The organism is Streptomyces sp. CNX435 (genome assembly GCF_059570575.1).
Map to the genome: position 1 here is coordinate 57,418 of NZ_JCANTA010000025.1, position 51,372 is coordinate 108,789.

General features: G+C 74.8%; 42 protein-coding genes and 1 pseudogene (1 of these 43 only partly in view). 28 read left to right on the forward strand and 15 right to left on the reverse strand.

Annotation, left to right across the window (positions count from 1 at the left end; all coding sequences use genetic code 11):
• From rox to T328_RS30300, 3 genes are all read right to left on the reverse strand, one after another.
• Positions 1-1,167, reverse strand: partial view of a rifampin monooxygenase gene (rox, locus tag T328_RS30290; protein ID WP_496499408.1) — the 5' portion only. Its footprint begins 306 nt before the window's first position; 1,167 of the gene's 1,473 nt are visible here — the first part of the coding sequence; the start codon lies at positions 1,165-1,167; its stop codon lies beyond the left edge, outside the window.
• Between the two features lie 145 nt (positions 1,168-1,312).
• Entirely contained in the window at positions 1,313-2,329 is a 1,017-nt protein-coding gene (locus T328_RS30295) for an Acg family FMN-binding oxidoreductase (protein ID WP_496499409.1), read from the reverse strand.
• A gap of 80 nt (positions 2,330-2,409) precedes the next feature.
• Complete coding sequence (locus tag T328_RS30300; protein ID WP_496499410.1) at positions 2,410-2,997, reverse strand: TetR/AcrR family transcriptional regulator; 588 nt, start codon at positions 2,995-2,997, stop codon at positions 2,410-2,412.
• 128 nt (positions 2,998-3,125) lie between these two features.
• Between T328_RS30300 and T328_RS30305 the strand changes: the two genes are divergently transcribed.
• A complete protein-coding gene (locus tag T328_RS30305) occupies positions 3,126-4,598 on the forward strand; it encodes a cytochrome P450 (RefSeq protein ID WP_496499411.1) in 1,473 nt (490 codons plus the stop codon).
• Here the strand turns inward: T328_RS30305 and T328_RS30310 are convergent.
• Positions 4,587-5,747, reverse strand: a complete 1,161-nt coding sequence (locus T328_RS30310) for a DUF6777 domain-containing protein (protein ID WP_496499412.1) — start codon at positions 5,745-5,747, stop codon at positions 4,587-4,589. The two genes, T328_RS30305 and T328_RS30310, sit on opposite strands and share 12 nt — an antisense overlap.
• 202 nt (positions 5,748-5,949) lie before the next feature.
• Here T328_RS30310 and T328_RS30315 point away from each other — a divergent pair, with 202 nt between their 5' ends.
• Positions 5,950-6,348 carry a DnaJ family domain-containing protein gene (locus tag T328_RS30315; protein ID WP_496499413.1) on the forward strand — a complete coding sequence of 133 codons (399 nt, stop codon included), beginning with the start codon at positions 5,950-5,952 and terminating at the stop codon, positions 6,346-6,348.
• Positions 6,349-6,746: 398 nt separating this feature from the next.
• Positions 6,747-8,534: a sulfatase-like hydrolase/transferase gene (locus T328_RS30320; protein WP_496499414.1), complete on the forward strand. Its 1,788-nt coding sequence runs from the start codon at positions 6,747-6,749 to the stop codon at positions 8,532-8,534.
• Positions 8,535-8,612: 78 nt separating this feature from the next.
• On the opposite strand, the gene T328_RS30325 is transcribed toward T328_RS30320, so the two are convergent.
• The gene (locus T328_RS30325) at positions 8,613-10,355 is read right to left on the reverse strand and encodes a pyruvate dehydrogenase (protein WP_496499415.1); all 1,743 of its coding nucleotides are present in this window, start codon (positions 10,353-10,355) and stop codon (positions 8,613-8,615) included.
• 156 nt (positions 10,356-10,511) lie between these two features.
• On the opposite strand from T328_RS30325, the gene T328_RS30330 reads away from it, so the two are divergent.
• Entirely contained in the window at positions 10,512-11,711 is a 1,200-nt protein-coding gene (locus tag T328_RS30330) for a thiolase family protein (protein WP_496499416.1), read from the forward strand.
• 23 nt (positions 11,712-11,734) lie between these two features.
• On the opposite strand, the gene T328_RS30335 is transcribed toward T328_RS30330, so the two are convergent.
• A complete protein-coding gene (locus T328_RS30335; RefSeq protein ID WP_496499417.1) occupies positions 11,735-12,154 on the reverse strand; it encodes a hypothetical protein in 420 nt (139 codons plus the stop codon).
• Between the two features lie 102 nt (positions 12,155-12,256).
• On the opposite strand from T328_RS30335, the gene T328_RS30340 reads away from it, so the two are divergent.
• The 9 genes and pseudogenes from T328_RS30340 to T328_RS30380 all read left to right on the forward strand — a co-directional run bounded on the left by T328_RS30340 (position 12,257) and on the right by T328_RS30380 (position 21,681).
• The gene (locus T328_RS30340) at positions 12,257-13,180 is read left to right on the forward strand and encodes an LLM class F420-dependent oxidoreductase (protein WP_496499418.1); all 924 of its coding nucleotides are present in this window, start codon (positions 12,257-12,259) and stop codon (positions 13,178-13,180) included.
• 70 nt (positions 13,181-13,250) lie between these two features.
• Positions 13,251-13,451 (forward strand): annotated as a pseudogene (locus T328_RS30345) (DNA polymerase beta superfamily protein); the annotation flags it as partial.
• A gap of 402 nt (positions 13,452-13,853) precedes the next feature.
• The gene (locus tag T328_RS30350; protein ID WP_496499419.1) at positions 13,854-14,006 is read left to right on the forward strand and encodes a hypothetical protein; all 153 of its coding nucleotides are present in this window, start codon (positions 13,854-13,856) and stop codon (positions 14,004-14,006) included.
• Positions 14,003-14,797 (forward strand): nucleotidyltransferase domain-containing protein, encoded by a 795-nt coding sequence (locus T328_RS30355; protein WP_496499420.1) that lies wholly within the window; start codon positions 14,003-14,005, stop codon positions 14,795-14,797. The genes T328_RS30350 and T328_RS30355 overlap by 4 nt, the downstream gene beginning before the upstream one ends.
• A gap of 241 nt (positions 14,798-15,038) precedes the next feature.
• Entirely contained in the window at positions 15,039-16,589 is a 1,551-nt protein-coding gene (locus T328_RS30360) for an ABC transporter substrate-binding protein (RefSeq protein WP_496499450.1), read from the forward strand.
• A gap of 58 nt (positions 16,590-16,647) precedes the next feature.
• Positions 16,648-17,589 carry an ABC transporter permease gene (locus tag T328_RS30365; protein WP_496499451.1) on the forward strand — a complete coding sequence of 314 codons (942 nt, stop codon included), beginning with the start codon at positions 16,648-16,650 and terminating at the stop codon, positions 17,587-17,589.
• Entirely contained in the window at positions 17,589-19,619 is a 2,031-nt protein-coding gene (locus tag T328_RS30370; RefSeq protein WP_496499421.1) for a dipeptide/oligopeptide/nickel ABC transporter permease/ATP-binding protein, read from the forward strand. Before T328_RS30365 ends, T328_RS30370 begins: the two co-directional genes overlap by 1 nt.
• Entirely contained in the window at positions 19,616-20,755 is a 1,140-nt protein-coding gene (locus tag T328_RS30375) for an oligopeptide/dipeptide ABC transporter ATP-binding protein (protein ID WP_496499422.1), read from the forward strand. Before T328_RS30370 ends, T328_RS30375 begins: the two co-directional genes overlap by 4 nt.
• Entirely contained in the window at positions 20,752-21,681 is a 930-nt protein-coding gene (locus tag T328_RS30380) for a dihydrodipicolinate synthase family protein (RefSeq protein WP_496499423.1), read from the forward strand. Before T328_RS30375 ends, T328_RS30380 begins: the two co-directional genes overlap by 4 nt.
• 81 nt (positions 21,682-21,762) lie before the next feature.
• Here the strand turns inward: T328_RS30380 and T328_RS30385 are convergent, their stop codons facing one another.
• From T328_RS30385 to T328_RS30395, 3 genes are all read right to left on the reverse strand, one after another.
• The gene (locus T328_RS30385; protein ID WP_496499424.1) at positions 21,763-24,114 is read right to left on the reverse strand and encodes an MMPL family transporter; all 2,352 of its coding nucleotides are present in this window, start codon (positions 24,112-24,114) and stop codon (positions 21,763-21,765) included.
• A gap of 145 nt (positions 24,115-24,259) precedes the next feature.
• On the reverse strand, positions 24,260-28,663 hold the full coding sequence (locus tag T328_RS30390; protein ID WP_496499425.1) for an ATP-binding protein: 4,404 nt from the start codon (positions 28,661-28,663) through the stop codon (positions 24,260-24,262).
• Positions 28,664-28,808: 145 nt separating this feature from the next.
• Entirely contained in the window at positions 28,809-30,026 is a 1,218-nt protein-coding gene (locus T328_RS30395) for a sialidase family protein (protein WP_496499426.1), read from the reverse strand.
• A gap of 241 nt (positions 30,027-30,267) precedes the next feature.
• Here T328_RS30395 and T328_RS30400 point away from each other — a divergent pair, with 241 nt between their 5' ends.
• Positions 30,268-31,506, forward strand: coding sequence for an MFS transporter (locus T328_RS30400; RefSeq protein ID WP_496499427.1), 1,239 nt, complete (start codon positions 30,268-30,270; stop codon positions 31,504-31,506).
• 81 nt (positions 31,507-31,587) lie between these two features.
• On the opposite strand, the gene T328_RS30405 is transcribed toward T328_RS30400, so the two are convergent.
• A complete protein-coding gene (locus tag T328_RS30405) occupies positions 31,588-33,243 on the reverse strand; it encodes an FAD-binding dehydrogenase (RefSeq protein WP_496499428.1) in 1,656 nt (551 codons plus the stop codon).
• A 151-nt stretch (positions 33,244-33,394) separates the two neighbouring features.
• On the opposite strand from T328_RS30405, the gene T328_RS30410 reads away from it, so the two are divergent.
• From T328_RS30410 to T328_RS30430, 5 genes are all read left to right on the forward strand, one after another.
• Positions 33,395-33,793 (forward strand): YidH family protein, encoded by a 399-nt coding sequence (locus tag T328_RS30410; RefSeq protein WP_496499429.1) that lies wholly within the window; start codon positions 33,395-33,397, stop codon positions 33,791-33,793.
• A complete protein-coding gene (locus T328_RS30415; RefSeq protein WP_496499430.1) occupies positions 33,790-34,098 on the forward strand; it encodes a DUF202 domain-containing protein in 309 nt (102 codons plus the stop codon). Before T328_RS30410 ends, T328_RS30415 begins: the two co-directional genes overlap by 4 nt.
• A gap of 178 nt (positions 34,099-34,276) precedes the next feature.
• Positions 34,277-35,659, forward strand: a complete 1,383-nt coding sequence (locus tag T328_RS30420) for an MBL fold metallo-hydrolase (protein WP_496499431.1) — start codon at positions 34,277-34,279, stop codon at positions 35,657-35,659.
• 267 nt (positions 35,660-35,926) lie between these two features.
• On the forward strand, positions 35,927-36,949 hold the full coding sequence (locus T328_RS30425; protein ID WP_496499432.1) for a phosphotransferase family protein: 1,023 nt from the start codon (positions 35,927-35,929) through the stop codon (positions 36,947-36,949).
• A 6-nt stretch (positions 36,950-36,955) separates the two neighbouring features.
• On the forward strand, positions 36,956-38,191 hold the full coding sequence (locus T328_RS30430) for an acyl-CoA dehydrogenase family protein (RefSeq protein WP_496499433.1): 1,236 nt from the start codon (positions 36,956-36,958) through the stop codon (positions 38,189-38,191).
• A gap of 56 nt (positions 38,192-38,247) precedes the next feature.
• On the opposite strand, the gene T328_RS30435 is transcribed toward T328_RS30430, so the two are convergent.
• On the reverse strand, positions 38,248-38,841 hold the full coding sequence (locus tag T328_RS30435) for a TetR/AcrR family transcriptional regulator (protein ID WP_496499434.1): 594 nt from the start codon (positions 38,839-38,841) through the stop codon (positions 38,248-38,250).
• A 52-nt stretch (positions 38,842-38,893) separates the two neighbouring features.
• Positions 38,894-39,658, reverse strand: a complete 765-nt coding sequence (locus T328_RS30440) for an SDR family oxidoreductase (RefSeq protein ID WP_496499435.1) — start codon at positions 39,656-39,658, stop codon at positions 38,894-38,896.
• 236 nt (positions 39,659-39,894) lie between these two features.
• Between T328_RS30440 and T328_RS30445 the strand changes: the two genes are divergently transcribed.
• Complete coding sequence (locus tag T328_RS30445) at positions 39,895-40,356, forward strand: MaoC family dehydratase (RefSeq protein WP_496499436.1); 462 nt, start codon at positions 39,895-39,897, stop codon at positions 40,354-40,356.
• Here T328_RS30445 and T328_RS30450 read toward each other — a convergent pair.
• Positions 40,347-40,988 (reverse strand): TetR/AcrR family transcriptional regulator, encoded by a 642-nt coding sequence (locus T328_RS30450; protein ID WP_496499437.1) that lies wholly within the window; start codon positions 40,986-40,988, stop codon positions 40,347-40,349. The two genes, T328_RS30445 and T328_RS30450, sit on opposite strands and share 10 nt — an antisense overlap.
• A gap of 202 nt (positions 40,989-41,190) precedes the next feature.
• Between T328_RS30450 and T328_RS30455 the strand changes: the two genes are divergently transcribed.
• The 7 genes from T328_RS30455 to T328_RS30485 all read left to right on the forward strand — a co-directional run bounded on the left by T328_RS30455 (position 41,191) and on the right by T328_RS30485 (position 48,277).
• Positions 41,191-41,838 (forward strand): TetR/AcrR family transcriptional regulator, encoded by a 648-nt coding sequence (locus tag T328_RS30455; protein WP_496499438.1) that lies wholly within the window; start codon positions 41,191-41,193, stop codon positions 41,836-41,838.
• An 80-nt stretch (positions 41,839-41,918) separates the two neighbouring features.
• Positions 41,919-42,431: a DUF402 domain-containing protein gene (locus tag T328_RS30460; protein ID WP_496499439.1), complete on the forward strand. Its 513-nt coding sequence runs from the start codon at positions 41,919-41,921 to the stop codon at positions 42,429-42,431.
• Positions 42,432-42,634: 203 nt separating this feature from the next.
• Entirely contained in the window at positions 42,635-43,858 is a 1,224-nt protein-coding gene (locus tag T328_RS30465) for a MalY/PatB family protein (RefSeq protein WP_496499440.1), read from the forward strand.
• Positions 43,855-45,417 carry an amidase gene (locus tag T328_RS30470; protein ID WP_496499441.1) on the forward strand — a complete coding sequence of 521 codons (1,563 nt, stop codon included), beginning with the start codon at positions 43,855-43,857 and terminating at the stop codon, positions 45,415-45,417. The genes T328_RS30465 and T328_RS30470 overlap by 4 nt, the downstream gene beginning before the upstream one ends.
• 19 nt (positions 45,418-45,436) lie before the next feature.
• A complete protein-coding gene (locus T328_RS30475) occupies positions 45,437-45,973 on the forward strand; it encodes a GNAT family N-acetyltransferase (protein ID WP_496499442.1) in 537 nt (178 codons plus the stop codon).
• Between the two features lie 187 nt (positions 45,974-46,160).
• On the forward strand, positions 46,161-47,528 hold the full coding sequence (hmgA, locus tag T328_RS30480; protein ID WP_496499443.1) for a homogentisate 1,2-dioxygenase: 1,368 nt from the start codon (positions 46,161-46,163) through the stop codon (positions 47,526-47,528).
• The gene (locus tag T328_RS30485; protein ID WP_496499444.1) at positions 47,525-48,277 is read left to right on the forward strand and encodes a GntR family transcriptional regulator; all 753 of its coding nucleotides are present in this window, start codon (positions 47,525-47,527) and stop codon (positions 48,275-48,277) included. The genes hmgA and T328_RS30485 overlap by 4 nt, the downstream gene beginning before the upstream one ends.
• A 21-nt stretch (positions 48,278-48,298) precedes the next feature.
• Here the strand turns inward: T328_RS30485 and T328_RS30490 are convergent, their stop codons facing one another.
• On the reverse strand, positions 48,299-49,186 hold the full coding sequence (locus T328_RS30490; protein WP_496499445.1) for an aldo/keto reductase: 888 nt from the start codon (positions 49,184-49,186) through the stop codon (positions 48,299-48,301).
• 114 nt (positions 49,187-49,300) lie between these two features.
• Here T328_RS30490 and T328_RS30495 point away from each other — a divergent pair, with 114 nt between their 5' ends.
• Positions 49,301-50,584: a type ISP restriction/modification enzyme gene (locus T328_RS30495; RefSeq protein ID WP_496499446.1), complete on the forward strand. Its 1,284-nt coding sequence runs from the start codon at positions 49,301-49,303 to the stop codon at positions 50,582-50,584.
• A gap of 18 nt (positions 50,585-50,602) precedes the next feature.
• Here the strand turns inward: T328_RS30495 and T328_RS30500 are convergent, their stop codons facing one another.
• Complete coding sequence (locus T328_RS30500) at positions 50,603-50,914, reverse strand: S8 family serine peptidase (protein ID WP_496499447.1); 312 nt, start codon at positions 50,912-50,914, stop codon at positions 50,603-50,605.
• Between the last annotated feature and the right edge of the window lie 458 nt (positions 50,915-51,372).

Here is a 51,372-nt window from a genome sequence, read left to right on the forward strand (position 1 = left end):
GTGGCCGGCGCCGAAGTCGTAGCGGATGTCGATCGCCATGGTCCTCTCGATCAGGTACCGGTGGACCTCCGCGAAGTCCATGAGATCCGCCATCAGCCGGCGCACGGCCTGCGGCCCCGGTTCGGTGGACATCAGCTCCATCTGCGCGCGGGTGAAGTCCAGGACGCCGGCGGCCACCTGGTGGCGCTCGGCGTGGTAGCTGTCCAGCAGCCCTTCGGGGGCCCAGCCGGCGAGCTCCGCGGCCAGCTTCCAGCCGAGGTTGAACGCGTCCTGGACACCGAGGCCCAGACCCTGCCCGCCCGCGGGCGGGTGGATGTGCGCCGCGTCGCCCGCCAGCAGCACCCGGCCCACCCGGTAGCGCTCGGCCAGCCGGGCGGCGTCGCCGAAGCGGGAGAGCCAGCGGGGCGAGTGGGCGCCGAAGTCGGTGCCGGCGACGGCCCGCAGCTGCGCCTTGACCTCCTCGAACGCCGGCGGCGCCGAGCGGTCCTCGGCCACCCCGGCGGCCGGCACGCCGACGCGGTACGCGCCGTCCTGAAGCGGCATGACGCCGAACCGGAGCTGGGTCTTGCGGACTTCGGCCATCACGGCGTTCAGCGTCTCCGGCGGCGCGGTCAGCTCCATCTCGCCGAGCAGCGTGTCGACGCGGCTCGGCTCGCCGGGGAAGCCGACGCCGAGCAGCTTGCGTACCGTGCTGCGGCCGCCGTCGCAGGCGACGAGGTAGCGGGCGCGCAGCGGCGTGCCGGCGCCGTCGGCTCCGGCCGTCTCGACGGTCACCCCGCCCTCGTCCTGGCTCACCCCGACCACCTCGCAGCCGCGGCGGATCTCGGCGCCGACGTCGGTGGCGTGCTCCTCCAGCAGCCGGTCGGTGGTGGTCTGCGGCAGACCGAGGACGTACGCGTGCGTGCTGTCCAGCCGCTCCGGCGACGGCTTGGCGATGCCGGCGAAGAAGCCGCCGACCGGGTACCGCTTGCCGAGCGCGAGGAACCTCTCCAGCAGGCCGCGCTGGTCCAGGATCTCGATGCTGCGCGCGTGCAGTCCGAGCGCACGCACGACCTTCGTCGGCTCGGTCTCCTTCTCCAGCACGACCACGCGTGCGCCGTGCAGCCGCAGCTCGGCCGCCAGCACCAGACCGGTCGGCCCGCCGCCGGCGATGATCACGTCGATCATGAATCCCCCCTGTTTCCGCAGTTCCTGGCCATGGCGGGAGATTCTGCAACGGGCCCCGGGGCTTGCCGCAAGCCCGGGGGTGCGCTATACGTTGAGAGTGGCAGGGAGCGGAGGGCTCCTTGCCGTTCGTCGTTTCGGGCGCCTTTTACAGGCGCGGGCTGCCGACGATCTCCAGGACCTCCGCCACCGGCCGGCGCGGCGTCGTCGGGCCGCGCGGGCCGTAGCCGATGCGCAGCACCATCTGGACCTGGCCGACGTCGGCGAGCGGGTCCCGTGCGAGGGCGCGCAGGTCGGCCCACTCCAGCGCCTGGCTGGTCAGCGACGCCACCAGCCCGGCGCGGGTGGCCGCGAGCAGCACGCGCTCCAGCGCCTGGCCGGCGCGCAGCCAGTCGGCCGGGGTGTCGTGCGCGGTGCCCAGCAGGGCGATGTTCGGTGCGGTCTCGAAGGGCGCGCTGCCCCGTTCCGGCATCTCGGTGCGGCCGGCGAAGTCGCGCACCGGAGTGGTGCTGCCGCGGCGCCGGGGGCCGAAGGCGTAGCCGGGGACGCCCTCGTCGGCGGTGCCGGGCCGGGGGTGCGTCCAGCGGGCCAGTTCCTCCGCGCGGTCCGGCTCCTCGGCGTCGCGTACCTCGGCGTCCTGCACCAGGTCCAGCAGGGCCGCCGCGTGCCAGGCGTCGGGGAACACCAGCGCCGCGCCCTCGGCCCGCGCCGCCTCGACGAGTTCGGCCAGTTCGCCGGGCGGGACGGGCTTGTCCGCGAACGGCCAGCGGCTGGAGTGCCGGCGGACGATCTGCGGCTCCAGGGCGGCGAGGGCCGCGTCCGGCCCCTCGTCCGGCCCTTCGTCCGGCCCCGCGTCGGTGAGCCGGACGGCGGCGAGCAGCAGCGGCTCGTCCGGATCCGGGAGCAGCGTGGTCTCGGACCGCCAGCCGGCGGCGGCCGCGGCGGCGCGCAGATTGCACAGGGCGGCGCCGCAGCCGACGTGCAGGGCGCGCCGGTCGGGGTCGGAGACCGGCATGGCGCGCTCCGGGTCGGCGCGAACCTCGACGGTCCGGTGGCCGAGGTGGCAGCGGAACCGCCACGGTTGCGCGTTGTGCATGGAGGGCGCGGCGGTCGCGGCGTGTACGAGTTCCGCGGCCCCGGTGGCGTCGAGTACGCGCACGGCCATGCTCACCAGCGTACGGCGGCTGCCCGCCCCGCTCGACTCGAGCGCCCGCCGGGCCGCCGCCGGGCGGCCGGCCCGCGCCCTCAGTCCCCCCGCGCCCCCGCCAGCGCACCGAGCAGCGCTCGGGTGCACACCTCCCGTACCTCCGCCCGCGACGGCTCCCCACGCTCCAGCCAGTCCAGGACCGCGGCCGTGACGAACGCCAGCCAGCCGTGCACCGCGAGCCGCAGCGCCGCGGGCGCCGGTCCGTCGATCAGGCCGGCGGCGGACTGGGCGTCGAGCACCGTGACGATCCGCCGCTCCTGCTCGGCGAGCAGCTGCTGGTGGATCTCGTGGATCTCCCGGTCCCCGGCGGCCGAAGCGCGGTGGAAGGCGCGCAGGCCGAGCGCGTGCTCCTCCGCGTACCGCAGGTACGCGTCCAGCCCCTGCTGCACCTGCCGGCCGACGGGGGTGGCGGGGTCCGGCTCGGTCATCTGCAGCAGGCGCTCGCCCTCGTGCCGGATGACGGCCGCGTAGAACTGCCGCTTGGTCGGGAAGTAGTGGTAGAGCAGCCCGCGCGAGACGTCCGCGCGCTCGGCGACCTCCTCGATCCACACGTCGTCGAAGGGCCGCTCGGCGAACAGCTCGGCGCCGATCCGGAGCAGCTGCCGGCGCCGCTCCTCGGTTCCCATACGGGTGCGCGCCCGCCCCGTCCGCGTACCACGAGCGCCGGAACGAGCCATCGCGCCACCTTACTTGACACCGGTTCAGCAGTGCCGCACCCTGCGTACTGAACCCGGTTCAATAAGGGAGGCGCACGATGGCGAAGCCGTTCTTACGCACCCGACCCCGGGCCTGGCCGGAGCTGAACCGCATCCCCCACCCGCGCCGCCGGGTGCCGGTGGTGGGCGACGTGTTCGGCTTCGACCCCGGCACGCCCGTGCAGGACTCGCTGCGGATGGCCCGGGAGCTGGGGCCGATCTTCCGGCGCAAGATCTTCGGCCTGGAGATCGTGGTGGTGTCCGGCGCCGAGCTGGTCGCCGAGCTGGCGGACGAGTCGCGCTTCACCAAACGCGTGGTGCTCGCCGTGCACAACCTGCGCGAGGTCGGCGGCGACGGCCTGTTCACCGCGCACAGCCACGAGCCCAACTGGCAGCTCGGCCACGACATCCTCGCGCCCGCCTTCACCCGCGAGGCGATGGAGCGCTACCACCCGGTGATGCTCGCGATGGCGCACCGGCTGACCGCGGGCTGGGACGCGCACGCCGCCGCCGGGACCGCGGCCGACGTGTCCGCCGACATGACGAAGCTGACCCTGGAGACCATCGCCCACACCGGCTTCGGCTACGACTTCGGCTCCTTCGAACGCACCGAGCAGCACCCCTTCGTCGCCGCCATGGTCCGCGCGCTGCGCCACGCCCAGGGCGGCAACGTGCCCCGGCCGCTCAGCCCGGTGAAGAACCGCAGGCCCGGCCGCCGGGGCGCCGCCGACGCCGCGTACCTCGCCGCCGTCGTGGACGAGGTCGTACGGGAGCGCACCGAGCGCCCGGACCCCGGCGCGCAGGACCTGCTCGGGCTGATGCTCCACACCCGGCATCCGCGTACCGGGGAGCGGCTGTCGCCGGAGAACATCCGCCACCAGATCATCACGTTCCTGGTCGCGGGGCACGAGACGACGTCGGGCGCGCTCTCCTTCGCGCTGTACTACCTCTCCCGCCACCCCGAGGCGATGGCCCGCGCCCGCGCCGAGGTGGACGAGGTGTGGGGCGCGGCCGGGGAGCCGTCGTACCGGCAGGTGAGCAAGCTGCGCTACGTACGCCGGGCGCTGGACGAGTCGCTGCGGATGTGGCCGACGGCGCCCGCGTTCACCCGCGCCGCACGTACGGACACGGCGCTGGGCGGCGTGCACCCGATGCGCGCGGGCGCGTGGGCCATCGTGCTGATCCCGGCGCTGCACCGCGACCCCGAGGTGTGGGGCCCGGACGCGGACCGCTTCGACCCGGACCGCTTCCTGCCGGAACGGGTACGAGCCCGGCCGGCGCACGTCTTCAAGCCGTTCGGCACCGGCGAGCGGGCCTGCATAGGGCGGCAGTTCGCACTGCACGAGGCGACGCTCGTGCTGGGGCTGCTGCTGCGCCGGTACGAGCTGCGCGGCGATCCCGGGTACCGGCTGGAGATCGCCGAGCGGCTCACGCTGATGCCGCACGGGTTCCGGCTGACGCCGGTACGCCGGCGGCCCGCCGGCTCCGCCGCACCGCCGGGGGCGGCGGAGCCGGCGGGTTCACCTGGCTGACGCGTCTCCCCCGCCCGACCGGTCCGGGCCGTCCGGCCCTCCCGGCCGGTCGGCGTTGACGCGCTCGTGGTCCGGCTCCATGACCCCGCCCGGCTGCGGCGGGGCGCTGGTCGGCCGCCCGGTCTGGGTCCCGGTCGGCGTGCCCGTCGGCGTGCCGGTCGGCGTGCCGGTCGGCGACCCGGTCGGCGACCCGGGGCTCTTCGTGGGCGCGGGGCTCGGGCTCCGCGTACCGTCACCCGGGCTGCGGGTCGGCTCCGGCGACGGCGGGGCGAACGGGTTCGGCGGCGGCTGCGGCAGCTTCCGGTCCTGGCCGGCCTGCCCGCCGACCGGCCGCTCGAACCACAGGCCCGTCGCGACGTCCACGATCACCAGGTGCGACAGCGCCCGCTTCGCCGGCGTGACGACCACGGTCCGCGACGGCCGGTAGCCGCGCCAGCCCGTGCCCCCGTAGCGGCCGTCGGCGCTCAGCTCCTCCGGCGCCGTCAGCGGGTTGCCGCTGGCGCACCGCACCCGCGGTACGCCCCTGTCGTCGACCAGCACCGCCGTGCCGGACTGCAGCACCGCCTGGTACGCACGCGCCTCGCCGTCCGCGAAGCCGTGGCCGGTGAGGCGGGTGTCGGCGCGCAGCAGCACGGAGGTGAGGCCGCGCAGGTAGTCCGGCAGGTCCGCCTCGTCGACCCGCACGGTCTCCGCGAACGCCGCCTGCTTGTCGGCGTCCTCGTCGAGGAGGGAGATCTGCTTGTCGATGTCGCAGCTGGCGACGTTCCGTACCCCGGCGTACAGCCCGGGTGTCGCGCCCGACACCGTCTGGTACCTGCTCGGCTGGGCCGGCGGGGTGCCCCGGGGCAGCCCGGCGGTGGGCGCGGGCGACGGGTCGGCGCCGTCGGGGGTCGCGGTGGTCGTCGTGAACGGGTCGGACCCTGGTTCGTCGACGGGCTGCATCACCAGCTCGGCCGGCGGGTCGACGGCGGCGGCGCGGCCGCCCTGCCCGGGCGCGGCGCAGGCCGCCGCGGAGACCGACAGGGCGAGAGCCGCCGCGGCGGCACCGGCGAGGTGCGCGGCGCGCGGCGGTCGCGGTATGGGGCGCGCGGGGCGCGGGGCACGGCGCGACGGCAGCGGTGCACGGCGCGCGGAACGCAGACGAGGCACGAGGGTCTCCCTATCGGGGCCGGATGGACATCTTCCGACGCCATTGTCTGAATTGTTACCAAGGTGTGCGCAAGCTGAGAGCCGCCATCGGCGCGACGCCGCCCGCCCGCGGCGGCCGGAACCGCCCCGGTTACCGTTGAAGTGGGAAAACGGCTGGGAAACGGCCCCGTCGACGACCGCCGCGAGTGGAGGGAGCACGCACGTGACCGAACGCAAACCGCCGGGCGTGAGCTTCGAGTCCTGGGTGGACCGGCAGATCCGCGAGGCGTCGGAGCGCGGCGAGTTCGACGACCTGCCCGGCCGGGGCAAGCCGCTCGCGCATCTCGACCGGCCGTACGACGAGCTGTGGTGGGTCAAGGCGAAGATGGCGCGTGAGCAGCTGTCCGCGCTGCCCCCCTCCCTCGCCGTCCGCAAGGACGCCGAGGCCGCGCTCGACGCCGTGACCAGGGCACGGAGCGAGAAGGAGGTGCGCGAGATCGTCGCGGAGGTCAACGAGAAGATCCTCGCGGCGCACCGCGCGCCCGCCGTCGGCCCGCCGCTGAAGCTGGCCCCGCTGGACGCCGACGCGCTGGTACGCGAGTGGCGCGAGGGGCGCGAGTAGCCGGTACGGAGCGACCGGACGCACGGACTCCGGAGGACCCCTAACGCGCGCGGGAGCGTCGATCGTTGGTGGTAGGGTCCCCCTCGAAACGTCAAGCCGTACGCAAGCGCACGGGGTAGACGCAGTCCGGGGGGGACTGAACCGTAGGTCACCCCTGCGCGGCGACCCGCCGTCCCGACCAGACGGCACAGCCGACATCCGCCCGGGCCGAACCCGGAACGGGCGCCGTCGCACGCCGCCTTGGCCCGGCTCGGCCCGGCTCCCGCCGCGGCGGATCCGGTGCTGGACCGGCACGCCCCCCGCACGGGTGACGGAGCCCGGGACACTGCGTGCCGCACCCTCCTCCGCCTCCGGACGGCGCTGATCACCGGCACCGGCCGTGCGAGAGGGGGAGCAGGTTGACCACCCGACGTCAGTTCCTCGCGGCGTCGGCCGCGGGCCTCGGCGCCGCGGCCCTGACCCCCGCCCCGCTCGCCGCGGCGCCGGGCAGCCCCCGCGGCGACCGGCCCAACATCGTCCTGATCGTCGCCGACGACCTCGGCTACGGCGAACTCGGCTCGTACGGCCAGCAGCTCATCCGTACCCCCCACCTGGACCGGCTCGCCGCCGAGGGCATGCGGTTCACCGCGGCGTACGCCTCCGCGCCCGTCTGCGCGCCGTCCCGCGCCTCGCTGCTGACGGGCCTGCACAGCGGGCGCGCCCGGGTCCGCGAGAACCCGATGCGCGGCATCCAGCCCTCGATCGGCGACGCGGACACCACGATCGCCGAACTGCTGCGGGCGCGCGGCTACCGCACGGCGTGCATCGGCAAGTGGGGCTTCGGCCCCGACGAGCCGGACCAGCACAGCCACCCCAACTACCGCGGGTTCGAGGAGTTCTACGGCTATCTGACCCACCGGCACGCGCACCAGTACTTCCCGCAGTACCTCTGGCACAACGGGCGCCGCGTGCCGCTCGCGGGCAACGGCGAGGGCGGGCGCGGCACGTACGCTCCCGAGCAGTTCTCCACGCGCGCCCTGGAGTTCATCCGGGCGCGCTCCGCGGAGCCCTTCTTCCTCTACCTCTCCCCCAACGTGCCGCACGCCCCCAGCGCCGTGCCGGACACCGGCGAGTACAGCGACACGGACTGGAAGCCGGCGGACAAGGGGCACGCCGCGCAGGTGGCGAACTTCGACGCGATGGTCGGCGCGGTGATCGAGGAGCTGTACGCGCAGCGCCTCGCCGAGGACACCGTCGTGCTGGTCACCAGCGACAACGGCCGGCACGAGGAGGGCGGCGTGACGCCGGCGCTCTTCCAGCGCGAGCGCTCGCTGCGCGGCTACAAGCGGAACCTGTACGAGGGCGGCATCCGGGTGCCGCTCATCGCCTGGTCCCCGTACCGCATCCGGCCGCGCACCGTGAACCGGCCCACGCCGCACATAGACCTGTTGCCCACCCTCGCGGAGCTGGCCGGCGCCCCCGCGCCGCGCGACGTCGACGGGCTGTCCCTCGCGCCGCTGCTCACCGGCACCGGCCCGGCACCCACCCACCGGTTCCTGTACTGGTACCGCAACGAGCGGGCCTCGACGCCGCTGGCCCGCGCCGCCGACCACGACCGGATCCGGCGGATCTCGGAGGCGGTACGGGCCGGCGACTGGAAGGCGGTGCGCTTCGCGCCCGGCAAGGACCGCACGGCGCCGGACGACCGCTGGCAGGTGGAGCTGTACAACCTGGCGGACGACCCCGGCGAGACCGTCGACCGCGCCGCGGACCGGCCGGACATCGCCGCCCGGCTGGTCGGCGTCATGCGGCGGGAGTGGCACGACACGTACGCGCGCGCGCCGTTCGGCGTGACGATCGAGGCCCCGCCCTACGCCGAGCCGGGCCGGGTGCTGACCGTCACCGCCACCCTGCACAACGGGTCGGACGTGCCGTGGACCGGGGCGCGGGTACAGCTGCAGGTCCCCGAGGGCTGGCGGGTACGCGCCGCGAACCGCCGGCCGCGCGGCCGGCTGGCGCCGGGCACCGAGGTGGTCACCCGCTGGCGGGTGACGCCCCCGAAGGGCGCACCCGCCGGCCGCTGGGAGCTGCGCGCGCGGGCCGTCGCGCGGGCCGGGGGCGGGTCGCTGACGTACCGTACGCGGCACGCCGTGCTCACGCCGCCGGCGAAGGGCGGCTACTTCGACGATCTGCCCTGGCTGGTCTGAGGGCTGGTCTGAGGGGTTGGCCTGAGGGGCGTACGGACCGGGACGGTGCCTGCCCGCACGCCGCGGCGGCCCGCGCGGTCAGGGGCGGGGAATGTTGCGGAGGTTGGAGCGGGCGAGGTCGAGCATGGTGCCGACGCCGCCCTCCAGGACCGTGCGCCCGGCCGCCAGCGCGAAGCCGCGCACCTGCTCCAGCGTGATGCGCGACGGGATCGACAGCGCGTTGGAGTCGGTGACCAGCTCGACCAGCGCGGGGCCCGTGGCCGTCAGCGCCTCGCGCAGCGCGTCCTCGATCTCGCCGGGCTTCTCCACCCGCCAGGCGGGGATGCCGATCCCGCGGGCGACGGCGGAGAAGTCGACCCCGCGGTGGTCGGTGCCGTACGCGGGCAGGCCGTCGACCAGCATCTCCAGCTTGACCATCCCCAGCGAGGAGTTGTTGAAGACGACGGTCTTGACCGGCAGGTCGTGCTGCCGGACGGTGATCAGCTCGCCCAGCAGCATGCCGAGGCCGCCGTCGCCGGACAGCGAGATGACCTGGCGCCCGCGGTCGGCGCAGGCGGCGCCGATGGCGTGCGGGAGGGCGTTGGCCATCGAGCCGTGGGTGAACGAGCCGATGACGCGGCGGCGTCCGTTGGGGGTGAGGTAGCGGGCGGCCCAGACGTTGTTCATGCCGGTGTCCACGGTGAACACCGCGTCGTCCGCGGCCAGTCGGTCCAGCACCCGGGCGGCGTACTCGGGGTGGATCGGCACGTGCTTGTCGACCTTCGAGGTGTACGCCTCGACGACCTTGGTCAGCGCCCGCTCGTGCTTGCGCAGCATGCCGTCGAGGAAGCGCCGCTCGTGCTTCTCACGCAGCAGCGGCTGCAGCGCGTCCAGAGTGGAGGCGACGTCGCCGTGCACGGCGACCTCCAAGGGCGTGCGGCGGCCGAGGCGGGTGGCGTCGACGTCGATCTGCACGGTCTTGCTCTGCGGCAGGAAGGCGTCGTACGGGAAGTCGGTGCCGAGCATGACGACGAGGTCGGCCTCGTGCAGCGCGTCGTAGCAGGCGCCGTAGCCGAGGAGGCCGATCATGCCCACGTCGTACGGGTTGTCGTACTGGATCCACTCCTTGCCGCGCAGCGTGTGCCCGACGGGCGCCTTGACGGTCTCGGCGAGCCGCATCACCTGCGCGTGCGCGTGGCGCACGCCCGCGCCGGCGAAGAGCGCGACGCGGTCGGCGGCGTTGACGGCGTCGGCCAGCTCGCGCACGGTCTGCGGGTCGGGGACGATCGCGGCGGGGCGCACGCAGGGGACGGTGTGGCCGGTGGGGTTCGCGGCCTGCTTGTCGGCGATGTCGCCGGGCAGGACGAGCACCGCGACCTCGCCCGCCCCGACGGCGTGCTGGGCGGCGATCCGGGCGATGCGCGGCATCTGCTCGGGCTGGGAGATCAGCTGGCAGTAGCCGGACGCCTGGTCGAAGAGCTTCTCGGGGTGGGTCTCCTGGAAGAAGCCGCTGCCGATCTGGGTGGCGGGGATGTGCGAGGCGATGGCGAGGACGGGGGCGCCGCTGCGCTGCGCGTCGAACAGGCCCTGGATGAGGTGCGTGTTGCCGGGGCCGCAGGAGCCGGCGCAGGCGGCGAGCTGCCCGGTGACCTGCGCCTCGGCGGCGGCGGCGAAGGCGCCGGCCTCCTCGTTCTGCACGTGCACCCACTCGATGGCGCCGTCGCTGCGGCGGATGGCGTCGACGAGCGGGTTGAGGCTGTCGCCGACGACGCCGTAGATGCGCTTCACGCCGTACTGGAGCAGGACCTCCACGAGCTGGTCGGCAACCTTGGCACTGCTCATCGCGCTCTCCTCGCATCGGCTACGCGGCGTCCGGGGCAACGTGTTCGATCGTAAGCGATCACCGCGGAGCGGGGCGTATCGTGCGGCTGGCCGCGGCCTCGGGGGCGGGCTATAGTCCGAAACTAGCGCCGCTAGTTTCGATGGGGAGGCCCGCCCGTGCGCACCGTCCACTTCGCAGCCGCCCGCCGCACGCCGATCGGGAAGCTGCGCGGTTCGCTCTCCGCCGTACGCCCCGACGACCTCGCCGCCGGGGTGATCCGCGGACTGCTCGACGGTGTCCCGGCGCTCGACCCGGCCCGTATCGACGACGTCTACTGGGGCGCCGCCAACCAGGCCGGCGAGGACAACCGCAACGTCGCCCGCATGGCCGTCCTCCTCGCCGGCCTGCCCGAGTCCGTCCCCGGCGCCACCCTCAACCGCCTCTGCGCCTCCGGCCTGGAGGCCGTCACGACCGCCGCCCGCGCCATCGCCGCCGGCGAGGCGGACGTGGTGCTGGCCGGCGGCTCGGAGTCGATGAGCCGCGCGCCGTTCGTGCTGCCGCGGCCGGACGAGGCGCTGCCGCGGCAGCTGGCGACGGCCGACACCCGGCTCGGCTGGCGGCTTGTCAACCCGCGGATGCGCGAGCTGCACGGGCTGCTCGCGATGGGCGAGACCGCGGAGGAGGTGGCCGAGCGGTACGGCGTGGGGCGGGCGCGGCAGGACGAGTTCGCGCTGCGCAGCCATCGACGGGCCGCGGCGGCCCGGGCGGCGGGGCACTTCGACGCGGAGCTGCTGCCGGTCGTACGGCCGGACGACGGCGCGGCGGTGACGGCGGTGACGGCGGACGAGTGCATCCGCGAGGACACCTCGGCGGAGCGGCTGGCGCGGCTGAAGCCGGCGTTCCGGGCGGGCGGCAGCGTGACCGCGGGCAACTCCTCGCCCATGAACGACGGGGCGGCGGCGCTGCTGCTGGTCAGCGAGGAGGCGCTGACGGAGTTCGGCCTGACCTCCCTCGGCCGGTACGCGGCCGGCGCCTCCGCGGGCGTCCACCCCGACGTCATGGGCGTCGGCCCGGTGCCGGCCACGCGCAAGGCGCTGGACCGGCTGGGCTGGTCGGTGGCCGACGTCGAGACGGCGGAGCTGAACGAGGCCTTCGCGGCGCAGGCGCTCGCCTGCGTGGACGAACTGGGGCTGGACCCCGAGACGGTCAATCCGGACGGCGGCGCCATCGCGCTGGGCCACCCGCTGGGCTGCTCGGGGGCGCGGATCCTGACGACGCTGCTGCACCGGATGGCGCGTACGGGCGCGCGGCGGGGGCTGGCGACGATGTGCGTCGGGGTGGGGCAGGGCTCGGCGGTGCTGGTGGACCGGCCCTGAGGGGCCCGGCCTGAGGGCCGGACCTACTCCGCCGCTTCCTTCGCCGCCCACGACTCCCACTCCGACGGCGGGTTGCCGAGCACGCCCGCGCGGCGCCGGCCGGCCGCCTCCTCGTCGGTGTGTAGCGCGTGCGCCAGCCGGTCGGTGCCCTCCCCCGACTCGGCGAGGGCGCGGATGACCGCGTCCCGGGTGCCCTCGATGCGGGGCGCGATGCGTTCCAGGTCGCGTAACGCGGCGTACCAGTCGCCGGGGATCGGCGGCGGGCCGCCCGCGTCGCGGGAGTTCACGCCCGTACGGAGCATGCCCAGCGCCCACAGGCAGCTGTCGACGATCTCCGCGAGCAGCCGGGCCTCGCGGGTCAGCGCCCTGGTCTCCTCCGGAGTCAGCCGGACCGTGAACTCCAGTCCGTCGTCCCCTTCCGGCGCGCGGTAGACGACCGTCATCCTGACCCCCTCGCGGCAAGCCGGGCAGTGCGGTGGTTGCACTCTATGCACCACCGACGTGCCCCGGGAAGCCGCCGGGCACGGCTGAAGCACAATGGCCCCATGGATCTTCGCATCTTCACAGAACCGCAGCAGGGCGCCTCGTACGACACCCTCCTGACGGTGGCCCGCGCCACCGAGGACCTCGGCTTCGACGCCTTCTTCCGCTCCGACCACTATCTGAAGATGGGCGACGTGAGCGGCCTGCCCGGCCCCACGGACGCCTGGGTGACGCTGGCGGGCCTGGCCCGCGAGACCAGCCGTATCCGGCTCGGCACGCTGATGACCGCCGCCACCTTCCGGCTGCCGGGCCCGCTGGCCATCCAGGTGGCGCAGGTGGACCAGATGTCGGGCGGCCGGATCGAGCTGGGCATCGGCGCGGGGTGGTTCGAGGAGGAGCACACCGCGTACGGGATCCCGTTCCCGAAGGCGAAGTTCGGCCGGCTGGAAGAGCAGTTGGCGATCGTGACCGGGCTGTGGGGGACGCCGACGGGCGACACCTTCAGTTACTCCGGCACGTACTACGAGCTGACGGACTCCCCCGCGCTGCCCAAGCCGGTGCAGGCGCCGCTGCCGGTGCTCATCGGCGGCATGGGTGCGCAGCGGACCCCGGCGCTGGCCGCCCGCTACGCGGCGGAGTTCAACGTGCCGTTCTGCTCGGCGGCGGACTCCGAGCGGCAGTTCACCCGGGTCCGCGAGGCGGCCGAGGCCGCCGGCCGGTCGCCGGCCGACCTGGTGTACTCCAACGCGCTCGTGGCCTGCGTCGGCAAGGACGACGCCGAGGTGGCGCGGCGGGCGGAGGCCATCGGCCGGCAGGTGCCGGAGCTGAAGGAGAACGGCCTGGCCGGCACCCCGGCGGAGGTGGTCGAGCAGCTCGGACGCTACGGGGCCGTGGGTTCGCAGCGCTTCTACCTGCAGATCCTCGACCTGTCGGACCTGGACCACCTGGAGCTGATCGCCGCCGAGGTGCTGCGGCAGGTGTCGTAGCCGGAAGTCGGCGCCGGCCGGCCCGTAAAACCCCTGGCGGGCGGGGGTCGGGCCCGGCGAGGATGGCCGGGTGGAGCGCGGTGAGTTGCTGGTCGAGGAGCACACCATCCTGGCGGTGGTGGCGGGTTCGCGCGCCTTCGGCCTGGCCACGGCGGCGTCCGACACCGACCGGCGCGGGGTGTACGTCGCGCCGACCGAGTGGTTCTGGCGGCTGGAGAAGCCGCCGCAGCACTGGGAGGGTCCGCTGCCCGAGCAGTTCAGCCTGAGTTTGCGAGGCCCCGGGCGCTTGCGCTCGGGGCACTCGCATCGTTCGCCCATGGACCTCGCATTGGTCCGGTAGTCTCCCCACATCCGTTCGTGAGCTTGTAAGGCACGAACCGGCTTTGCCGGGGATACGGTTCAGATAGCGCTGACCGGGCGGATGTCGCTGGGCCTAGCCCAGTGTGGGGCCCCGTCAACGGTCCCGCGCCGCAGAGTTGCGGCGGATGTGACTCCGGCGTCGCAGCCAGCGCTGAGCGGAGAGCATGAATCGGTGTGATCGGCTGAGTCATCAAGCCTGGTCGTTCTCGGCCGAGAAGTTGACCTGGGAGGTGGAGCGCTGCCGCGCACAGGTGCACTGTGCGTCGACGTCGGCCCGTACCGCGACCGGCTGCTCGCGGTCGGGCGCGGCGAGGTGACCTGGGACGAGGTCACGGCGTGGACGGCGGAGCTGTCCCGCCGCCTGGACGAGGCGCTGCCTGCCAGCCCGCTGCCGGAGTCCCCGGACCAGGCCCGCGTGGAGTCCTGGCTCACCTCCGTCCGCCACCGCAGTCTGGCCACCGCATGAGTGCGGCCCCGGACCCCGCCGTCCTCGCCGCGGCCGGTCTCCCCGACCTGACCCCGGTCCTCGCCGCGCCGGCGCAGCCGCTGGTGTTCGCCACGGTCTCGGGCGCCCATCTGTACGGCTTCCCCTCCCGCGACTCGGACGTGGACCTGCGCGGCGCCCACCTGCTCCCGCTGCGCGCGGTCCTCGCCCTGGACGCGCCCGCGGAGACGAGCAGCCGCATGTGGAAGCACGACGGCACCGAGATGGACCTCGTCACGCACGACCTGGCGAAGTTCGCCCGGCTGCTGCTCCGCCGCAACGGCTACGTGCTCGAACAGCTCCTCTCGCCGCTGGTCGCGCGGACCTCGCAGGTCCACGCCGACCTGGTCGCGCTCGCCCCGCGGCTGCTCACCCGGCACCACGCCCACCACTACCGCGGCTTCGCGCGCGGGCAGTGGCGGCTCTTCAGCTCCTCGGGAGAACTGAAGCCGCTCCTCTACACCTTTCGGGTGCTCCTCACCGGAATCCACCTCATGCGCACCGGCGAGGTCGTCGCGCACCTGCCCGCGCTGACTGGGCTGGCGCCGGCGCCGGCGTACCTCGGGGACCTGGTCGCCGCCAAGGCCGCTGCGGAGCACGGGCTGTTGGGCGCCGTGCCCGGCGCTCCGGACGCCGGGCGGCTGGAGGCGGACGTGACGGCGCTCCACGGCGTACTGGACGACGCGCAGGATCGCACCTCGCTGCCGGATGCGCCCGAAGGGCGCGCGGAGCTGGGCGAGATCGTCGTCGATGCCCGGCTCCAGCTGGGTTGACACCGGATAACGCTTCCCGCCGACCTCTTGACCTGTCTCAGGGCTGACTTCTATGTTCACCGGGCAAGAGGTAGAACGTAGGACCTCCCACGACCTCGCCTATCCCCGGGACAGGGACGGGCGCGGCGCCATCCCCTGTTTTTCCCCTCCTGGAGGCACCGTGAGCGACGTATCACCAGAGCCGGGCGTCGACCGCCGGCGAGTGCTGCAGTACGGCGGGGCGCTGAGCGCCTTCGGCGTCATGGCGCCGGCGCTGGCCGCCTGCTCCGGAGGTCCGGACTCGACCTCGGACACCGACGGGGGCGACAGCACCGACTCCGTCACCGCCGTCATCGGGTACGGCAACGACCAGAGCTGGGACCCCACGCTGACCGCGTCCGCGTTCGCCGTGGCCAGCAACCACCACATCTTCGAGGGTCTACTCGACACCGACCCCATCACCCGCGAGCCCTACCCGGCGCTGGCCACCGAGGCGCCCGCCGACCCGGGGGCCACCACCTGGTCGTTCACCCTGCGCGACGGCGCGACGTGGCACGACGGCAAGCCGGTCACCGCCGACGACGTGGTGTTCACCTTCGACCGGGTGCTCGACTCCGAGACCCAGACCCTCGTCCACGGCTTCTTCGCCGCGTGGCTGAAGGAGGTCAAGAAGACCGGGGAGAACACCGTCGACCTGGTGCTCAACTTCCCGTTCCCGGACGGGCTGTCCCGGCTCACCCTGGCGAAGATCCTGCCCAAGCACGTCCTGAGCAAGTCCGGCGCCTGGAAGGACCTCGACGGCGGCATGCCCGAGGTCGTCGTCGGTTCCGGCCCGTACAAGATGACCGCCAACCAGCCGCTGTCGAACACCTCCTTCGAGGCGTACGCGGACTACAACGGCCCGCGCAAGGCCAACTTCAAGGAGATGAACTGGCTGTCCATCGTGGACGCCGCCCCCCGGGTCGCGAAGATCTCCGGCGGGAGCGCCGGTGCGCAGATCTCCGACAACATCCCGTACGCCAACGTCAAACAGCTGGAGCAGGACGGCCTCACCGTCGAGGGCGGGGCCGGCATGAACCACATGTTCCTGCTCTTCAACACCGAGCGGGCGCCCTTCGACGACGTACGCGTGCGCCAGGCGCTGCACTACGCCATCGACACCGGCAAGATGATCGAGGCGGGCCTGAAGGGCTACGGCAAGGCCGCCACTTCCTTCCTCGACGAGGGCAACCCCACCTACCGCAAGGCCAAGACCGTCTACGGCTACGACCCGGACAAGGCCAAGGCGCTGCTGAAGGAGGCCGGGGTCAGCGGGCTGAAGGTGACCCTCATGGCGTCGACCGTCAGCTGGATCGCGGACTGCATCCCGACCATCAAGGAGTCCTGGGACGCCATCGGGGTGGAGACCACCCTGGAGCCGCAGGAGACCTCCGCCCTCTTCACCAAGCTGGACCAGAAGGTGAACTACCAGGTCGTCGCCTCCGCCTCGAACCCCAACCAGCTCGGCATCGAGGCCGATCTGATCCTCCGTTACAACTACACGCAGGACAACCTCTGGATGGGCTACGCCCGCTGGGCCCAGGCCCCGGAGGCCAAGGACCTGTTCCGGCTCATGGACGCGGCCACGCGCGAGCCCGACCAGGCGAAGAAGAAGCAGATGACGCAGGAGTACCTGGACGTCATCGCGGAGAACGCGGTCGTCTACCCCGTGGTCCACACCGAGCTGGTCACCGCCTGGGACCCCGACAAGATCACCGGGATACAGCCGCAGCCCTACCCCGGCGTCAACCTGCTCAAGGCCAAGCCCGCGTAGGGCGGCAGTCACGGTCAGTCAAGGCTAGGAGCTCACGTACGTGGCCCAGATCGCCAGGATGCTGCTACGCCGCATCGCCCTGCTCGTCCCGCTGATGCTCGGCATCGTGCTGTTCGTCTTCCTCGTCATGCGCTTCTCGGACATCGATCCGGCGGTGGCGCACTTCCAGGGCGCCAACCCCTCAGAACAGCAGCTCGACGACTACCGCGAGGAGCACGGACTCAACGACCCGCTGCCCGTCCGCTACGCCGCGTTCGTCGGCGACCTGCTGCGGGGCGACATGGGTCTGAGCGTGCTCAACGGCAGACCGGTCATCGACCAGGTGACCACCGCGCTGCCCCTGACCATGCAGCTCACCTTCCTGGGTCTCGCCATCGCCATCGTGCTGTCGGTGGTCTTCGGGGTCACGGCCGCGATCTACCGCGACCGGGCCCCGGACCAGCTGATCCGCATCGTGTCGCTGGTCGGCGTCGCCGCCCCCGCCTTCTGGGTGGCGCTGCTGCTGATCCAGTATCTGGCGGTGGACTGGGGGTGGTTCCCCTCCGGGGGGTACGTGAATCCGGGCGACTCCTTCACGGGCTGGCTCAAGACCATGACGCTGCCGGCCATCGCACTGTCGCTGCACGTCGCCGCGCAACTCACCCGTATCGTCCGCACGGCGGTGGTGGAGGAGCTGGACAAGGACTACGTGCGCACGGCGATCGGCAGCGGGCTGCCGCCGGTCGTCGTGGTCGGCCGCAACGTGCTGCGCAACTCGCTCATCAACCCGCTGACCGTCCTCGGCCTGCGGGTGGGCTACCTGCTCGGCGGCGCCGTCGTCATCGAGACGATCTTCTCGCTGCCCGGCATGGGCACGCTGATGATCAACGCGGTGAAGAACGGGGACCCCGCCGTCGTGCAGGGCGTGGTGCTCACCATCGCGGTGGCGTTCGTCGTCGTCAACCTGGTTATCGACATCCTCTATCTGCTGGTCAACCCCCGTCTGAGGAGCGCCGCCTGATGCTCACCACCCTCGGGGGCCGCAAGCAGCTCACGGAGCGGCTGTCCCGGCCCGGCCTGCGGCTCCGCGGGCTGAAGCGGCTGCCCTGGATGTCCCGGATCTCACTGGGGCTGCTCGCCCTGGTGGTGCTGGTCGCGGTGTTCGCGCCGCTGCTCGCCCCGCACGACCCACTCGACCAGCAGGCCCAGGCCGACGGCACCGGGCACCCGTCCGGCGACCACTGGATGGGGCAGGACAGCCTCGGCCGCGACATCCTCAGCCGGCTGATGTACGGGGCCCGCTGGTCGCTGGTCATCGGGCTGGGCGCCACCCTGCTGGGGCTGGTCGCCGGGGCGATCCTCGGCGCCGTCGCCGCCACCTCCCGCAAGGCGGTGGACGAGTTCGTGATGCGCTGCCTGGACGTCGTCATGGCGTTCCCGGGGATCGCGCTGGCCGCGGTGCTCGTCGCCGTGTTCGGCGGCAGCATCCCGGTGCTGGTGTGCGCCATCGCGTTCCTCTACACGCCGCCGATCGCGCGGGTCGTACGGGCCAACGTGCTCGACCAGTACGGCGAGGACTACGTGACCGCGGAACGGGTCATCGGGGCCCGTACGCCGCACATCATCGTCAAGCACGTCGCCATCAACTGCGCCGCGCCGATCCTGGTGTTCTGCACGGTGCAGGTCGCCGAGGCGATCGTCTTCGAGGCGTCGCTGTCCTTCATCGGCGCGGGCGTCCGGCCGCCGGACCCGTCGTGGGGCAGCGTCATCGCGGACGGCAAGAACATGGTGCTGCTCGGCGGCTGGTGGGCCACGGTCTTCCCGGGCCTGCTGATGCTGCTGACCGTGCTGGCGCTGAACATCCTCTCCGAGGGCATCTCGGACGCCTGGGCGGCACCCGCTTCCCGGCGGGCCGAGAGCACGGTGGTCAAGGAGGCCGGCGCCGAGGACCGGATCGAGGCCGCCGTGCCCGGCACCGGCAAGGTGCTCCAGCTGCCCGGGCTCGCCGAGGCCGCCCGGCGGCTGCGCGAGCGGGCCCGGCCGCTGCCCGGCGGCGAGCCGGTGCTGTCGGTGACCGACCTGGCCATCGGCTTCGACAAGCGGCACGCGGGCGTGGACATCGTCGACGGCATCAGCTTCGACATCCGGCCCGGTGAAGTCCTCGGCCTCGTCGGCGAGTCGGGCTGCGGCAAGTCGCTGACGGCGCTGACGGTGATGGGCCTGGAGCCGGCGGGCGCGCGCGTCCGCGGCAGCGTCGTCTTCGACGGCCGGGAGCTGATCGGCACGCCGATGCGGGTACGCCGCAAGCTGCTCGGCCACGAGATGGCGATGATCTACCAGGACGCGCTCAGCTCGCTCAACCCGGCGATGACCATCCGCGCCCAGCTGAAGCAGCTGATCCGGCGCGGCGGCACGCGCACGGCGACGGAGCTGCTGGAGCTGGTGGGCCTGGACCCGGACCGTACGCTGCGCAGCTATCCGCACGAGCTGTCCGGCGGGCAGCGGCAGCGGGTGCTCATCGCCATGGCGCTGTCGCGCAACCCGAAGCTCATCGTCGCCGACGAGCCGACCACCGCGCTCGACGTCACGGTGCAGGCGCAGGTCATCGAGCTGCTGCTGCGGCTGCGCGAGGAACTGGGCTTCGCGCTCGTCCTGGTCAGCCACGACCTGGCGCTGATCTCCGACGTCACCGACCGGGTGGTGGTGATGTACGGCGGGCAGATCGTCGAGACCGGCGTCACCGCCGACCTGGTGGAGGCGCCGGCCCACCACTACACGCGCGGGCTGCTGGGTTCGGTGCTGTCGCTGGAGTCGGCCCAGGAGCGGCTGACGCAGATCCGCGGCGTCGTGCCCTCGCCGGCCGACTTCCCGGCCGGCTGCCGGTTCGCCGACCGCTGTCCGATGGCGAGCGGCGCCTGCCTGGACACCGCGCCGGAGTTGGTGGGCGAGGAACGTAAGCACGAGGTGGCGTGCCACCACCCGGCGGTCGAGCCCGCCGTCCAAACGACGCCCTCCCCCGCGGGCGGGGCGGAGAAGGAGGCGCTGCGATGAGCGCGAAGGAGGGCGGCACTCGACCGCTCGGCGAACTGGCCAAGGGCGAGCCCCTGGTCGAGGGCGGCGGCCTGGCCGAGGGCGGCGGTGCGGCGGCGGGGCTGATCACCGTACGGGACGCGCACGTGGTGCACCGGGCGCGCACCGGCGGGCTGTTCTCCCGCGACCGGGTGTACGCGCTGACCGGCGCCGACCTGGCGATCGCGGCGGGCGAGACGGTCGGCGTGGTCGGCGAGTCGGGCTGCGGCAAGTCGACGCTGGCGAAGGTGCTGGTCGGGGTGCAGCGGCCGACGGCCGGCACGGTGGAGTTCCGGGGCCGCGACATCTGGGAGATGGACGGCGGCGAGCGGCGCACGGCCATCGGCACCGGCACGGGCATGATCTTCCAGGACCCGTCGACGGCGCTCAACCGGCGGCTGCCGGTCCGGCAGATCCTCCGCGACCCGCTCGACGTGCACCGCCGCGGCACGTCCGCGCAGCGCACCGAGCGGGTACGGGAGCTGATGGCGCTCGTCGGCCTGCCGCCGGTGCTCGCCGACGCGCTGCCCGGTCAGCTGTCCGGCGGCCAGCGGCAGCGGGTGGCCATCGCCCGCGCGCTGGCGCTGGAGCCGGATCTGGTGGTGGCCGACGAGCCGACCTCCGCGCTCGACGTCTCCGTACGCGCGCAGATCCTCAACCTGCTGCTGGAGCTGAAGGAGCGGCTGAACCTGGCGCTGGTGTTCGTCTCGCACGACATCCAGACGGTGCGGCGGATGAGCGACCGGGTCATCACCATGTACCTGGGCCGGATCGTCGAGGAGGCGCCGGCGGTGGCGCTGGGCTCCGGGGGCGACTCGCCGGCGGAGCGCGGCACGGACACCGCCCGGCACCCGTACACGCGGGCGCTGTTCTCGGCGACCCCGGGGCTCCTCGACCCCATCGACCCGATCCCCCTCGTCGGCCCCGTGCCGTCGGCGACCCGGCCGCCGAGCGGCTGCCCGTTCCGTACCCGGTGCTGGAAGGCGACGGAGGAGTGCGCCGCCTCCATGCCGCCGGTCACGCAGGCGGCGCACGCCCACCGGTTCCGCTGCCACCATCCGGTGGCCGCCGCGGAGAGCACCCGCGACCTCGTGATCCAAGCGAAGGAGAGCGCATGACCCGTCCCACCCACCTGACCGGCGTCGTACCGCCCGTCTGCACCCCCCTGACGCCGGATGCCGAGGTGGACACCGCCTCGCTGATCAGGCTGGTGGACTTCCTCGTGGCGGGGGGCGTCGACGGACTCTTCGTCCTCGGCTCCTCCTCCGAGGCCGCCTATCTCCGGGACGAGCAGCGCAGGACCGTGGTGGACACGGTGGTACGGCACGTCGGGGGCCAGCTGCCCGTGCTCGCCGGCGCGATCGACATGACGACGCCGCGGGTGCTCGACCACGCCCGCAGCGCGCTCGACGCCGGCGCGGACGCGCTGGTGGTCACCGCGCCGTTCTACACCCGCACCCACCCGGCGGAGATCGACCGGCACTTCCGCGAGGTCGCCAGTCGCACGGGCGCGCCGGTCTACGCCTACGACCTGCCGGTGTCGGTGCACACCAAGCTGGGCCACGACCTGGTGCTGACGCTGGCGGCCGACGGGGTGCTGGCCGGGCTCAAGGACTCCAGCGGCGACGAGACGGGGCTGCGCCGCGTCATCGTCGGCGTACGGGACAAGGTGGCGGGGTTCTCCGCCCTGACGGGGTCCGAGACGATGGTGGACAGCGCGCTGGCGATGGGCGCCCACGGCGTCGTACCCGGCCTCGGCAACGTCGACCCGCACGGCTACGCGCGGCTGTACCGCAGCGCGCGCGAGGGCGACTGGGAGGCGGCGCGGACCGAACAGGAGCGGCTGCTCACGCTGTTCGGGATGGTGCGGTCGGGCGACCCGGCGCGGATGGGCATGAGTTCGTCCGCCCTCGGCGCCTTCAAGGCGGCCCTGCACCTGCGCGGGGTCATCGACTGCCCGGCGACGATGCTGCCGCAGATCCCGCTGGACGCCGAGGAGGTGCGGCGGGTGGAGAAGCACCTCGCCGCGGCGGGGCTGCGCTGACGGGGGCTTCCGCAAGCGCCGTACGGCGACGGGAGGGGCGGGGGCCACACGGGGGTGGGCCCACCGCCCCTCCCGCCCGTCTCATCCCCCGCCGCCGACGGGGATCCGCCCCTTGCCGCCGTCGGGCACCGGGGCGTCCGGGTCGTTCGCGGCAGCCGGGGCGTCCGGGTTCGCGGGTGCGGCGGTGGGGGCGGGCGGTTCGAGGTGCAGCTCCGGCAGCAGCCGGTCCGCCCAGCGGGGCAGCCACCAGTTGGCCCGCCCGAGGAGCGTCATCGTCGCCGGCACCAGCACCATGCGGACGATCGTCGCGTCCGCCAGCACCGCCACCGCCATGCCGACGCCGATCATCTTCACCGTCACGTCGGGGTCGATCGCGAAGCCGGTGAACACCGCGATCATGATGGCCGCCGCGCTGGTGATGACGCGCCCGGTCGCCGCGAGGCCGCGTACGACGCTGCCGTGCGGGTCGCCGGTGGCCAGCCAGTCCTCCCGGATCCGGGAGAGCAGGAAGACCTCGTAGTCCATGGACAGGCCGAACAGGATGGTGAACATCAGGATCGGCACCCAGCTGGACACCGGCACGTCGTGGGGCAGGCCCAGCAGCTGGGCGCCCGTGTCGGTCTGGAACACCACGGTCATCACGCCGTACGCCGCGGCGACAGACAGCAGGTTCATCACCGCCGCCTTCAGCGCCACGACCGGGGCCCGGAAGAGCACGGTGAGCAGCAGCAGCGAGAGTCCGACGACGAACGGGATGACCACCCACAGCCGGGTGGAGAGCCGGTCGGAGATGTCGGCGAAGACGGCGACCACGCCGGTGGCCTCGGCGCCTTCGGGCAGCACGTCGGCGCGCAGCCGGTCCAGCAGGTCCTGCGTGCGCTCGTCCTGCGGTCCGGTGGTGGGGGTGACGACGATGACGGCGGCGCCGCGGGCCTCGTTGAAGCGGGGCGGCGACACCGCGGCGACGCCGTCGGCGGCGGCCAGGTCGTCGCCGAGCGCGGGCAGGGTGTCCGCGGGCGTCCGCGCGAGGTCGACGGCGATCTGCAGCGGGCCGTTGGCGCCCTCGCCGTACTCGGCGGCGATCAGGTCGTACGCGCGCCGCGTGGTGTTGGAGTCCGGCTGGCTGCCGGCGTCCTGCGGCCAGGTGCGCATGCCGAGGACCGGGGAGGCGAGCGCGAGCAGCACGACGAGGGCGGCGAGACCGGCGGCCAGCGGGCGCTTGGTGACGGCGCGGGCCCAGCGCTCGGTGAGGGTGGCGCGCGGCGGCGCGGGCGCGGCGGGCGGCTGCGGCGCGGCGGGCTCCGCAGGCTGGACGCCCTTCGCGGGCTGCTCGGGCTGCGCGGCTTGTGCGGACTGTGCGGCCGGCGCGGACTGTGCGACTTGTGCGGACTGCGCGGCTTGTGCGGCTTGTGTGGACTCTTCGGCGCGTACGAGACCGAGGCGCTCGGCCCGGGGCAGCACGCGGTGCCCGGCCAGCCCGCACAGCGCCGGCACCAGCGTCAGCGCGGCGGCCATGACGGCGATGACGGTGCAGAAGGTGGCGTAGCCGAAGGACGCGAACACCGCCACCGTGCTGAGCCGGAGCCCGAAGAGGGACAGCAGGACGGTGGCGCCGGCGATGAGCACGGAAACCCCGGCGGTGGCCGACGCCTCCGCCGCCGCGGCCCGCGGCGCGAGGCCGCGGCGCAGCCCCTCCGCCTGCCGGCCGACGAGCAGCAGCGCGTAGTCGATGCCGACGCCGAGGGCCACCATCGAGGCGACGGTGGGCGCGATGTTGCTGACGTCGGTGGCGGCGGAGAGCAGCGCGACGCCGGCAAGCCCGACGCCGAGGCCGGCGATGGCGACGACCAGCGGCAGCCCGGCGGCGGTGAACGAGCGCAGCGCGAACAGCAGGATGACCAGGGCGGCACCGACGCCGATCATCTCGGCGGTGATCGCGGGCTTGGTGACGTTCTCCGGCACCTGCCCGCCCAGCTCGACGTCCAGGCCCGCGTCCGCGGCGGGGGCGGCGGCGTCGCGCAGCGCGTCGGTGCCCTCGGAGCCCTTGAAGTCGGTGACGGGGATGCGGTAGTTGACGGTGAGCAGCGCCGTGTCCCCGTCGCGCGAGAACACCGGTTCGTCGACCACGGACACGCCCTCCAGGCCCGCGAGCCGCGTGCGCACGTCGGCGAGCACACCGGTCGGCAGGTCGTCGCCGGAGTCACCGTGGACGACGACGCGCGCGCTGGTGCCGGACATCTCCGGGAACGCGTCGGTGAGGAAGTCGGTGCCCGCCTGGGAGGGGGTGCCCGCCACGCGGTAGTTGTCGTGCGGGGTGCCGCCGAACGCCCCGGCCAGGGCGAAGAACGCGGCTATGGCGACGAGCCAGGCGGAGACCGTCCGCCAGGGGTGCGCCGCGCAGGCGCCGCCGAGGCGGCCGAGCAGTCGGGTCATGACCGTTCCTTGGGCAGATCGGCAGGTCCATCGGTTCCGGGCACACGGTGCCGAGGGCTTCTTGCAGGCGTCTTGGAGAACTCTTGGAACGGTCCGGAACGGTCCGGAACGGTCCGGAGCAGGCGGAACGGGGCTCCGGCGCCGCTCAGCGCGGCCGGGCGAGCGCCGCGCGGGCGTTCTCCGCATCCGCCAGCCACTGCGGCGCCTGCCAGCGGCGCGCGACGACGGCGGCGTGCGCGTAGTGGGCGTCGGCCTCCTCCGTACGGTCCAGCAGCAGGGCGAGGTCGCCGAGCGTCTGCGCGACGGGCCGCATCGCCAGGCACATGCTCGCGGCCCCCGCGACCACGTCGCGCAGCGGCAGCAGCTCCGCCAGCAGGTCCGGGGCCTCGTCCCGCTCCGCCAGCGCGACCACGGCCAGCGCGCGGGCCGTCAGGAAGAGCGAGTAGAAGAAGTCCTGCCTGATGGGCGGCCGTTCGGCGCGTACGGCGCGGGCCTCGTCCGGGCGGCCGGCGTCGATCAGGGCCAGCGCGAGCGAGTCGCCGGCGAGCGCCCCGTACACCGGCAGCGCCTCCAGAAGCTCCGGCAGCGCCTCCGCGGGCTGGCCCTTCCGCCAGCACAGCGCGAAACGCGACACGGTCCGCATGGCCTCCGCGTGCGGGGACCCGTTGGCACGCAGCCGGGCGACCGCGCCGGCGTAGCCCTGCTCGGCCGCCGCGAGGTTGCCCTCGGCCATGCGCAGCGCCGCCAGCTGTACGTTCCCGACCGCGGCGGGCTCGCTGAGCCGGTGGGTCTCGGCGATCTCCAGCCCGCGGGCGACGTGCCGGCGTATCGACGCGACATCGCCGCGGACGGCGGCGGTCCCGGCGGCCAGGTATTCGGCGAACCAGGCGTACGTGGGCATGTCGTGGTCGGCCGCGAGCTGCGCCAGCTCGGCGGCGACCTTCTCGTGCGGCGCGGGGTCGAACTCCCAGTCCATGACCCGGCTCCGGGTGGCGAGCACCTGGGCGAGCAGCGCGGGGTCGTCGAGTCCGCGGGCCAGGTCGACGGCCTCGGCCGCCGCCGCACGCGCCGCGTGGGCCGGGCCGGCGGCGGCGCTGTCGAGGGCGGCGGCGAGGGCCTCCAGCAGGCGGCAGCGGGTGGCGTCGTCGCGCGTGCCGTCCGCCAGCAGCCGGCGCAGCGCGGCGGCGGACCGGGTGTCCTCGTGCGCGTAGGTCCGGCGCTCCCAGGCGGTGGGCTCGGTCCAGGCGGTCAGCGCCTCGACGAGCAGGTCGTCGCGGCCGTGCCGCTCGGCGACGTCCATGGCGCGGGCGCGGATGCCCTGCGCCTCGACGACCGCGCCGCCGCGGGCCCGCGCCTGCAACTGCAGCCCGAGCAGGGCGACGAGGCGGGCGGGGGCGTCCTCGCCGGCGAACGCGGCGGGGTGCCGCTCGACGCGGGCGGCGGCCTGGGCCAGCAGCTCGGCGGCGGTGTCGTGCGCGTAGCGGCGGCCGGCGAGGCCGGCGGCGCGGACGGCGTAGTCGACGGCGGTGCGGGCGGTGGCGGTGCCGGGGGCCTTCAGGTGGTGGTGGGCGATGGCGGAGACGTCGTCGGGGCGCAGCTCGCGCAGGGCGCGGCCGAGCGCGGCGTGCAGCCGGGCGCGGCGGAGGCCGCTGGTGTCGGCGTAGAGGGTGTCGCGGACGAGGGCGTGGGCGAAGCGGATGCGGCCGGGGCCGGGTTCGGTGAGCAGCCCGGCGGCGAGGCCGGCGTCGAGTGCGTCGAGGACGGCGTCTTCGGCGGCGGGGTGGTGGGGCGGGGGTGGGGCGGCGTTGTCGGCGGGCTCGGCGGGGGGTGCGGTGGCGTGCGGTGTGCCGGTGGGTGCGGTGGCGGGCGGTGCGGCAGAGGGTGCGGCGGCGGGCGGTGCGGCAGAGGGTGCGGCGGCGGGCGGTGCGGCGGCGGGCCGTGTGCCGGTGGGTGCGGCGGCGGGCGGGGTGGCCGTTCCTCCTGCCGGTTCGGCGGCCGGGTCGGAGGGCTCGGCGGCCGGTTGGGCGGCGGGCCCGCGGGCCGGTGCGGTGGCGGGCCCGGCGGCGAGTACGGCGACGGCTTCGGTGGCCGGTTCGGGGCCGGCGCCCGCGCCGGAGGCGGCGGCGCGGACCAGCACCTCGACGTCTGCCTCCCGGCCGGCCGCGGCGGCGAGCCGCAGCACGGACAGCGCGGCGGGCGGCAGCCGGTCGAAGCGGCGGCGCAGCACGTCGCGTACGCCGTCGGGCACGGCGCGCAGCACGTCGGCGACCACGGTGCCGCCGGTGAGCATGCGGGCGGTCTCCAGCAGGAAGAACGGGTTGCCGCCGGTGCGTTCGGCGAGGGCGGCGGCGGTCGGGGCGTCGACGGGGGCCAGGGCGCGTACCAGCCGTGCGGCGTCGGGCGGCGCGAGCCCGTCGAGGGGCAGCCGCACGGGGGCGCGGCGGGCGAGGACCGCCTGCACGGCGGCGAGGTCGCCCTCGTCCGGGCGGTGGGCGACGACGACCAGGAGCCGGCCGGCGGGCGGGTCCTCGGCGAGGCCGGCGAGGAGCGCGAGGGTCTCGCGGTCGGCGCGGTGCAGGTCGTCGAGGAAGAGGGCGAGGGGCCGTTCGCGGGTGGCGGCGGCGAACCAGGTACGGCAGGCGCGGTGCAGCCGGAACCGGTCGCTGGCGCGCCGCGCCTCGGCGTGCGGGCCGGGGTCGAGCAGCGGGGCGAGGTCGTCGGCCAGCCGGGGGTCGGGCGGCGCGTACCGCGCCAGTCGGCGGGCGATCTCCTCCCACGCCCAGGCCGGCGGCGCCCCCTCGGCCTCGGGGCAGCGGCCGACGGCGGTGACCCACCCCCCGGCCGCGAGCCGCCCCGCGCACTGCTCCAGCAGCCGCGATTTCCCGGCCCCGGCCTCCCCCGCCACCAGTACGAACCGCACCGCCCCGGCGACCGCTTCGCCGGCGGCCACCCCGAGCGCCGCCAACTCGGCCTCGCGGCCGACGAAGAGCGCGGGCGCCTCGGGCGGCGGGCCGACGGGGTGCGGCGCGGCGGCGCCGGGGGAAGAGGACAGGAGGGCGGAGGCGGGGGCGAATGGCTGGGGACCGCCGCCCGGCGCCGGTTCGCCACCGTCGGTGTGCGGGCCGGCCGCAGGCCGCGCGGCGGGGGCGCTACGGAGCGGCGGGTGTTCGCCGACCGGGACAGCCGGAGACGACGGGGCGGCACCGTGGTGCTCCCGAGTCCCTGGTCCGGTCACGTCGGACGTTGCAGGCCCGGCGGGCACCCCGTCGCGGGCCGGCGCCCCGGGTACCGCTGCCGGCACCGCCGGTTCGGCGTGCGCGTCGCCAGGCACCGGACCGGGGCAGACATAGTCGCCCCGGCCGCCCAACGCCGCGGGCCCGGCACCCGGCGACGCAGGGGGTTCGGGGGCGGTGGTCGGGTCCGGGCCGGCGAGCCCCGCCCGCTCGGCCGACGCCGACGACGGACCCGACTCAAGCCCGGAACCCGGCAATCCGCGGTCCTCGGAAACACCGGCCGGAACCGGTCCGACAGGCTCGGCCGCCTCGGCCGGCCCCGCAGAGGCAGGGTCCGCGTCGGGGAGCGCCGACACCGGGCCCGGCTCTGCGGCCTCAGAAGCCGGTGGCGGACCACCACGCACCGAGGCCGATCCTGCCGCCCGAGAGACCGGCGACAGACCACCTCTCACCGGATCCGACCCTCCCGCCCCGGAAACCGACAGACCACCACCCACCGGCACCGACCCCACCGCCCCAGAGCCCGGCTGCAGTCCACCCCCCACCCGGTCGCGCAACGCCTCCCAGCGGCGGTTCAGGATGGCCTCCTCCAGCGCCGTCAGCTCCGGCCCCGGCTCGATGCCCAGTTCCTCCGCCAGCCCCCGCCGCACCCGCCGCAGCGCCGCCAGCGCGTCGGCCTGACGGCCGTCCGCCCACAGGGCCAGCACCAGCAGCCGCCAGCCCTCCTCCCGCAGCGGCTCCTCGCCCGTGAGGGCCTCCGCCTCCGCCACCGCCTCCGCCGAGTGGCCGAGGCGCAGGGTCGCCGCCGCGTGGGTCTCCCGGGCGGTCAGCCGCAGTCCGCCGAGCCGGGCGGCCTCGACCGCCGCCCACGGCGCGTCGGCGAACTCCGCGTACGCCTCGCCGCGCCACAGCCGCAGCGCCGCCTCCGTCTCCGTACGCGCTCGCCCCGGGTCCGCCGCGAGGAGGCTCCGCGCCCGGGTGAGCGCCCGCTCAAACCGCCAGGCGTCCACCGCCTCGTCGGGCGGCCGGAAGGCGTAGCCGGGCGGGGTGCTCACCAGCAGCCGGCCGGGGGCGCGGCGCGAGCGGCCGGGCTCCAGCTGGCGCCGCAGGTGGGAGACGTACGCGTGGAGCGAGGCCCGCGCGCTCGGCGGCGGTTCGCCGCTCCACAGGTCGTCGATCATCCGGTCCGCGGAGAGCGTCGCGCCCCGCGCGGTCAGCAGCAGCGCGAGCACGGCACGCTGGCGCGGGCCGCCGAGTTCGGCGGGCGCGCCGTCGACATCGGCGGCGATCGGGCCGAGGACGCCTATCGCCACCACAGGGACGATTTTAGGTCGCGCCCGCCGCCGCCGGTGCGCCGGGGAAGCCCCGGCGCCCGGCGGCGGTCGAGCGGCACACGGCCGACCGGCCGTCAGGCACCGTCGGCCGCCGTCAGCCGGCGCCTCCGGCCCGTGGGCCGCGCCGTCAGTCGAGGTCCCCCAGGTCGAGCCGGCGGAACTCGATGGTCTCGTACGAACCCGCGGCCCCCGTCTCGTACAGGACGCCGATCGTCCGGCCGCTCACCTGCACCAGGTCGGAGTATGCCGCCGGCTGCTGCGACAGCGTCGTCACCTTCGTGAAGTTGCGGCCCGCGTCGTCGCTGCGCCAGACCGCCATCTTCTCCCGCTTCTCCGGGTTCGACGGCCCGGAGAACAGCAGCGGCGCGTCCCGCCCCGCCGGCTGCAGCACGCTGGCCTGGACGACGGGCACCTCGTTCAGGTCCGGCTGCACCTCGTACGGCCGGTCGAGGCTCGCGCCGCCGTCGCCGGAGTAGGAGTCGAGGCGGTTGCCGGCCGAGGTGCCGTTCTGGTCGCGGGTGCTGAAGTAAAGGCGGCCGTCGGGGAGTTCGGCGGCGATGTTCTCGTTGCTGTTGATCTCCCCCTCGTACGCGTCGTCGATGAAGCCCAGTTCCCAGGTGCGGCCGCCGTCGTCGCTGTAGATGGCGTGGGCGCCGTAGTACTTGGCCTCCTGCCCGGTGTCGGCGGAGCCGGCCGGCGGGCTCGTGGAGTGGTTGGACGGGATGACGAGCCGGCCGCGGTGCGGGCCGTGGCTGAGCGCGACGGCGTGCCCCGGCCCGGTCGCGTACCAGCGCCACTGCGGCAGCTTGACGTCGGCGGTGATCTCCCGCGGCTCGTCGAAGGTGCGGCCGTCGTCGGTGGAGCGCTGCACGAAGACCCGCCGGCTCTGCTCGGCCGTGACCTCGCCGCGCATGATCTCGTCCTCGGTGACCTCGCCGCTGTTGTACGAGGTGACCAGCACCAGGTCGCCGGTCTCCGGGTCGACGACCGGCGCGGGGTTGCCGCGGGTGTCGCCGCCGCCGGCGGCCACGACGGACATCGGGCCCCAGGTGCAGCCGCCGTCGTCGGAGCGGCGGACGACGACGTCGATGTTGCCGGTGTCCCCGGCGCCGCCGACGCGGCCCTCGGCGAAGGCGAGGAGGGAGCCGGCGCGGGTCTTGACGGTGGCGGGGATGCGGTACGTGTCGTAGCCGCCCTCGCCGGATCTGTACGGCACGGAGGACGTGCAGCGGGCCTTGCCGGCGGCCGTGGCGCCGGCGTCGGCCGCCGCCGTGCCGGGGCCCGCGGCGAGGGTGCCGAGGAGGGCGGTCGCGGAGAGGAACAGGAGGCTGGTTGCGGCGCGCATGCGGTGACTCCCGAGGTCATGGGACGTAGGAGGTGGGATGTCCAATCGCAAAAACGTAGAGGCAGCGGCGGCGGGAGGCAAGACCCCGGGCCGCGGGAAAGATCGGTCCCGCGCACGGGGCAGTTGCGCGTTCGTGTGCGATCGTGGGCGGGAATCGACCTGACTGAGCATGGGAAACGGGCCACGGTCGGGGCGGACGGGCCCGGGCGCGCAGGGCCGACGGGCGGGCGGAGGAGGCCGGGTGGCGGGCACGGGCGAGATACGGCGGGCGCGGTACGCGGTCGCGGCGGTGTTCGCCGCGCACGGCGCGGTCACCGGCAGCTTCGCCACCCGGGTCCCGTGGGTGCAGGACCACGCCGGGATCAGCGCCGGCCAACTCGGCCTCGCGCTGGCGATGCCCGCGCTCGGCGCCGCCACGGCGATGCCGCTCGCCGGCCGCATCAGCCACACCTTCGGCGCCCGCCGCGCGCTGCGCGGGCTGATGGTCATGTGGTGTCTCGCGCTCGTGCTGCCGGCCGTCGCGCCCGGGCTCGCGACGCTCTGCGCGGCCCTGTTCGTGTACGGCGCGACCGCCGGCATGGCGGACGTGGCGATGAACGCGCTCGGCGTCGACGTCGAGCAGCGGCTCGGCCGCTCGATCATGTCCGGACTGCACGGCATGTGGAGCGGCGGCGCGCTCGCCGGCTCGGCCGCCGGCACGGTCGCCGCCCACACCGACCTGGACGGCCGGGTGCACTTCGCGATCGCCGCCGCCGTCCTCACCGCGGTCTCCGCCGTCGCCTGCCGGTGGGTGCTGGCGCCCGTCGCGCACGCCGACGAGGAGCCGCCGCCGCACTTCGCGCTGCCGCCGCGCTCGGCGCTGCTGATCGGCGCGGTCGGGTTCTGCGCGGTGTTCGCCGAGGGCGCCAGCCTGGACTGGTCGGCGGTCTACCTGCGCGACGAGATGGACTCCTCCGCCGGCCTCGCCGCCGCGTGCACCACGGGCTTCGCGCTGACGATGGCCGTGGCCCGGCTGGTCGGCGACGCGGTCGTGGAGCGCCTCGGCCCGGTACGCACGGTGCGCGCGAGCGGGGTGCTGGCGACGCTCGGCGGGGTGCTGATCGTCACCTCCTCCGTCCCGGCGCAGGCGATGGCCGGGTTCGGGCTGCTGGGCCTCGGCATCGCGGTCGTCGTCCCGGTGGTCTTCGCGGCGGCGGCGCGGTCCGCCAACGCGCCGAGCCAGGCGATCGCCGGGGTGGCGACGATCATGTACGCCTCGGGGCTGATCGCCCCGGCGGCCATCGGGCAGGTCGCGGACGCGACGTCGCTGACGGTGTCGTTCGGGCTGGTGACCCTGCTGACCTCGGGGCTCGTCGCGGGCGCGGGGCTGCTGCGCGGGCGGCACTCGGAGACGTCGGAGACGAAGGCCAGGGCGCCCGGGCCCGTACCCCATCCGGCTCCGGGTCCGGGTCCGGCTCCCGCGCCGAAAACGGACTCGTAGGCGAGGCGCGTACGCAACAGGGCGCGCGTACCCAACAGGGCGCGCGTACGCAACGGCCCGCTGCCGCGGGTCCGTACGCCCTCAGCCGACCGCCTTCGCCGCCGCGCGGCCCGCGGCCCGGCCGGAGAAGAGGCACCCGCCGAGGAACGTGCCCTCCAGCGAGCGGTACCCGTGGACGCCGCCCCCGCCGAAGCCGGCGGCCTCCCCGGCCGCGTACACGCCCGGCAGCGGCTCCCCGCCCTCGGTGAGCACCCGCGACGACAGGTCCGTCTCCAGCCCGCCGAGGGACTTGCGGGTGAGGATGTTCAGCCGTACGGCGATGAGCGGGCCGTTCTTCGCGTCGAGGAAGCGGTGCGGCGAGGCGGCCCGGATGAGCTTGTCGCCGAGGAAGTTGCGGGCCCCGCGTACCGCGGTGATCTGCATGTCCTTGGTGTAGGCGTGGCCGATCTCGCGGTCGCGGGCGGTGAGGGTGCGGCGCAGCGCCTCCTCGTCGATGAGCTTGTCGCCGGTCAGCTCGTTCATCCGGCGCACAAGGGTGCCGAGGTCGCGTTCGACGATGAAGTCGGCGCCGTGGTCCATGAACGCCTGCACCGGGCCGGGCGCCCCGGAGCGCGCCCGGCCCAGCACGTCGCGCACGCTCTTGCCGGTCAGGTCCGGGTTCTGCTCGCTGCCGGAGAGCGTGAACTCCTTCTCGATGACCTTCTGGCTGAGCACGAACCACGTGTACTCGTAACCGGACTTCATGATGTGCTCCAGCGTGCCGAGCGTGTCGAAGCCGGGGAACAGCGGCACCGGCAGCCGGCGGCCGGTCGCGTCCAGCCACAGCGACGAGGGGCCGGGCAGGATGCGGATGCCGTGCCGGGCCCAGATGGGGTTCCAGTTCTCGACGCCCTCGGTGTAGTGCCACATGCGGTCGCGGTTGATCAGCCGGCCGCCGGCGGCGCCGGCGACGTCCAGCAGCAGCCCGTCGACGTGCGCGGGGACGCCGGAGAGCAGCTTGTCGGGCGGGGTGCCGAGGCGCTTCGGCCAGTGGGCGCGGACGAGGTCGTGGTTGCCGCCGATACCGCCGGAGGTGACGACCACCGCCTGGGCGCGCAGTTCGAAGGTCCCGGCGACCTCCCGGCTGCTGGCCTTGCCGCGCTCGGCGTCGCTGGGTTCGAGGATCTCGCCGGTGACGGTGTCGACGGCGCCCGCGCTGCGGGCGAGGCCGGTGACGCGGTGGCGGAAGCGCAGGTCGACGCGGCCCAGCCCGGCGGCCTCGCGTACCCGCCGCTCGAAGGGGGCGACGACGCCGGGTCCGGTGCCCCAGGTGATGTGGAAGCGGGGTACGGAGTTGCCGTGGCCCTCCGCGTCGTAGCCGCCGCGCTCGGCCCAGCCGACGACCGGGAAGAACGACATGTCCATGGAGCGCAGCCAGGCGCGCTTCTCGCCGGCGGCGAAGTCGACGTACGCCTCGGCCCACTTGCGCGGCCAGTGGTCCTCGGCGCGGTCGAAGCCGGCGGTGCCGAGCCAGTCCTGCCAGGCCAGCTCGCGGCTGTCGCGGATGCGCATCCGGCGCTGCTCGGGCGAGTCGACGAAGAACAGGCCGCCGAACGACCAGTGCGCCTGGCCGCCGAGCGCCTGCTCGGGCTCCTGGTCGAGCAGGATGACCTTGCGTCCGGCATCGGCCAGCTCCGCGGTGGCGGCGAGGCCGGCGAGCCCTGCTCCGATCACGATCACGTCGGCGTCGTACGCCATGGCTGCCGCCCCTCCGAAGGTTACCGGTCGGTTTAGATCCTGTTGACCGGACCCCCGCCCGTCAACCGCCGGACGCGGGGCTCTTTTCCGGCGCGGGGCCGGGGTGGGTCGGCCTCGGGGTGTGCGGGGGCGTTCGGTTAGGGTCGAAGCCGTGAGCGACCCCGAGCGTCCGACCGCCGTCCGGCTGTGGTTCTCGCCCCGGCGACTGCGCGCCGAGGGGAGCACCCCGGACTACCGCTTCTCCCTCGCCAACGAACGGACCTTCCTCGCCTGGGTACGGACCGCGCTGGCGCTCGTCGGCGGCGGCATCGCCGCGGACCAGTTCCTCGACGACATGAACGGCCCCACCCGCACCACCATCGCCGCCGTGCTGCTCGTGGGCGGCGCGTTCTGCGCGGTACGGGCCGTCAACCACTGGATCCGCTGCGAGCGGGCGATGCGCCGCGGCGAGGACCTCCCGGAGTCCCGCTTCCCCGGGCTGCTGGCGGTGGGCACGGCGGTGGCGGCGATCGCGCTGATCGTGGCGGTGCTGGTCGGGACCGGCGGGTGAGCGACGCCAGGGACCCCGCCGCGCAGCCGGAGCGGACGCGCTTCGCGTGGCGGCGTACGACGCTGGCGTTCGCCATCGTGGTGGTGCTGGAGATACGGCGGGTGCTGGTGGACGGCGGCTCGCCGAGCGGGTACGCGGGGCTGTCGCTGGCGCTGTGCACGTGGCTGGTGTTCCTGACCGCCGGCCAGCGGCGGATAAGCCGACTGGCCGACGCCGCGCCGCCGGTGATGGCGCCGGGACTCGTGCTGGGCTCGGGCCTGTGCGTGGTGGCGTCGGCGACGTCCGCCGCCGTGCTGCTCTTCTGACGCCGCGCCGAGGGCTGCCGGGGGCGCCGGGCCGGTGTGGGGGCCGTGCCGCCACCGGTGCCGCCGTCCGGACGTCGCCTTGTCGCTTCTGTGCGGCTTCGGCACCCCACCCGTGTCCGCCCTAAGCTCGCAGGCAGCACCGCGCAGCAAGAGTCGTTTTCCCGAGGGGGACGTGCGCATGGCCGTCACCGTGCCGCTTATCGTCGTCATGGGGGTGTCCGGCTGCGGCAAGACCACCGTCGGCCGGGAACTGGCGGAGCGGTTGAGCGTGCCGTACGCGGACGGCGAGGACATCGGCCGGGAGGCCGGCCACTCCGGCGCCTTCGACGAGCCGCCCGACGGCGGGCCCGACGACGCCGTCGCCGGCTGGCTCCACAGGCGGGCCGCGAGCGGCGGCGTCGTGAGCCGGCCCGCCCTGCGCCGCCGGGACCGCGACCGGCTCGCGGCGGCCGTGCCGGGGCTGTACTTCCTGCACCTGGACGGCTCACGGGAGCTGGTCGGCAAGCGACTGGCGGAGCGCAAGGAGCTGTTCGTGCCGCACGACGTGTTGGACGCGCAGTTCGCGGCGCTCGAACCGCTGGCGGCCGAGGAGCACGGCGCGGCGGTCGGCATCGACGGCACCCCGGCGCAGATCGTCGACCGCGCGGTCGACGCGGCCCGTACGCCGTACTGCGTGCAACTCGCCACCGGCGTGCACGCCTACGTCCAGCCGGACGGCGGCTGGTGCCTGAGCAACGCGGGCTTCGTCAGCGACGGCACGACCACCCTGCTCGTCGACACCGCCGCCACCGAGCCCCGGGCGCGGCTGCTGCGCGAGGCGGTGCTGGCCAGCGGGGCGCCCGACCCGGCGCTCGTGATCAACACCCACCACCACGGGGACCACACGTACGGCAACAGCGTCTTCGCCCCCGCGACGGTCGTCGGCCACGCCGCGTGCCGGCAGCAGGTGCTCGCCGCGGGGCGCCAGCTGGAGCTGGTGTGGCCGGAGGTGGAGTACGGGGACGTGCGGCTGACGGCACCGGACATGACGTACACCGAGTCGATGACGCTGACCACGGGGGGCGCGGAGGTGCGGCTGCTGCACCCGGGTCCGGCGCACACGGTCGGCGACACGGTGGTGTGGCTGCCGGAGCAGCGGATCGTCTTCGCCGGGGACATCGCGCTGTGCGGCGGGACGCCGTTCGTCGCGTTCGGCTCGCTCGGGGGGTCGCTGCGCGCGCTGGAGCGGCTGCGGGCGCTCGGCGCGGAGACGGTGGTGCCGGGGCACGGGCCGGTGACAGACCCGGGGGTGTTCGACGCGGTGGAGCGCTATCTGCGGTACGTCGGCGAGCTGGCCACGGCGGGCCGGGCGGCGGGGCGGACGCCGCTGGAGACCGCGCGGGCTGCGGACCCGGAGACGGTGTTCGCGGAGCTGCGGGAGCCGGAGCGCCTGGTGGCGAACCTGCACCGGGCGTACAGCGAACTGGCCGGCGAGCCGGAGGGGCACCCGCTGGACCCGGCGGAGCACTTCGCGGACATGGCGACGGTGAACGGCGGCAGGATGACGCCCTGCCACGCGTAGCGCCTGCGGCGGGCACGGCGGGGTGGGCACGGGGTTGGTGGGACGTGCGGAACCCGGCGGCGAGGCCCGGCACGACGGCCGCACACCTGCGGCGGACACGGCGGGGGCAGGCACCCGGTTCCTTGGTGCAGGCGCAGGTCCGGACCTGCGGAACCCGACATCGGGCCTGGGCGGCCCTGGACGGCATACCGACCGGTCGGCATTATGGACCCGGGTCCCCGCCCCGGGCCCGACGACCGCCATCCGCCGCCCCCGGAGGGACCCCGCATGAGTGACAACCATCCGCCCGGCCTCGACCTCGACGCGCTGCGCCGCCACCTCGACGCGCAGCTGCCCGGGCTCGTCCGCGGCGGGCTTCGCGCGCGGCTGATCGAGGGCGGCCGGTCCAACCTCACGTACGCCGTCACCGACGGCACCGGCGCCTGGGTCGTCCGCCGGCCCCCGCTCGGCCATGTCCTCGCCACCGCACACGACATGGGCCGCGAGCACCGCGTGCTCACCGCCCTGCACGCCACCCCCGTCCCGGTGCCGCGGACGTTGCTGCTCTGCACCGACGACTCCGTGCTCGGCGCCCCCTTCTACGTCATGGAGTTCGCCCCCGGCACGGCGTACCGCGCCGCCGGGCAGTTGGAGGAACTCGGCCCCGCGCGCACCCGCGCCGTGGTCCTCGGCCTCGTCGACACCCTGGTCGACCTGCACGCCGTCGACCCCGGCGCCGTCGGCCTCGGCGACTTCGGCCGCCCCGACGGCTTCCTGGAGCGCCAGCTGCGCCGCTGGGGCAAGCAGCTCGATGCCTCCCGCAGCCGCGAGCTGCCCGGCATCGACGAGCTGCACGACGCCCTCGGTCGCGACCTGCCGCCCGCCGCCGCGCCCGCGGTCGTCCACGGCGACTACCGTCTCGACAACGTCCTCGTCGACGGCGACGACGCCGTGACCGCCGTGCTGGACTGGGAGATGTCGACGCTCGGCGACCCGCTCGCGGACCTCGGTCTCCTCGCCGTGTACAGCGCCCCCGTCGGCAGCCCCGACTCCCCCGTCTCCACCACCGCCGACGCCCCGGGCCACCCGACCGCCGCCGAGATCACCGCCCGCTACGCGGACCGGTCCGGCCGGGACGTGTCCCGCGTGTCGTGGTACACGGCCTTCGCGTACTTCAAGCTCGCCGTGATCCTGGAGGGCATCCACTACCGCTTCACCCTCGGCCAGACCGTCGGCGGCGGCTTCGACCGCATCGGCGAGGTCGTGCCCCGCTTCATCGCGGGCGGCCTCACCACCCTGCAGAAAGGCTGACCGGCCATGGACTTCGCACCCGACCCGCGCACCGAGGAGCTGCGCGAGCGCCTGCTCGCCTTCATGGCCGAGCACGTTTATCCGGCGGAGCCGGTCGCCGTCGCGCAGCTCGCCGGGCAGGGCGACCCGTGGGTGCACCCGCCGGTCGTGCACGAACTGCGCGCCGAGGCGCGCCGGCGCGGGCTGTGGAACCTCTTCCTCCCCGACACCACGTACGGCGCCGGCCTGACGAACCTGCAGTACGCGCCGCTCGCCGAGATCACCGGCCGCAGCCCTCACCTCGCGCCGCTCGCCCTCAACTGCAGCGCGCCGGACACCGGGAACATGGAGCTGCTGGCCCAGTTCGCCACCCCCGAGCAGCGCACGCGGTGGCTGGAGCCGCTGCTGGACGGCGCCATCCGGTCCGCGTTCGCGATGACCGAGCCGGCCGTCGCCTCCTCCGACGCCACGAACATCGAGACCCGTATCGAGCGGGACGGCGACCGTTACGTCGTCAACGGCCGCAAGTGGTACATCTCCGGGGCGATGAACCCCGACTGCGCCGTGTTCATCGTGATGGGCAAGACTGCCACCGGCGCAGGCCACGAAGGGACGGACATCCGCCGTCAGCAGTCGGTGGTCCTCGTCCCGCGCGACACCCCGGGCCTCACGGTCCGCCGCGCCATGCAGGTCTACGGCTTCGAGGACCATCTGCACGGCGGGCACGCCGAGATCGTGCTCGACGACGTACGGATCCCGGCGGCGAACCTGATCGGCGAGGAGGGCGGCGGTTTCGCCATCGCGCAGGCGCGGCTCGGGCCGGGGCGCATCCACCACTGCATGCGGCTCATCGGCATGGCGGAGCGGGCGATCGAGCTGATGTGCCGGCGGGCGGTGGACCGTACGGCGTTCGGCAAGGCGCTGGCGCGGCAGGGCGTGGTGCAGACGTGGATCGCGGACGCCCGGGTGGCGGTGGAGCAGCTGCGGCTGCTGGTGCTGAAGACCGCGTGGCTGATGGACACGGCCGGCAACCGGGGGGCACACACGGAGATCCAGGCCATCAAGATCGCCGTGCCGCGGGAGGTCGTCGGCATCCTGGACCGCGCGGTGCAGCTGCACGGCGCCGCCGGCATCAGCCAGGACACGCCGCTGGCCGAGCTGTGGGCGGGCGCGCGCACGCTGCGGCTGGCGGACGGGCCGGACGAGGTGCACCAGCGGTCGCTGGCGCGGCGGGAGCTGAGGAAGTACGCGACGGGCGGGTGAGCGCCGCCGGGTGCGGGACGGCGGGTACGTGCCGTACCCGGCCCGGCGGCGCCGCGCTACGGGCGCAGGGCGCGCATCAGCAGGTCCGCCAGGTGGTCGGCGACCTCCTGCGCCGACAGCGGCCCGTCCGGGCGGTACCAGCTGCCCAGGTGGTGCACCGCGCCGAAGTGGTAGTCCACCACCAGGTCGGCCGGGGTCGCGGCGGAGAACACGCCGGCGGCCTGGCCCTCCTCGATCAGGCCGCGGAAGCGCTCGTGGTAGCGCCGCCGCTCCGCCCGCACCTCCTTCAGCTTCTCCTGGCCCAGCATGTGCATCGAGCGGAAGAAGATGAGCGCGTCGTCGTGGTTGGCGATGGTGGTGACGACGACGTCCGCCGCAGCCTCCCGCAGCCGCCGCTCGACCGGGGCGTCGAGGGCCGCGTAGTGGTCGAGGCGCTCCTGCTGGAGCCGCAGGAGGCGGGCGTAGATCTCGTGCAGCAGGTCGTCCTTGGAGCCGAAGTAGTGGTAGAGGGCGCCCTTGGTGACCCCCGCCGCCTCGACGATCTCCTGTACCGAGGTGCGGTCGAAACCCCGGTCCGCGAAGAGCCGCGTGGCGACGGCGAGCAGCCGCTCCGGCACCGGCCGGCCGTCGCCGCCCGTCGTCTTCGCCATGGTCTCGCCCCTTCGTCGTCGGCTTCCAGTGTCGCGCCGGTGGTCGCCCGCATCATCCCAGCCCGCTCTCCAGGGTCTGCTGCAGGCGGTTCATCCCCGTCAGCCAGCGGTCCGGATCGGTGGCGCGGACGGCGCTGTACCCGGCGACCTCGGGGTGCGGCAGGATCAGGAAGCGGTCGGCGGCGATGCCGGCCATGACGGCGTCGGCGACCTCCTCGGGCTCGATCCCGCCGGGGGCGAGGACGAGGTCCCCGGCGGCGCCGGCGGCGCGCAGCATGTCGGTACGTACGCCCTGGGGGCAGACCGCGTGCACGGCGACGCCGCGGTGGCGGTACGTCAGCGACAGCCACTCGGCGAAGGCGAGCGCGGCGTGCTTGGTCACGCTGTACGGAGCCGCGCCGACCATCGACAGCAGCCCGGCGGCCGAGACGGTCGCGACGAACCGGCCCTCGCCGCGCTCCAGCCACTCCGGCAGCAGCTCGCGCGCGGCGCGCACGTGGGCCATCACGTTGACGTCCCAGGCGGCGGACCACTCCTCGTCCGCGGCCTCGGGGCCGCCGCCGGTGGCGACGCCGGCGTTGGCGCAGAAGAGGTCGACACCGCCGCCGAGCGCCTCGCGGGCGGCGGGTACGACGTCGGCGGCGTCGCCGGGCAGCGCGACGCCGCCGACCTCGGCGGCGACCGCGCGGGCCTTCGCGGCGTCGAGGTCGTTGACGGCGACCCGCGCGCCCTCGGCGGCGAGCCGGCGCGCCAGTGCGGCGCCGATGCCGCCGCCGCCCCCGGTGACCACTGCCCGCGCGTCCCGCACGCTGCCCACGGCGCCCGCCTTCCCACGGCTGCTCTGATGCTGGTTTCGGGCAGACTAACCGGTCGGTATGTGCCAGGGAAGCCCTCGGCGCGGTCCGCGGGGCGTTGTCAGTGGTGGCGCCGCCGGCGGCCGGTCGGCCGGCCGCGACGCCGTTGACAGCGGCCCGTGGCGCGACCATGCTAAGCAGTCGCTTAGACGATCCCCGTTCACCCCCGTTCACCCCCGTCCGCCCCGGGAGGCACGCCATGGCAGAGCCCCGCACGTTCACCTCGGTCGACGAGCTGAAGGGCGCGGTGGGCGAGCAGTTGGGGCATACGGACTGGGTGCAGGTCGACCAGCGTCGCATCGACCTGTTCGCCGAGGCCACCGGCGACCACCAGTGGATCCACGTCGACCCGGAGCGGGCCGCCGGGGGTCCGTTCGGCGGGACCATCGCCCACGGCTATCTCACGCTCTCGCTGCTGCCGCTCTTCGCCCCGCAGCTCGTCGAGGTCGCGGGAGTGCGCATGGGCGTCAACTACGGCACGAACAAGGTGCGTTTCCCCGCCCCCGTCCCCGTGGGCTCCCGGCTTCGCGCGTCCGCCACGATCGTGGACGTCACCGAGGTCGCGGACGGCGTCCAGCTCGCCGTGCGGTACACGGTCGAGCGCGAGGGCGGCGAGAAGCCCGTGTGCGTCGCGGAGTCGGTGTCCCGCTACTACTTCTGAGCCGCTGCTTCCGCGTCCCGCCCGCCGGTCGCCGCGACCATCCGGCCGACCAGGTCCGCGTACAGCGACCCCAGCTCGTCCGGCGACCTGCTGCCCGCCGCGCTGAACCACCGGGCCACGTCCACGCACAGCGACAGCACCGCCAGCGCCGTCCCCGGCACGTCGGCCACCGCGAACTCGCCGTCCCGTACGCCGTCCTCGATGATCCCCCGCAGCAGCCGGTCGATGTCCCGGCGCAGCGCGACGATCTCCGCGTAGTGCTCCTCGCCGAGCGCCGCCAGTTCGTACTGCACGACGCGCGCCGTCGTGTGGTGCTCCGCGTGCCAGCCCACGAAGGCCCGTACGGCACGCGCCAGCCGCTCCCCCGCCGGGCCCCCGGACTCCGCCGCCGCGGCGATGATTCCGCGGGCCCGCTCGTGGCCGACGCGGCTGATCCGGAAAAGCAGCTCTTCCTTGGTCTTGAAGTGGATGTACAGCGCGGCAGGACTCATCCCGGCGCGGCCGGCGATGTCGCGGGTGGTGGTGGCGTGGTAGCCGCGCTCCGCGAAGGCCCCGACCCCCGCGGTGAGCAGCCGCTGCGCCGCCTCCGGCTCGACGTCGCCCCAGGCCGCGGGCTCCTGGACGTCCTGCATGCGCGCTCTCCGCTCTCCCGGGTGCGGGGGTAACAGCGGAGAACACCCTACCCCCGGTGCTGAGCAAGCGCTTAGGCCCGTACGAACCGGCGGCGACACCCGGCGCCCGGCCCGCGGCCCGCGGCGGACCCGGCGTTCTGGCCCGTGACCTCGCGGTCAGCGGCGCGGGGGCCTGCTGCCCGGCGGTCCTAAAATGTGCGGCATGGCCCGCCCCCGCAAGCCCCTGCTGAGCCGTGCGCGCATCGTCACGGCGGCGCTCGCCCTGGTCGACGCCGAAGGGCTGCAGGCCGTGTCCACCCGGCGGCTCGCCGCCGAGCTGGGGGTCAGCGGGCCGTCGCTGTACAACCACTTCACGACCAAGGACGAGTTGCTGGACGCCGCCGTCGACGCCGTCGTCGCGGAAGTCGACCTGTCGATGTTCGAGGACGGCACGCCGTGGCCGGGGGCGCTGCTCGCGTGGGCCCGGTCGTACCGGGCGGCGCTGGCCGCCCACCCGAACATCGTGCCCGTGCTCGCCCAGGGCCCCGGCCGCAGGCCGGCGGCGCTGCGGCTGGCGGACGCCGTGTTCGGCGGCATGGTCGAGGCGGGCTGGCCCCCGGCGCAGGCCACCCACGTCGGCGCGCTGATGCGGTATTACGTGGCCGGATCCGCGCTGGGTTCGTTCGCGGGCGGGTTCGTCGCCGACCCCGCGGCGTACGCCCCGGAGGACTACCCGCACCTCGGCCGGGCGCACCTGCTGGCGGAGCACCGGCGGGAGGTGGACGAGGGCGCGTTCGAGACCGGGCTGCGGGCTCTCGTGGACGGGCTGCGCCTGCAGTTCGCCCAGCTCAGCGGGCAGCCGTCGGGCTGACGCCCGGTCCGCGCGGGAGCGGCACGGGAGCGGTACGGGGGTGGCGCCGGACGGGGTGCGGCCGGAGCTATGATCCCGCAATGGCCGACCTGGTACGCGTGATCTACCGCAAGTACGACGGCACCCTGCACTGGAACACGACCATGCGCCGCCTCGGCGAGGACGAGCACGGCGTCTGGCTCGGCCAGCCGGCGGGCGGCACGACGCGCAAGGGCACGGGCCCGCCCGTGACATTAGAGTGCGCGCACGTCGCGCTCTTCCCCCGCGACGCCTGGTGGACCGCCGAGTTCAACGCCCCGCCGCGGCGCACCGACCTGTACGTGGACGTCACCACGCCGCCGCGGTGGCGCTCGGCCGCGGAGGTCACCATGGTCGACCTGGACCTCGACGTCGCCCGGCGGCGCGGGGAGCGGGAGCCGCGGCTGCTGGACGAGGACGAGTTCGCCGAACACCGGGTGCGGTACGGCTACTCGGAGGAGACCGTGGCACGGGCGACGGCGTCGGCCGGGTGGCTGATGGCGGCGGTGGCGGAGGGCAGAGGGCCGTTCGCCGGGGCGCACCGGGGGTGGCTGGAGCAGGTGGCGGAGGGGTAGGACGCGCGGCGGCTGCGGAGCACGCCGGGCCTGCGGGGCCCGTATCGCCAACCGGCCGGTAACCGTCGCGTGGAGAGGCGGGAAAACGCAGGTCCGCTGTCGGTGGGCGGACCTACCATGGCGAGCATGGCCCGATCGCGCAGCCCCTTCGCCCGCCGCGTCCCGCCACGTCGCGTCCCGCCGCGCCCCGCCGGCGGGCACCGATGAGCGCCGGGTCGACGCCGGACCCCCCGGTGGCGCCCCTGGTGGCGAACCCGCTGCGCCAGCCGACGCTCGCCGAGCTGCGCCGGCGGACGTCCATGAAGTGGCGGGTGTACCCGCCCGACGTGCTGCCCCTCTGGGTCGCTGAGATGGACACCCTGCTCGCGGAGCCCGTCGCCGCGGCGGTGCGGGCGGCGATCGACCTCGGCGACACGGGGTACGCGCAGGTCGCGCCGTACGCCGAGGCGCTCGCGGAGTTCGCGAAGCGGCGCTGGGACTGGCGGATCCCGGCCGAGCGGATCGCCCTCGTGCCGGACGTGATGCTCGGCATCGTCGAGATGCTGAAGCTGGTCACCGGCCCGGAGGACGCCGTCGTGGTCAACTCCCCCGTCTATCCGCCGTTCTACGCCTTCACCGAGAACCTGGGCCGCCGCGTGATCGAGGCCCCGCTCGGCGAGGACCGCCGCATCGACACAGACGCCCTGCGGACGGCGTTCACCGCCGCCCGCGCCGGCGGTCACCGCGCGGCGTACCTGCTCTGCAGCCCGCACAACCCGACCGGCACCGTGCACACGGCCGCCGAGCTGGCGCAGGTCGCCGTGCTCGCCGAGGAGCACGGGGTGCGGGTCGTCGCGGACGAGATCCACGCCCCGCTGGTGCCGCCGGGCACCGGCGCCCGGCACGTGCCGTATCTGACCGTGCCCGGGGCCGGCCGCGGCTTCGCGCTGCTGTCGGCGTCGAAGGCGTGGAATCTCGCGGGGCTGAAGGCGGCGGTCGTGGTGGCCGGCGAAGAGTCGGCGGGCGAGCTGGCACTCCTGCCGGAGGAGGTCTCGCACGGGCCCAGCCACCTCGGCGCCATCGCGCACGTGGCGGCGTTCCGGCACGGCGGCCCGTGGCTGGACGCACTGCTCGCCGGGTTGGACGAGAACCGCCGGCTGCTCGCGCGGCTGCTGGCCGAGCGGCTGCCCGACGTGGAGTACCGCATCCCGGAGGGTACGTTCCTGGCCTGGCTCGACTGCCGCGCGCTGGGGCTCGGGGACGACCCGGCGGAGGTGTTCCTGGAGCGCGGCCGGGTCGCGCTCGCGTCGGGGATTTCGTTCGGCACGGGCGGCGTGGGCCATGCGCGACTCAACTTCGCCACCTCGCCCGAGGTGTTGACCGAGGCGGTGGACCGGATGGCCGCCGCCGTCGCAGCGTCGCCCCAGCGACCGGGAGGCAGGCCATGACCGACGACGTCACCGAGGACCGGCAGAAGAGCACCGCCGCCGGCGAGCGCGGGCCCGCCGCGCCACGCGCCGGCTCCGGCGCCGAGCCCCCCGCCCGGGACGCCGCCGCGCCCGCCGACCGGACACCCGCCGACCGCGCGCCCGTCCACGCCTTCCGCGACGACGCCCTCGGCGCGCACGACGCCGTCGCCCTCGCCGACCTCGTCCGCGCCGGCGAGGTCACCGCCGGGCAGCTGGCCCGCGCCGCCGTCGAGCGCATCCGCCTCGTCGACCCCGAGCTGCACGCCGTCGCCGTCCCCGCCTACGACGCGTACGCGACGGGCACGACGGACGCCACCGCCACCGGCCCGCTCGCCGGCGTGCCCACGCTGCTCAAGGACAACACCGACTACGGCGGCCTCCCCACCGGCCACGGCAGCGCCGCCTTCACCCCCCACGCCGCGCCCCGGCACGCGCCGTTCACGCGCCAGTTCCTCAGCACCGGCATGACGTTCCTCGGCAAGACGCGGCTGCCGGAGTTCGGCTTCAACGCCAGCACGGAGTACGAGAACGACGAGCCGGTCCGCAACCCCTGGCACCCGTCCTACTCCCCCGGCGGCTCCTCCGGCGGCAGCGCCGCGCTCGTCGCCTCCGGCGCCGTGCCCCTCGCGCACGCCAACGACGGCGGCGGCTCCATCCGCATCCCGGCCGCGTGCTGCGGGCTCGTCGGCCTGAAGCCGACCCGCGGCCGGGTCGTGGCGAACGAGACGGGCCGCCGGCTGCCGATCGACATGGTCACCGACGGCGTCGTGAGCCGGTCCGTGCGCGACACCGCCGCGTTCCTCGCCGCGATCGAACGGCACTGGCGCAACCCGCGCATGCCCCCGCTCGGCCTGGTCGAGGGCCCGGGCTCGCGCCGCCTGCGCATCGGCCTGGTGGCCGAGTCGCCGACCGGCTCCCCGACCGACGCCGCCACCCGCGCGGCCGTCGCCGCGGTCGCCACCGCGCTGGAGGGGCAGGGCCACACCGTCGAGCCGTATGCACTGCCGCTCGACGGCCGCTTCGAGCAGGACTTCATCTCGTACTGGGGCCTGCTCGCCTTCCTCGCCGGCGCCGGCGGCCGGTTCGTGTACGACCGGCACTTCGACGGCCGCCGGATGGACGGACTCAGCAAGGGCCTGCGCGCGACGTACCTGCGCCGGATGCACACCACCCCGGCCGTCCTGCGTCGCCTGCGCCGCGCGGCGGACGAGGCGTACGACGCGGCGCTCACCCGCTACGACGTACTGCTGTCCCCGGTCCTCGCGCACACCACCCCGCGGCTCGGGCACCTCTCCCCCAACGTCCCGTACGAGGAGCTGCTGAACCGCCTGCGGGCGTACGTGGCCTTCACCCCGATCAACAACATCAACGGCAGCCCCGCCATCTCGCTCCCCGCCCCCGCCGCGGAGCCGGCCGCCGCGGGCGGCGTGCCGGTCGGCGCGATGCTCTCGGCGGCCCACGGCGACGAACGCACGCTGCTGGAGCTGGCCTTCGCCCTGGAGGCGGACCGGCCCTTGCGCCGGATCCAGGACGTCTGAAACGGAGCGGGGAAACGGAATGGTCTTGGGAAAGCTGGTCAGGCTGCGCGCGTTCGAGCCTGCGGAGGCGGACGCGCTGTGGCGGTGGAACCACGACCCGGACGTGATGCGCTGGATGGACGACGGCTACGCGGTGTCCCTGGCCCGGGTCAGGCGGAAGCTGGAGGAGCGCGCGCCGAACGCGTACGACGATGTCCTCTACGCGGTCGAGGTGCTGGCCGACGGCGCCTTGATCGGGCTCGTCCGGCTGCGCGACGCCGAACCGGAGACGGGACTGGCCGAACTGGACATCTACCTCGGCGAGAAGGAGTACTGGGGCCGCGGCTACGCCACGGACGCGCTGCGGGCGATGTGCCGCTTCGGCTTCGAGGACATGCGGCTCCACAAGATCTCGCTGACGGTGGTGACCGAGAACCACGCGGCGATCAGCGTCTACAAGAAGGTGGGCTTCGTGGAGGAGGGCCGGCTGCGGTCGGTGTTCCGGCGGGACGGCCGCTGGTACGACCAGTTCACGATGGGGCTGCTGGAGGGCGAGCTGCTGGACGACAGACCTTAGTGCGGCCCTGTGCTTTGCGGGCGGGCGGGCACCAAGCCAGCGCCGGTGGTTTTCGGCGCCCAGGCCGTCCGGGCGTGCGGTGGGGCACCCGGGCCGGCTGGCGCCGTCGGCGTACGCCTGAGACCATTCCTATGGTTCCCCATAGGAATGGCTGAGGCTTAGGGCCGGGAAGGCGGGCGGTACCACGATGATCAGCAGCGCAGAGCAGTCGCGCAAGACCGCCGAAGGGCTGTCGTACCTCTCCGGCTTCGGCAACCAGCACAGCACCGAGGCCGTCCCCGGCGCCCTGCCCACCGGCCGCAACTCCCCGCAGCGCGCCCCCCTCGGGCTCTACGCCGAGCAGCTGTCCGGCTCCGCGTTCACCGAGCCCCGCGCCCACAACCGGCGCTCCTGGCTCTACCGCATCCGCCCCTCCGCCGCGCACCCGCGCTTCGTGCGCGCCGACAACGGCGCCCTGCGCTCCGCCCCGTTCGCCGACGCGGTCCCCGACCCCAACCGGCTCCGCTGGAACCCGCTGCCCGAGCCCCCGCCCGGCACCGACTTCCTCGCCGGGCTGTGGACCCTCGGCGGCAACGGCGACGCCACCCGGCGCACCGGCATGGCCATCCACCTCTACGCCGCCAACGCCCCCATGGACCGCGTCTTCTCCGACGCCGACGGCGAACTCCTCATCGTCCCCGAGCGCGGCGGCCTCCTGCTGCGCACCGAACTCGGCCTGCTGCGCGCCGAGCCCGGCCACGTCGCCCTCATCCCGCGGGGCGTCCGCTTCCGCGTCGAGCCGCTGGACGCCGGCGCCACGGCACGCGGCTACATCTGCGAGAACTACGGCAGCCCCTTCACGCTCCCCGACCTCGGCCCCATCGGCGCCAACGGCCTGGCCAATCCGCGCGACTTCCTCGCCCCGGTCGCGGCGTACGAGGAGACGGCCGGCCCGGTCAAGGTCGTCAGCAAGTTCTGCGGCAACCTCTGGACGGCCACGTACGACCACTCCCCGCTCGACGTCGTCGCCTGGCACGGCAACCACGTCCCGTACGTCTACGACCTGCACCGCTTCAACGTCATCGGCACCATCAGCTACGACCACCCCGACCCGTCCATCTTCACCGTCCTCACCTCGCCGTCCGACACCCCCGGGCTGGCGGGCGTCGACTTCGTCGTCTTCGCACCGCGCTGGCTCGTCGGCGAGGACACCTTCCGGCCGCCGTACTTCCACCGGAACGTGATGAGCGAGTACATGGGCCTCGTCGAGGGCGCGTACGACGCGAAGACCGCCGGACCGGGCGGCTTCGTGCCCGGCGGCGGCTCGCTGCACAACATGATGTCCGCGCACGGCCCCGACCAGGAGACCTTCGACCGGGCCTCGGCGGCGGAGCTGAAGCCGCAGAAGATCGACGACGGGCTGGCGTTCATGTTCGAGACCCGCTGGCCGGTCACGCTCACCCCGCAGGCGCGGGACGCGGAGCACCTGCAGGCGGACTACGACGACGTGTGGCGGGGGCTGCTGCGGCAAGCAGGGGGTCTGGAGGGCTCCCCCAGAGAACACAGCAGGCCATGACCGGCCTCTTCGCGCCCGACTCGCTCCAGCTCAACCGGAAGCTGCCGCTGTGGTACCAGGTCTCGCAGTCCCTGCGCGCCTCGATCCTCGGCCGCCCCCCGGACGCGCCGCTGCGCCTGCCCACGGAGGAACAGCTCGCCGAGCATTACGGCGTCAGCGTGCTCACCCTCCGCCAGGCGCTGAAGGAACTGGAGGAGGAGGGCCTGATCACCCGCCACCGCCGCCGCGGCACGTTCATCCAGGAGACCGCCCGGCGCACCACCCCGGTCCGGCTGCTGGGCTCGGTCGACGCGATCGTCGCCCAGCAGTCCGGCGACCGTACGACGCTCCTCGCGCACGGCCCGGCCCCGGTCCCCGCCGACCTCGCCGCGTACTTCCCGGACCTCGGCGAGGCCATGACGTACCGCCGCCTCCGCCACGACGGCGACACCGGCGAACCCACCAACTGGGCCGTCAACACCGTCCGTCCGGAGGCCGCCGCCCGTATCGACCCGGCGGACCTGGAGCGCTGGCCGATGACGAAGGTCCTCCGCGACCGGGCCGGCATCCGCATCGCCCGCATCACGGACACGGTCACCGCCACCCTGGCGGACCCGGAGACGGTCGAGCTGCTGGGGGTGCCACTGCTGAGCCCGATCCTGCACTACACGGGCGTCTCGTACGACGACGGCGGCCGGGTGGTGGACGTGGCCCGGATCCGCTACCGGGGCGACCGGTTCTCGTTCAGCATGACGCTGGAGGCCCCGTAACGGCGGCTCCCCCGGTCCGGTTCAGCCCAGCAGCTCCGCCTCCTCGGCCGTGAGCCGGGCCGCGCCCGCGGCGACGTTCTCCGTGACGTGGTCGGGGTTGCCCGTGCCGGGGATGGCGAGGACGTGGGGGCCCTGGTGGAGGGTCCAGGCGAGCCGGATCTGGGCGGGGGTGAGGCCGTGGGCGCGGGCGACGGACCGGACCTCCGCGCCGTCCGTGCCGGTGGCGCCCGCCTCCCGGCCCTCGCCCGCGATGGCGAAGAACGGCACGTACGCGATGCCCTGTTCGCCGCACGCGCGCAGCAGGGCCTGCTCGTCGGGGTCCGCGCCGACGCCGTAGGCGTTCTGGACGCAGACGACCGGGGCGATCGTCCGGGCCTCGGCGAGCTGGCCGGCGCTGACGTTGGAGACGCCGAGGTGGCGGACGAGGCCGGCCGTGCGGCAGTCGGCGAGGGCGCCGAAGTGGTCGGCGAGGGAGCCGTTCGCGCGGCGGCGGCTGGGCGGGAGGCGGAGGTTGACGAGGTCGAGGTGGTCGCGGCCGAGCTGGCGCAGGTTCTCCTCGACCTGGCCGCGGATCTGCCCGGGCTCGGCCCACTCCCAGGCGCCCGAGGGGTCGCGGCCGGGCCAGACCTTGGTGGCGAGGACGAGGTCGTCGGGGTACGGGGCGAGGGCGGAGTTGATCAGTTCGTTGGCGGAGCGGCGGGGGGAGAAGTAGAAGGCGGCGGTGTCGATGTGGTTGACGCCGAGTTCGACGGCGCGGCGCAGTACGGCGTGGGCGCGCGGCCGGCCGCCGGCGTCCGGCTCCGCCGCGGCGGGCAGGCGCATGGCGCCGAAGCCGAGGCGGTTGACGGTGAGGTCGCCGAGGCGCCAGGTGCCGGCGGCGTCCGCGGTGGTCGTCGGGGAGGGGGCCATGGGCGGAGTCTGACATGGGGCGCCCCGTTGGCGGGGACATCGGGGATGTCGCACCGGGATCGTAGGATGCGAAGCGCCCTGCGGGCGGCTCGGGAGTCGAGGGGAGGACGGTCCATGGGGAGTTCGCCGGACAGCGGCCCGGCGGCGCCGGCGGACGCGCCGGCCACGGGCCCGTCCCCCGACAGCCACTCCGCCCCGCTGCTCGCCGACCTCATGCCCTGGTCCGTCGCCCCGCTGCGGCTCGGGCGGGAGTGGGTCATGGCGCCCGACTCCGCGTCGTTGCGGGCCCGGTGGGACGCGCTCGTACGGGCCGAAGGCGCCGAGCGGGACGCGCTCTTCCGGCCCACCCGGGCGCGGACGCCGCACCGGGCCGTCGCCCAGCTGCCCGGGCGGGCGGCCGGGACCGGGCGGCTGGCGCGGGAGCCGGGGCCGTGTCCCGAGCCGGTGCGGGTGCTGCACGGCGCGTACGACCGGCAGTGGCTCCTCCCCGACAACCGGCTCATCGACGCCGCCCGCCCCGAGCTGTGGCGCGTCGCGGACGACCGGCAGTTGTTCGCCGTCGAGGCGGGCTATGTGGCGCAGGGGCCGGGCGGGGCCGCCGGGGCGGGTGGGTTCGCGGTCGTCGCCTCCGCGCTGCTGCCGGACGGGCGGTCGCCCGCCGGGCGGCCGGGGCGGATCCGGCCGCTGTACCGGCGGCCCCGGGGCCGGGAGCCCAACGTCGCGCCCCGGCTGCTGCGCCTGCTGGGCCGGCGGCTGGGCGGCAAGGTCACGCCGGAGGACCTGCTGGCCTGGGTGCTGGCGGTCGGCCGGGCCACCCCGCGCGGCTGCGCGGTGCCGCTGACCGGGGACGCGGAGGCGTGGCGGGCCGGGGTGGGGCTGGGGCGGCGGATGCTGGAGGTGCAGCTGCGCGGGGTCCGCGGCGGCGAGAAGCCGCGGCTGCCGGGCGGGCGGCGGCCGTATGTGCGGGCGGCGATACCGGCCCGGCCGGCGGAGGTGTCGTACGACCCGGAGGAGGAGGCGCTGCTCCTCGGCGCGGGGCGCATCTCGCCGGTGCCGCGCGGGGCGTGGGAGTTCGCGGAGGGCGGCGTCTCCGTGCTGGAGCAGTGGATCGCCGAGCGGATGGAGCCCGCGGAGCCGGGGACGCTGGCGGCGATACGGCCGGCGGCGTGGCCGCAGGAGTGGACGTCGGAGCTGCTGGAGCTGATCACGGTGCTGGCGCTGCTCGCGGAGCTGCGGGCCGCGGCGGGGTACGGGGAGTCCGGCTCGTACGACGCGGAGATCACGGCGGCGGAGCTGCAGGCGGCGGGCATCCTGCCCGCCCCGGCGGCGGCGCGCCGCCCGGCGTCGGTGCTGGACCACCACGAGGAGGGCCCGGAGGGGCAGTTCGCGCTGATCTGACCCGCCGGCCTCCGCCGGCTAGCGCCGTACGGCGTCCAGGGCGTCCACCACCCCCGCGCCGTAGAAGCCGTTGAGCCGGTCGTCGCCCTTGCAGGCGGCGTTCTCGACTCCGTCGCCGTCCGGGTCGTAGAAGTCGGGGCAGCCGGGGTTGTCGGCCTGGGCCAGCAGCATGCTTCGCAGCTCCGCGGGGGTGGCCCGCGGGTGCGTGCTGGCGAGCAGGGCCGCGACGCCGGACGCCTGCGCGGTGGCGGCCGAGGTGCCCGGGCCGGAGCTGTACCCGCCGTCGAGCCAGGTGGACAGGACGTATCCGTCCTTCGAGGGGGTAGCCAACTGCTGGCCGGATAGTGTGCACGAGGGTGGTGTGACTCGATCGTGTGATGGTCGGCTTGTGGGCTTGCGGTGGCCCGGGCCGTTCGGGCTACGGTGATCGTGCGATCTGGGACGCCGGGTAGGGCGCCAGCGTGCGGGGCCCCCGCTCCACCGGAGTGATGGTTCGGGGCTTCCCCGTCGCCCTCTGGCCGTGCCCACATGGCCAGGTCGTGAGGGAACCGGCCTCCCGGGATCGGACCACGGACAGGATCCGTGTCGCTGCCCCGGGGTCGAGTACGCCGGGGACCAGTGCGCCCAAGACCGTTCGGGGCGTGCGGCCGAGCGGAGTCACTCCCGCTCAGTCCACAGGAACGGTGTCCGGGATCTGGTAGTCGTCGCCGCCCGGGGCGGCGGCGTCGATGACGCCGAGGCCGTGGTCCGAGTGGTCGGACTTGAGGTTCTCCGAGCCGACCGACGCC

Bases quoted from the DNA above. Each gene is read 5' to 3' on its own strand.
- T328_RS30295 (WP_496499409.1), bottom strand. From the start codon at position 2,329: ATGGCCGTGCGCGTACTCGACGCCACCGGGGCCGCGGAACTCGTACAC.
- T328_RS30300 (WP_496499410.1), bottom strand. From the start codon at position 2,997: ATGGGAACCGAGGAGCGGCGCCGGCAGCTGCTCCGGATCGGCGCCGAG.
- T328_RS30305 (WP_496499411.1), top strand. From the start codon at position 3,126: ATGGCGAAGCCGTTCTTACGCACCCGACCCCGGGCCTGGCCGGAGCTG.
- T328_RS30325 (WP_496499415.1), bottom strand. From the start codon at position 10,355: ATGAGCAGTGCCAAGGTTGCCGACCAGCTCGTGGAGGTCCTGCTCCAG.
- T328_RS30335 (WP_496499417.1), bottom strand. From the start codon at position 12,154: ATGACGGTCGTCTACCGCGCGCCGGAAGGGGACGACGGACTGGAGTTC.
- T328_RS30340 (WP_496499418.1), top strand. From the start codon at position 12,257: ATGGATCTTCGCATCTTCACAGAACCGCAGCAGGGCGCCTCGTACGAC.
- T328_RS30355 (WP_496499420.1), top strand. From the start codon at position 14,003: ATGAGTGCGGCCCCGGACCCCGCCGTCCTCGCCGCGGCCGGTCTCCCC.
- T328_RS30360 (WP_496499450.1), top strand. From the start codon at position 15,039: ATGGCGCCGGCGCTGGCCGCCTGCTCCGGAGGTCCGGACTCGACCTCG.
- T328_RS30365 (WP_496499451.1), top strand. From the start codon at position 16,648: ATGCTGCTACGCCGCATCGCCCTGCTCGTCCCGCTGATGCTCGGCATC.
- T328_RS30370 (WP_496499421.1), top strand. From the start codon at position 17,589: ATGCTCACCACCCTCGGGGGCCGCAAGCAGCTCACGGAGCGGCTGTCC.
- T328_RS30375 (WP_496499422.1), top strand. From the start codon at position 19,616: ATGAGCGCGAAGGAGGGCGGCACTCGACCGCTCGGCGAACTGGCCAAG.
- T328_RS30380 (WP_496499423.1), top strand. From the start codon at position 20,752: ATGACCCGTCCCACCCACCTGACCGGCGTCGTACCGCCCGTCTGCACC.
- T328_RS30385 (WP_496499424.1), bottom strand. From the start codon at position 24,114: ATGACCCGACTGCTCGGCCGCCTCGGCGGCGCCTGCGCGGCGCACCCC.
- T328_RS30395 (WP_496499426.1), bottom strand. From the start codon at position 30,026: ATGCGCGCCGCAACCAGCCTCCTGTTCCTCTCCGCGACCGCCCTCCTC.
- T328_RS30405 (WP_496499428.1), bottom strand. From the start codon at position 33,243: ATGGCGTACGACGCCGACGTGATCGTGATCGGAGCAGGGCTCGCCGGC.
- T328_RS30420 (WP_496499431.1), top strand. From the start codon at position 34,277: ATGGCCGTCACCGTGCCGCTTATCGTCGTCATGGGGGTGTCCGGCTGC.
- T328_RS30425 (WP_496499432.1), top strand. From the start codon at position 35,927: ATGAGTGACAACCATCCGCCCGGCCTCGACCTCGACGCGCTGCGCCGC.
- T328_RS30430 (WP_496499433.1), top strand. From the start codon at position 36,956: ATGGACTTCGCACCCGACCCGCGCACCGAGGAGCTGCGCGAGCGCCTG.
- T328_RS30435 (WP_496499434.1), bottom strand. From the start codon at position 38,841: ATGGCGAAGACGACGGGCGGCGACGGCCGGCCGGTGCCGGAGCGGCTG.
- T328_RS30445 (WP_496499436.1), top strand. From the start codon at position 39,895: ATGGCAGAGCCCCGCACGTTCACCTCGGTCGACGAGCTGAAGGGCGCG.
- T328_RS30450 (WP_496499437.1), bottom strand. From the start codon at position 40,988: ATGCAGGACGTCCAGGAGCCCGCGGCCTGGGGCGACGTCGAGCCGGAG.
- T328_RS30455 (WP_496499438.1), top strand. From the start codon at position 41,191: ATGGCCCGCCCCCGCAAGCCCCTGCTGAGCCGTGCGCGCATCGTCACG.
- T328_RS30460 (WP_496499439.1), top strand. From the start codon at position 41,919: ATGGCCGACCTGGTACGCGTGATCTACCGCAAGTACGACGGCACCCTG.
- T328_RS30465 (WP_496499440.1), top strand. From the start codon at position 42,635: ATGAGCGCCGGGTCGACGCCGGACCCCCCGGTGGCGCCCCTGGTGGCG.
- T328_RS30470 (WP_496499441.1), top strand. From the start codon at position 43,855: ATGACCGACGACGTCACCGAGGACCGGCAGAAGAGCACCGCCGCCGGC.
- T328_RS30475 (WP_496499442.1), top strand. From the start codon at position 45,437: ATGGTCTTGGGAAAGCTGGTCAGGCTGCGCGCGTTCGAGCCTGCGGAG.
- hmgA (WP_496499443.1), top strand. From the start codon at position 46,161: ATGATCAGCAGCGCAGAGCAGTCGCGCAAGACCGCCGAAGGGCTGTCG.
- T328_RS30485 (WP_496499444.1), top strand. From the start codon at position 47,525: ATGACCGGCCTCTTCGCGCCCGACTCGCTCCAGCTCAACCGGAAGCTG.
- T328_RS30490 (WP_496499445.1), bottom strand. From the start codon at position 49,186: ATGGCCCCCTCCCCGACGACCACCGCGGACGCCGCCGGCACCTGGCGC.
- T328_RS30495 (WP_496499446.1), top strand. From the start codon at position 49,301: ATGGGGAGTTCGCCGGACAGCGGCCCGGCGGCGCCGGCGGACGCGCCG.